At 68.5% G+C, this 57,671-nt stretch carries 40 protein-coding genes, 1 tRNA gene and 1 pseudogene (2 of these 42 cut by a window edge); 27 read left to right on the top strand and 15 right to left on the bottom strand.

The annotated features are described in order from the left end of the window. From ABIB29_RS13160 to ABIB29_RS13140, 5 genes are all read right to left on the bottom strand, one after another. Window positions 1–665, bottom strand: partial view of a lipid II:glycine glycyltransferase FemX gene (locus ABIB29_RS13160; protein ID WP_354173249.1) — the 5' portion only. 328 nt of this gene lie to the left of the window's left edge; 665 of the gene's 993 nt are visible here — the first part of the coding sequence; it begins with the start codon at window positions 663–665; its stop codon lies off the left edge, out of view. A 5-nt stretch (window positions 666–670) separates the two neighbouring features. Continuing rightward, a complete protein-coding gene (gene manA / locus ABIB29_RS13155; RefSeq protein ID WP_354173248.1) occupies window positions 671–1,963 on the bottom strand; it encodes a mannose-6-phosphate isomerase, class I in 1,293 nt (430 codons plus the stop codon). 56 nt (window positions 1,964–2,019) lie between these two features. Next, on the bottom strand, window positions 2,020–3,666 hold the full coding sequence (locus ABIB29_RS13150; RefSeq protein ID WP_354173247.1) for an LCP family protein: 1,647 nt from the start codon (window positions 3,664–3,666) through the stop codon (window positions 2,020–2,022). Between the two features lie 10 nt (window positions 3,667–3,676). Further along, entirely contained in the window at window positions 3,677–4,201 is a 525-nt protein-coding gene (gene purE, locus ABIB29_RS13145; RefSeq protein WP_354173349.1) for a 5-(carboxyamino)imidazole ribonucleotide mutase, read from the bottom strand. A gap of 95 nt (window positions 4,202–4,296) precedes the next feature. Then, window positions 4,297–5,445, bottom strand: coding sequence for a 5-(carboxyamino)imidazole ribonucleotide synthase (locus ABIB29_RS13140; protein ID WP_354173348.1), 1,149 nt, complete (start codon window positions 5,443–5,445; stop codon window positions 4,297–4,299). A gap of 300 nt (window positions 5,446–5,745) precedes the next feature. Between ABIB29_RS13140 and ABIB29_RS13135 the strand changes: the two genes are divergently transcribed. Beyond that, the gene (locus tag ABIB29_RS13135; RefSeq protein WP_354173246.1) at window positions 5,746–6,297 is read left to right on the top strand and encodes a GtrA family protein; all 552 of its coding nucleotides are present in this window, start codon (window positions 5,746–5,748) and stop codon (window positions 6,295–6,297) included. A gap of 60 nt (window positions 6,298–6,357) precedes the next feature. Here ABIB29_RS13135 and ABIB29_RS13130 read toward each other — a convergent pair whose 3' ends face one another. Then, complete coding sequence (locus tag ABIB29_RS13130; protein WP_354173245.1) at window positions 6,358–7,062, bottom strand: TIGR03089 family protein; 705 nt, start codon at window positions 7,060–7,062, stop codon at window positions 6,358–6,360. A 350-nt stretch (window positions 7,063–7,412) separates the two neighbouring features. On the opposite strand from ABIB29_RS13130, the gene ABIB29_RS13125 reads away from it, so the two are divergent. Genes ABIB29_RS13125 through ABIB29_RS13115 form a run of 3 tightly spaced genes read left to right on the top strand, consistent with a single transcriptional unit; the run spans window position 7,413 to window position 12,983 of the window. Then, a complete protein-coding gene (locus tag ABIB29_RS13125) occupies window positions 7,413–7,955 on the top strand; it encodes a WhiB family transcriptional regulator (protein WP_354173244.1) in 543 nt (180 codons plus the stop codon). Then, a complete protein-coding gene (locus ABIB29_RS13120) occupies window positions 7,955–11,332 on the top strand; it encodes a glycosyltransferase (protein ID WP_354173347.1) in 3,378 nt (1,125 codons plus the stop codon). The genes ABIB29_RS13125 and ABIB29_RS13120 overlap by 1 nt, the downstream gene beginning before the upstream one ends. Continuing rightward, window positions 11,325–12,983 (top strand): DUF5719 family protein, encoded by a 1,659-nt coding sequence (locus ABIB29_RS13115; RefSeq protein ID WP_354173243.1) that lies wholly within the window; start codon window positions 11,325–11,327, stop codon window positions 12,981–12,983. The genes ABIB29_RS13120 and ABIB29_RS13115 overlap by 8 nt, the downstream gene beginning before the upstream one ends. A gap of 84 nt (window positions 12,984–13,067) precedes the next feature. On the opposite strand, the gene ABIB29_RS13110 is transcribed toward ABIB29_RS13115, so the two are convergent. Continuing rightward, window positions 13,068–13,604, bottom strand: coding sequence for a metallopeptidase family protein (locus tag ABIB29_RS13110; RefSeq protein WP_354173242.1), 537 nt, complete (start codon window positions 13,602–13,604; stop codon window positions 13,068–13,070). Between the two features lie 108 nt (window positions 13,605–13,712). Between ABIB29_RS13110 and ABIB29_RS13105 the strand changes: the two genes are divergently transcribed. The 5 genes and pseudogenes from ABIB29_RS13105 to ABIB29_RS13085 form a co-directional block, all read left to right on the top strand. Then, complete coding sequence (locus ABIB29_RS13105; RefSeq protein ID WP_354173241.1) at window positions 13,713–14,102, top strand: DUF3499 domain-containing protein; 390 nt, start codon at window positions 13,713–13,715, stop codon at window positions 14,100–14,102. 82 nt (window positions 14,103–14,184) lie between these two features. Further along, the gene (locus ABIB29_RS13100; RefSeq protein ID WP_354173240.1) at window positions 14,185–14,418 is read left to right on the top strand and encodes a Trm112 family protein; all 234 of its coding nucleotides are present in this window, start codon (window positions 14,185–14,187) and stop codon (window positions 14,416–14,418) included. A 123-nt stretch (window positions 14,419–14,541) separates the two neighbouring features. Further along, window positions 14,542–16,029 (top strand): adenosylhomocysteinase, encoded by a 1,488-nt coding sequence (gene ahcY / locus ABIB29_RS13095; protein ID WP_354173239.1) that lies wholly within the window; start codon window positions 14,542–14,544, stop codon window positions 16,027–16,029. Window positions 16,030–16,313: 284 nt separating this feature from the next. Then, window positions 16,314–17,513: a L,D-transpeptidase gene (locus tag ABIB29_RS13090; protein WP_354173238.1), complete on the top strand. Its 1,200-nt coding sequence runs from the start codon at window positions 16,314–16,316 to the stop codon at window positions 17,511–17,513. Between the two features lie 205 nt (window positions 17,514–17,718). After that, window positions 17,719–18,846: pseudogene (locus ABIB29_RS13085) on the top strand (TIGR01906 family membrane protein); the annotation flags it as partial. A gap of 330 nt (window positions 18,847–19,176) precedes the next feature. Here ABIB29_RS13085 and ABIB29_RS13080 read toward each other — a convergent pair. Both ABIB29_RS13080 and ABIB29_RS13075 read right to left on the bottom strand, forming a co-directional pair. Beyond that, window positions 19,177–21,006 carry an AMP-dependent synthetase/ligase gene (locus ABIB29_RS13080; protein ID WP_354173237.1) on the bottom strand — a complete coding sequence of 610 codons (1,830 nt, stop codon included), beginning with the start codon at window positions 21,004–21,006 and terminating at the stop codon, window positions 19,177–19,179. A gap of 58 nt (window positions 21,007–21,064) precedes the next feature. Next, window positions 21,065–22,777 carry a dolichyl-phosphate-mannose--protein mannosyltransferase gene (locus tag ABIB29_RS13075; RefSeq protein WP_354173236.1) on the bottom strand — a complete coding sequence of 571 codons (1,713 nt, stop codon included), beginning with the start codon at window positions 22,775–22,777 and terminating at the stop codon, window positions 21,065–21,067. 190 nt (window positions 22,778–22,967) lie between these two features. On the opposite strand from ABIB29_RS13075, the gene rsmI reads away from it, so the two are divergent. Then, complete coding sequence (gene rsmI / locus ABIB29_RS13070) at window positions 22,968–23,834, top strand: 16S rRNA (cytidine(1402)-2'-O)-methyltransferase (RefSeq protein WP_354173346.1); 867 nt, start codon at window positions 22,968–22,970, stop codon at window positions 23,832–23,834. Window positions 23,835–24,038: 204 nt separating this feature from the next. Further along, window positions 24,039–25,538: an NAD-dependent succinate-semialdehyde dehydrogenase gene (locus ABIB29_RS13065; protein WP_354173235.1), complete on the top strand. Its 1,500-nt coding sequence runs from the start codon at window positions 24,039–24,041 to the stop codon at window positions 25,536–25,538. Between the two features lie 26 nt (window positions 25,539–25,564). Here ABIB29_RS13065 and ABIB29_RS13060 read toward each other — a convergent pair whose 3' ends face one another. Genes ABIB29_RS13060 through ABIB29_RS13050 form a run of 3 tightly spaced genes read right to left on the bottom strand, consistent with a single transcriptional unit; the run spans window position 25,565 to window position 30,706 of the window. Beyond that, the gene (locus tag ABIB29_RS13060) at window positions 25,565–28,090 is read right to left on the bottom strand and encodes a transglutaminase TgpA family protein (RefSeq protein WP_354173234.1); all 2,526 of its coding nucleotides are present in this window, start codon (window positions 28,088–28,090) and stop codon (window positions 25,565–25,567) included. Further along, window positions 28,087–29,592: a DUF58 domain-containing protein gene (locus tag ABIB29_RS13055; RefSeq protein ID WP_354173233.1), complete on the bottom strand. Its 1,506-nt coding sequence runs from the start codon at window positions 29,590–29,592 to the stop codon at window positions 28,087–28,089. The genes ABIB29_RS13060 and ABIB29_RS13055 overlap by 4 nt, the downstream gene beginning before the upstream one ends. 13 nt (window positions 29,593–29,605) lie before the next feature. Continuing rightward, window positions 29,606–30,706 (bottom strand): AAA family ATPase, encoded by a 1,101-nt coding sequence (locus ABIB29_RS13050; protein WP_354173232.1) that lies wholly within the window; start codon window positions 30,704–30,706, stop codon window positions 29,606–29,608. A gap of 297 nt (window positions 30,707–31,003) precedes the next feature. Between ABIB29_RS13050 and ABIB29_RS13045 the strand changes: the two genes are divergently transcribed. The 5 genes from ABIB29_RS13045 (at window position 31,004) to ABIB29_RS13025 (ending at window position 37,415) form a co-directional block, all read left to right on the top strand. After that, the gene (locus ABIB29_RS13045) at window positions 31,004–31,897 is read left to right on the top strand and encodes a TatD family hydrolase (protein WP_354173231.1); all 894 of its coding nucleotides are present in this window, start codon (window positions 31,004–31,006) and stop codon (window positions 31,895–31,897) included. Between the two features lie 305 nt (window positions 31,898–32,202). After that, window positions 32,203–33,363 carry a resuscitation-promoting factor gene (locus ABIB29_RS13040; protein WP_354173230.1) on the top strand — a complete coding sequence of 387 codons (1,161 nt, stop codon included), beginning with the start codon at window positions 32,203–32,205 and terminating at the stop codon, window positions 33,361–33,363. 172 nt (window positions 33,364–33,535) lie between these two features. Then, window positions 33,536–34,447: a 16S rRNA (adenine(1518)-N(6)/adenine(1519)-N(6))-dimethyltransferase RsmA gene (rsmA, locus tag ABIB29_RS13035; protein ID WP_502915603.1), complete on the top strand. Its 912-nt coding sequence runs from the start codon at window positions 33,536–33,538 to the stop codon at window positions 34,445–34,447. 80 nt (window positions 34,448–34,527) lie between these two features. Further along, window positions 34,528–35,490, top strand: coding sequence for a 4-(cytidine 5'-diphospho)-2-C-methyl-D-erythritol kinase (locus ABIB29_RS13030; protein ID WP_354173229.1), 963 nt, complete (start codon window positions 34,528–34,530; stop codon window positions 35,488–35,490). Between the two features lie 95 nt (window positions 35,491–35,585). Next, window positions 35,586–37,415 carry an ABC-F family ATP-binding cassette domain-containing protein gene (locus ABIB29_RS13025; protein ID WP_354173228.1) on the top strand — a complete coding sequence of 610 codons (1,830 nt, stop codon included), beginning with the start codon at window positions 35,586–35,588 and terminating at the stop codon, window positions 37,413–37,415. A 522-nt stretch (window positions 37,416–37,937) separates the two neighbouring features. Here ABIB29_RS13025 and ABIB29_RS13020 read toward each other — a convergent pair. Next, a complete protein-coding gene (locus ABIB29_RS13020; protein WP_354173344.1) occupies window positions 37,938–38,537 on the bottom strand; it encodes a TetR/AcrR family transcriptional regulator in 600 nt (199 codons plus the stop codon). Between the two features lie 216 nt (window positions 38,538–38,753). On the opposite strand from ABIB29_RS13020, the gene ABIB29_RS13015 reads away from it, so the two are divergent. The 11 genes from ABIB29_RS13015 to sufU all read left to right on the top strand — a co-directional run bounded on the left by ABIB29_RS13015 (window position 38,754) and on the right by sufU (window position 57,050). Further along, a tRNA-Gln gene (locus ABIB29_RS13015) sits at window positions 38,754–38,825 on the top strand. 211 nt (window positions 38,826–39,036) lie between these two features. After that, complete coding sequence (glmU, locus tag ABIB29_RS13010) at window positions 39,037–40,527, top strand: bifunctional UDP-N-acetylglucosamine diphosphorylase/glucosamine-1-phosphate N-acetyltransferase GlmU (protein WP_354173227.1); 1,491 nt, start codon at window positions 39,037–39,039, stop codon at window positions 40,525–40,527. A 5-nt stretch (window positions 40,528–40,532) separates the two neighbouring features. Then, entirely contained in the window at window positions 40,533–41,513 is a 981-nt protein-coding gene (locus ABIB29_RS13005) for a ribose-phosphate diphosphokinase (RefSeq protein WP_354173226.1), read from the top strand. A 264-nt stretch (window positions 41,514–41,777) separates the two neighbouring features. Further along, window positions 41,778–42,380 carry a 50S ribosomal protein L25/general stress protein Ctc gene (locus tag ABIB29_RS13000; protein ID WP_354173225.1) on the top strand — a complete coding sequence of 201 codons (603 nt, stop codon included), beginning with the start codon at window positions 41,778–41,780 and terminating at the stop codon, window positions 42,378–42,380. A 116-nt stretch (window positions 42,381–42,496) separates the two neighbouring features. Then, the gene (gene pth, locus ABIB29_RS12995) at window positions 42,497–43,084 is read left to right on the top strand and encodes an aminoacyl-tRNA hydrolase (protein ID WP_354173224.1); all 588 of its coding nucleotides are present in this window, start codon (window positions 42,497–42,499) and stop codon (window positions 43,082–43,084) included. A 190-nt stretch (window positions 43,085–43,274) separates the two neighbouring features. Then, window positions 43,275–46,019: a helix-turn-helix transcriptional regulator gene (locus ABIB29_RS12990; RefSeq protein ID WP_354173223.1), complete on the top strand. Its 2,745-nt coding sequence runs from the start codon at window positions 43,275–43,277 to the stop codon at window positions 46,017–46,019. Next, entirely contained in the window at window positions 46,006–48,720 is a 2,715-nt protein-coding gene (locus tag ABIB29_RS12985; RefSeq protein ID WP_354173222.1) for a helix-turn-helix transcriptional regulator, read from the top strand. Before ABIB29_RS12990 ends, ABIB29_RS12985 begins: the two co-directional genes overlap by 14 nt. 911 nt (window positions 48,721–49,631) lie before the next feature. Continuing rightward, on the top strand, window positions 49,632–52,367 hold the full coding sequence (locus ABIB29_RS12980) for a LuxR C-terminal-related transcriptional regulator (RefSeq protein WP_354173221.1): 2,736 nt from the start codon (window positions 49,632–49,634) through the stop codon (window positions 52,365–52,367). Window positions 52,368–52,484: 117 nt separating this feature from the next. Further along, window positions 52,485–55,157, top strand: coding sequence for a LuxR C-terminal-related transcriptional regulator (locus ABIB29_RS12975; RefSeq protein WP_354173220.1), 2,673 nt, complete (start codon window positions 52,485–52,487; stop codon window positions 55,155–55,157). Window positions 55,158–55,265: 108 nt separating this feature from the next. Next, window positions 55,266–56,570: a SufS family cysteine desulfurase gene (locus tag ABIB29_RS12970; RefSeq protein WP_502915610.1), complete on the top strand. Its 1,305-nt coding sequence runs from the start codon at window positions 55,266–55,268 to the stop codon at window positions 56,568–56,570. Between the two features lie 12 nt (window positions 56,571–56,582). Further along, complete coding sequence (sufU, locus tag ABIB29_RS12965) at window positions 56,583–57,050, top strand: Fe-S cluster assembly sulfur transfer protein SufU (protein WP_354173218.1); 468 nt, start codon at window positions 56,583–56,585, stop codon at window positions 57,048–57,050. Here sufU and ABIB29_RS12960 read toward each other — a convergent pair. Both ABIB29_RS12960 and ABIB29_RS12955 read right to left on the bottom strand, forming a co-directional pair. Beyond that, window positions 57,047–57,268: an SCO4848 family membrane protein gene (locus ABIB29_RS12960; RefSeq protein WP_354173217.1), complete on the bottom strand. Its 222-nt coding sequence runs from the start codon at window positions 57,266–57,268 to the stop codon at window positions 57,047–57,049. The genes sufU and ABIB29_RS12960 overlap by 4 nt on opposite strands. 3 nt (window positions 57,269–57,271) lie before the next feature. Next, window positions 57,272–57,671 carry the 3' portion of a DUF2505 domain-containing protein gene (locus tag ABIB29_RS12955; RefSeq protein WP_354173216.1) on the bottom strand. 98 nt of this gene lie beyond the right edge of the window, so only the last 400 of its 498 coding nucleotides appear in the window; its start codon lies off the right edge, out of view; its stop codon occupies window positions 57,272–57,274.

The raw sequence follows: 57,671 nt of genomic DNA, 5'->3' as shown, positions 1-57,671 counted from the left end.
GCGGCGTGGGCATAGGTGCGGGTGTCCCCGGAGTCGTACGCGAGGGCGGCGGCGATCGGCTCGCCCTCGAGTTCGGCGATGAAGAGTGTCGCGGCACCGGCCGGCATCAGTGAGCGGGCGACCTGGGTGAGATAGTCGTCGCTCTGCGGTTTGAATCCGTTGCGCGCCGCTGTCAGGTGCAGGAATCCCAGCAGGACCGAGATCTCCGACGGGTCCTGGCTGGAGCGGAACGTGACGCCCTTCTTGTGGATGTTCCGGTACAGGTTGCGGTTCACCGGCTTCATGTCCGCCAGGACGTCCTTGAACTCCCGGTCCAGGTCCACGATCCAGCTGAGTTCCGGCTGCTGGTTGGCCGGGGCGGGCCGGAGGCCGCGCGTGCGCAGGACCGCACCGGCGTCGGCGGCCGTGAAGCCGGCGTCGACCGGTTCGACGCGGACAAACACGGCCCCGCAGCTGCGGGCGAGGGCCGTCAGCGCCGCCAGGGCGCCGTCAAACGCGGCCAGGGAAGCGGCCACCGGGCCGTAGGGTGCGTAGAGCAGTTTCCCCGCCGGGTTGCTTTCCTCGATGGCCAGGAAGCTCCAGCCGGGTCCCGAGCGCTGGTGCACGGTCCGCCCCAGGGAGCGTTGGAAGTCAGCCCACGCGGGGCTCTGCAGGAAGTGGTCCACGTATCTCAGGCTTTCAGGGCGGTGGTGACGGCAAAGGCCAGGGCGGTCCCGGTGGCACCGGCGGCGGCGTGTGCATTGACCGGCGCCTCGGCCGCGGGCAGGAAGGCGCTCGCACCGCGCTCCAGCCGCAGTTCGCCCTTGGGGGAGTCCAGGATCACCGATCCGGAGACCACGATGATGACCGCGGCTCCCGACTGCGCCAGCGGGACGGGCTCCGCGCCGGGCTCGAGCTCGACGCGCTGCAGCTGGAATTCCTGGAACGGCGGCCGGAAAACCTCCTGTCCCAGCATCGTTGTCTCGGGGCTGAGCATCGGCACGCCGACGGCCTCAAAGGAGACGGTGCGCAGCAGCTCCGGCACATCCACGAACTTCGGGGTCAGCCCGCCGCGCAGCACGTTGTCCGAGGAAGCCATGACCTCGACGCCGAGACCGTGCAGGTAGGCGTGGACATTGCCGGCCGGCAGGTAGACAGCCTGGCCCGGCGCCAGCGAGATCCGGTTAAGCAGCAGTGAAATCAGCACGCCCGGATCGCCGGGGTACTGCGCGTTGAGCGTCACGACGGTGGACAGTTCCGCCTGGTACGGGGCCGTCGGGGCGCCGGAGATCAGGGTTGCCACAATCGCGGCCGTCGCCTCAGCGACGTCCTCGCCGCCGGAGATCAGCCGCTCAAAGGCCGAGCGGAGGGCCGTGGGCTCATCGTGCTGCGCCAGATCCTCCAGCAGCAGCGGAACGAGCGGCGGAAGTTCCAGGCCGGCCAGCTCAAAATCGGCCACCAGCACCTGGAGGACGGCGCGGGTGTCCGCAGCCGGCCGGAAGCCGCACAGCGCCTCGAACGGTGTCAGCGCGAGGATCATCTCCGGCTTGTGGTTCTCGTCCTTGTAATTGCGTTCCGCAGCCGCCCGGTCGATTCCGGCGGCCTCCTCGCGGGCGAACCCTTCCCGTGCCTGCTCGAGGGTCGGGTGCACCTGGAGGGAGAGGGGGGTGTCGGCGGCCAGGACCTTGAGCAGGAAAGGAAGCCGGGGGCCGAACTCGGCCACGCTGTCGCTGCCCAGATGGTGCTCCGGATCCTCCGCGATCAGCGCATCCAGCGCCCGTCGTCCGCCGTCGTCAGCGACCGCGGCGTGGGCGCCCGTCGATCCGGCACCGGCCGGACTGAGTGCCACGGAGGGGGAGTCCGGGTGCGCGCCGATCCACAGCTCCGCTTCCGGCCCGCCGGACGCCGCCCTGCCGAGGAGCCCGGCGATGGCTGTGGTGGAACCCCAGGCATACGGCCGGAGGACATTCTCGAGTTCGTACACTGCCGGGTGTCCCTATCTGTTACGGAAGGCTGCGGGAAAAGACTGGTCGGAAGGAACTACAGCGGCGCGCACTGGCCGTTGGTGGCCACCAGGTTGCGGATTGACTGTTCATCGCCGTTGCGCTTGAACTGGTTGAGCATCTCGACGGTGATCAGCTCGCCGTCCGGCGTGTGGGTTACCGGGGTGAAGTCCGACGGCGACGGCGCGGGCTGGGTGCCGGGCCGGGCCAGGGGCAGCGCACCGGCAGCTGACAGCGGTCCGGGTGCCGCATCCTGCTGGCGGATGCCGTCTTCGGCGGGGCCCGCCTCGGGGGCGGGACCGAGAAGCGCATCGACCTTTTGGTGGATCCGGTCGAAGTCCGGGACCGTGGAGAAGGACGCGTCGAAGTCGGGCGGTCCGATGGTCAGCCGTCTCATTTCCTGGCCCTTGGCCTTCATCGCGAGGTCCACGAAGCTGCCGAGCTGGCTGGCGGAGACGTTGGAGTCCACCACCTTGGTGCCGGCGCTGGCGATGTCCTCGAACTTGGCCAGCAGGGTGGCCGGATCCAGTTGCTTCAGCATGGCCTGCTGGACACACTGCTGGCGCTGGATGCGGGCATAGTCGTCGACGAACTCGCGCGAGCGGCCGTACCAGAGCGCGTGATAGCCATCGAGCGTCTGCTCGCCGGCGCGGATCCAGCCGAGCGGCATGCCGTGGATGCCGTTGGCCTCATCCACCATGTCGCCGCTGAGCGGAACCCAGCCGCCGGCCTTGATCCGGATGCCGCCCATGGCGTCAATGAGTTTGGCGAAGCCCTCCATGTCGACCAGCACATAGGCCTGGACCTTGATGCCCAAGGTCCCGGACACGGCCTCCATCGTGGCCTGCGCGCCGGGGTCGGCAACGCCGGGGTAGAGGTCCTGGTGTTCGTTGGTGACCTCGGTGTTGATGGCGTTGATGAGGCATTCATCGCCGCAGTCATAGCCGTCAGGGTAAAGCGCGCGCATCGGCGAGTCCTCGCTGAACTGCGCGTTCTGCAGGTTGCGGGGCACCGAGATGATGGCGGTCGCGCCGGTCTTGGCATCGACGCTGATGACCGAGAGGCTGTCGGGCCGGCGGCCCGTGCGGTCCGCCCCGGCGTCGCCGCCCATCATCAGGAAGTTGTACCGGCCCTCCGAGGGCTCCATCGTCGGTCCGTTGGAGAAGATGTTGCCGATGGCATCGCGGCTGACGTTGAGCAGGTAGGCGGCGTAGCCGAGCGAACCGCTGCTGAGGATCATGGCCAGCACCAGGGCGACCACGACGGCGGGGCGCACCCCGGGCGCCAGCAGCACGGGACGGATCAGCCGCAGCGTGTTAAGGAAGAGGGCCGCCCAGCCGACCGCCAGCGCCACCATGCCGATGACCAGCAGCAGTGAGGTGATCGGGCTGGTGATCAGGTTGATCAGCGTTGACCGGGATGCCAGGAGGAGCAATGCCGCGAGGATCGCCAGCGCCCAGACGGTGAAGGTGACACGCAGGGCCATCCGCCCCAGCCGCCGGTTGCCCGCGACAATCTGGGCACTGCCGGGCACCAGCAGTGTCATCAGGACCAGCAGGAAGGCACGTTTGGTCAGGACCGGCGCGGTTGCTCCCGAGGGATACCGGACGGGATCCGTGGCGGACGGCGCAGACGTCCGGTTCCGCGGCGAAGGCTGGCGGGAGGTGGCATAACTGTTGGTCATCTGGCGGTCCCTAACGGCTGCCCCGGGTGACGACGTTTGCGTCCGCGAAGACTTCGCTCACCTTCTGCCGCAGATTTGCGCCCTTCCGGGTGGCGACGTCGTTGAGTTCCTGGGCGAAGTTGACCAGTTCGGCGCGGAGCTGGGCGGCCAGCGGATCCGTCCCGGAGGCCAGCATGCGCACTGCCAGCAGGCCGGCGTTCCGTGCCCCGCCGATGGACACTGTCGCGACCGGAACCCCGGCGGGCATCTGGACGATGGAGAGCAGGGAGTCCATGCCGTCGAGGGTCTTGAGCGGCACCGGGACGCCGATGACCGGCAACGGCGTGACGGAGGCGAGCATGCCCGGCAGGTGCGCGGCGCCGCCGGCGCCGGCAATAAGGACACGCAACCCGCGCTCATGGGCCGTCTGGCCGTAACGGATCATTTCCAGCGGCATACGGTGTGCGGAGACGACATCGGCCTCGAAGGGGATTCCGAACTCGGCGAGGGCCTCGGCAGCAGCCTCCATCACGGGCCAGTCGGAGTCCGAGCCCATGACGAGTCCGACGATCGGGGCATCGGCCCCGGCGTCCGCCGTTGCCGGGAACCGGGCCTCCGTGGACTGTCCCGTGCTGCTGCTGTTGCCGCTGCTCATGCGTTCTCCTCGTGTGCTCCCGCTGCGGTGCGGGACTGGGCCCTGCCGTTCCGGATGATGTTGGCGACCGTGGTGGCGCGTTCGCGCACCGAGTCGACGTCGGCCACGGAGCCGCCGACGAGGTTGACATGGCCGATCTTGCGGCCCGGCCGGACGGCCTTCCCGTAGCAGTGGACTTTCGCCGCGGGTTCGCTGGCGAGGGCTGCGGGATAGGCGGAGAACAGATTCTGGTTCTCGCCGCCCAGGAAGTTCTTCATCACCACGACCGGTCCCAGCAGGTCGGTGGCACCCAGCGGCAGATTGAGGATGGCCCGGAGGTGCTGTTCAAACTGGCTGGTCACCGAGCCGTCCTGGGTCCAGTGGCCGGTGTTGTGCGGTCGCATGGCGAGCTCGTTGATCAGGAAGCCTGCTCCGACGCCGGGGGTTTCGAACAGTTCCACGGCCATCACCCCCGTGACGCCGAGTTCGCTCGCGATCCGGAGGGCAGCGTTCTCGGCCGCGGCAGCGACCTCAAGCGGGATGTCCAGCGCCGGGGCGATGACTTCGTCGCAGACGCCGTCGACCTGGATCGTGTGGACCACGGGCCAGGCGCGTGCCTCACCGTCCGGGGTCCGGGCCACCAGGGCCGAGAGTTCGCGGCTGAAGTCCACCTTGGCCTCCGCGAGCAGCGGGGACATCGCCTCGAACCAGTCAGCGGTGTCCGCGGCGTCTGCCGCGGAGTCCACGATGCGCACGCCCTTGCCGTCGTAGCCGCCGCGCGGGGTTTTCAGGACGACGGGCCAGCCGATGTCCTCGCCGAACGCGACCAGCCCGGCGACGTCGTCGACGGCGGCCCAGCGCGGATTGGGCAGCTCCAGCCGGTCAATGGCCGCCCGCATCACGAGTTTGTCCTGGGCGTTGACCAGCGCGTCCGGTCCGGGATGGACGTTCACGCCGGCGCGCTGCAGGGACCGGAGGTGTTCGGTGGGGACGTGCTCATGGTCGAAGGTCAGCACGTCCAGGCCACGGGAGAACTCCAGGAGATGGTCCAGGTCGGTGTAGTCACCGACCGGGGCATTGGCCACGGCTGAGACGGCTGAGACGTCCTCACCTTCGGCGAGGACGCGGAGCTCGAAGCCCAGGGCGGTGGCCGCGGGGGCCATCATTCGGGCGAGCTGGCCGCCGCCAACCACACCGATCACAGGAAAAGTCACATGTCCCAGCCTACCGAAAACCTCGCGATATCCCGGCTTTTGGACGTCCCGGTGCGGGTTCCGGGCGGCCACGGGCCCCTTTTTCGGCAGGGTTGGCGATGGCAGCCCCCGACTTTTTGGCCGGCGTCCGGCCGGCTGCTGAGCTGCGCAGTTGCCGCCGTCGGACCTGTGGGCGGGGCGCGCCCCCGGCAATCGGCGCTAAAATGGGCCGTTGGCCCACTGGCCGACAGTTCAAGAAGGCCACGGAGGGTCATGATTACTACACTCAGCGAGCGCTTGCGCGGGCTCGCCTCGCTCTTCTGGCGCGAAGTGGCCAAGTTCGGCGCGGTGGGCGGCGTTGCGTTCGTCATCGACAACGGACTCACGTACTACCTGATGCACGGCCCGATGACCGACAGCGAGGCCAAGGCCCGCTTTGTCGGCGCCAGCATCGCGACGGTCTTCTCCTGGATTGCGAACCGCTTCTGGACCTTCCGCCACCGCCGCCAGGACAACGTGCTCCGCGAGTTCGGGATGTTCATCCTGATCAACGGCATCGGCATCGGCATCTCCACAGGATTCACCGCCCTCGCCAAGTACGGCTTCGGCGTCACGGACAAGAACATGCTGTTCGCCGCCGGGATCGTTGGCATCCTGGTCGCGACGGTGGTCCGCTTCTTCGCCTACCGCTTCCTGGTCTTCAATAAGGAACTCGACGAAGAGCCGGAGTTCTCGCACGACCACGAAATCATCGAACGGCACCACAGCCCCGCCGTCAAGGATCCCGCCGTCAAGAACTCCGAACGTCCGGGGCCACCGGCGTAGGGGGAGCCGGCAGGCTCGCCACCCGGTTCAGCTGCACCCCCGGTCCAGCTCCCCCCCGGCTCAGCTGCCGTTGATGCGCTCGTCCGCGAGCAGCTTCGCCGTCACCGTGACGTCTGGGTGCACCAGCACCACCGAACCGTCACCCTTCCAGGCGCCCAGGCACTGGGCCAGGGCCGGCTCCAGGCCGTCCCCGGCGGTCACCAGCAGCCGCACTCCTTCGTCGTGCGCGGCCGCGAAGCCGTCCAGCAGGTCACTGTGGGTGTGTTCCGTCCCCGCGGCAGCCGTGACGGCACGCCGTGACGCTTCCGGATCCACGTGCGGCATAAAGACGTCCCCGTGGGAGCGCACCTCGGCGGCGTAGTCCAGGACGCCGGTGGGCAGCTCGCCCTGCCAGCGCATTGCCAGCGCCGGCAGCGCCACAGCCAGGACGGCGTCGAAAGCCCCTTGCGCTGCCCCGGGGCCCGGCTCGCCGGTGGCCAGCAGCTCGGCCGCGGCCTCGTCGAACACGACCTCCATGCCGAGCTGCCAGGCGGCGAGAGCGAGGATCACGGACTTCCAATGCGCCGGCAGATCCAGCCGCAACCGCGTGCCGGGTTCGGCGTCGAGCTCGTCCTGCAGAAGGTTGCTGGTCTTCGCCACCCAGTTGTCCAGCACCCGTCCGGAGAGCTCAACGCGCTCCGATCCCGGCCCGTACCAGGTAAGCCGGGGGGAGGTGGAGTGGCCGGAACGCAGGGCTGTCATCAGGTCGATTGCCGGGATACTCATGGATTCATCTTGCCACGGCGGCTGCGGGTGTGATCTCCGTCATAGGTATCCTGCTGCCGCTCGGCCGGGCTCCTGTACCGAACCGGGAAGTTCCCCGGAAATTCAACAAAATTTCTCGAAAGTGCTCAGCACCCTGATTATTCCGCGCAATCTCCGGGGTGTTGCGCGAAAATCCCGGGCGTGGCGTGCCCCCGCTTTGGGCCTCACGTTGATTATTATCTCCGCCGCGGCTTGACTCCCGGATACTTACACACGTGTAATTAGGTATCGAAGGCCGATGCGCGGAAACCGAAACTCAACCGAGTGTCCACGGGTCAGGCGAAGGCTGCAAAATCAGAGAGGGAACGCCAATGGGGCTAGCAGAGCGTATCCATGAAGAGGCCGTCGTTGCTGGGCAGGCCACGGCCAAATACCGTTCACGCGGAGTGCCGAGCGACTGGTATGTCGATCCGGCCGATCCGGACGCGGCAGACCGCTACAACGAACACACCAAAGACACACTGCAGGACCAGGCGACCGCCTTCCTCGCGGCGCACGACGAACTCCTGTCCGGTCCGGATCAGGACAACGATCTTCACGATCCGCCGATGGAACTCCAGACCCTCCACGCGGGCACCACCACGCAGCCGGTATGGATCGGATTGCCCTCCGAGCAGGACTTCGACGACGAAGGCGAGCTGGGCTGGCAGACGGACGCGCTGTGCGCCCAGACCGACCCGGAGGCATTCTTCCCCGAGAAGGGTGGCTCTACCCGCGACGCCAAGAAGGTCTGCGGGGCGTGCAACGTGCGCTCGCAGTGCCTGGAATACGCCCTGTCCAACGACGAGCGTTTCGGCATCTGGGGTGGCCTCTCCGAGCGCGAGCGGCGCCGGCTTAGGAAGCGAGCGATCTAATTCTTCAGGAAGTACGAGTCACCGCCGTCGTGGTTTCCCACGACGGCGGTGACTTTCTCCCCAGGACCCTCGCGGCGCTGGCGGCTCAAAGCCGGCCCGCGGACACCTGCATCGGGGTTGACACCGGTTCCCGTGACCATTCGGCGACACTCCTCGAACAGGCCTTCGGCACCGCCAACGTCACCGTCTTCGAGCAGGCCCGCAGTGGCATGGGCGCAGCCGTGCAGGCTGGCCTCAGTGCCCTCGCCCCCTGGGACGGCGCCGGCAGGCCCGGGCCGGGTGCAGCCGGCCCCGCGGTCGACTGGATCTGGCTGCTCCATGACGACGCTGCCCCTGCGCCCGGGGCCCTCGCCGAACTGCTCCGCGCCGTCGAACGCGCGCCGTCGGTCACGGTGGCGGGCTGCAAGCAGCTGGACTGGCATTCCGAGCGCCGGCTGATCGACGTCGGACTCTCCACCAGCCGTTGGGCCGAGCGGCTGACCCTCATCGAAGCCGACGAGCTCGACCAGGGACAATACGACGGACGCAGCGACACGTTCGCGGTCAACTCCGCCGGTATGCTGGTCCGCCGCGACGTCTGGGAGGAGCTTGGCGGGTTCGACCCGGCACTGCCGGGAAGCGGTGACGACGTCGACTTCTGCTGGCGCAACCGGCTGGCAGGACACCGGGTGGTGGTGGTCCCCAGTGCCAGGATGTTCCACGTCTCGCACCGCTTGCATGCCCTCGGCAACGCGGCGGCGGCCCGCAAAGCCCAGGTGCATCTGCGGCTCAAGCACGCCCCCGCCTGGAAGGTGCCGCTGCACGCGGCCGGAGCCCTGCTGGGCAGCATCTTCAAACTGGTCCTGAGTATCGCGGTCAAGGATCCGGGACACGGTTTCTCTCAGCTCCTGGCAACATTCGGCGCACTCTCACGTCCCGCGGCCGTGGCCCGGGGCCGGCGTAACGCCGCCCGGACGCGCCGCATCCGGCGTTCCGTCATCAAGGGGCTGCAGACCCCGCGGCGCGAGGTCTGGGCGCACCGCCGCTCACTGATGGAAGCCCTTGGGGCTGACGACTCCGGGGAAAACCCGGGCGGAAACGATCTGCTGGCCGAACAGCCCACCGGCGACTCGGCGGACGACTTCGCCGCACTCACCACCTCCGAGCGGGGCTGGGTGGGCAACGGCGCGATGCTCGCCATCCTGCTCACCACCGCGGCCTCCGTGATCGGCCTGCTGAGCCTGTTCCGGGCCGACGCTGTCGCCGGCGGAGCGATTATTCCCCTCTCGCTGCGGCTGGGCGAGATCTGGAACCATGCCTCCGGCTGGTGGATCACGCTCGGCGCAGGACTTCCCGGCCACGGCGACCCCTTCGCCTACGTGCTGTGGGTCCTCGGTATGCTCGGCGGCGGCAACGCCAACAGCGCCCTTGGCGCACTGCTCATCCTGGCCATGCCGCTCTCCGCCCTCGGCGCCTGGTTTGCCGCCGGTGCGCTGACGCAGCGACGCCGGCTCCGGCTGGCCGCCGCGCTCCTCTGGGCCGCAGCGCCGGCCCTGCAGGTGGCGCTCAACCAGGGACGCGTCGGCGCCCTGGTCGCCCACGTCATGATGCCGCTGCTGGTGCTGGCCCTGCTGCGGGCCACCGGCACTGCCGCGGGACGCGGGCGCTACGCCGTACCTGCCCCCGGCGAGCGGCGCTTCACCGAGGCGCCCCCGGTGAAACCCGGCATCAACGGCACCCCCTCCTGGACCGCGGCCGCCGCGGCCGGGCTGGCGCTCGCCGCCGTGACCGCGGCGGCCCCCTCGCTGCTGCTGCCCGGCATAGTGCTGGTGGCACTGTGCGGCACGCTCCTGGGCCGTCGCGGCCGAACCGTGTGGTGGGCACTGCTCCCCACCCTGGCGTTGTTCGCGCCGTTCCTGGCCTCCACCATCGACCGGCCCCGCGCCCTGCTCGCAGACCCCGGCCTGCCGCTGGGCTTTGACGCGGCACCGCTGTGGCAGCAGGTCCTGGGCCAGCCGCTGCGCTTCGCGGCCGACGGCGGCGTCACCGGCCTTCCGGTGTTCGGGCCAGACTCCGCCGTGCCGTGGGCACTCCTGCTTTCCCTGCTGATCGGACTGCCCGTCCTGCTCCTGGCCGTGGCTGCCCTGTTCCTGCCGGGCCGTCCGCCCCGGATTGCCCGCGCCCTCTGGACCGCGGCACTGCTGCTGCTGGCCGGCGGCTGGCTCAGCAGCCAGGTCGCCACCGGGGTCAGCGCCGACGTCCTGGTCACTCCCTTTACCGGACCGGCCGTGTCGGCCGCGGCCTTTGCCCTCCTGGGGGCGTCCCTTCTCGGCGCGGCCGGCCTGCTGGACTCCGCTGACCGGGCTGCCGCCGCAACGGCGGGCCGCAGAATCCTGGTCCGCGGCGTCGCTGTCACGGCCATGATCCTGCTGCTGGCCGGCCCGGTGGCCGGCCTTACGGTGTGGGCCGCGCAGAACGTTTTGCCGCAGTCCGCACCGGCTGCCGGAGCGCCCGGCACGGATTCCCTGGGAGCCAGGAAGCTGGTGCAGCCGGCCGAGCCCCGGACCCTCCCGGCAACGGCCATCGACCGCGGCCAGGGGCCGGAACAGTCCCGCACCCTCATCATCTCCACCGGTGAAAACGGCACGTTTGACGCCGCGCTCATGCGCGGCGCCGGTACCACCCTGGACTCCCTGTCCACGATTGCCGCCGCCCGCCCGATCATGGGGGAGCCGGGCCAGGAGACGGTCCGTGACGACGACGCCGTCGTGGCCTCGCTGCGCAACGTCGTGGCCACCATCGTGGCCGGCCAGGGCGTCGATCCCCGCGCCGAGCTTGAGCAGCTCGGCGTCGGATTCGTGGTCCTGCGGTCCGCCGACACCGCGGCCCAGTTGACCGCCAGCCGGATGGACGCCGTCCCCGGCCTCGTCGGCGTCGGCAAGACCGACGTCGGCTGGCTCTGGCGGATCAGCCCACTGAACCAGCCCGTCATCGAGGCCGCCGCCGTCGCGCACCGCGTGCGGATCGTTGACGGCGCGGGCGCAACCGTCGGGCTCGTCCCGTCCCAGGCAGTGTCCGCCGACGCCGCGGTGCCCGCCGGGCCGGATGGACGCCTCGTGGTGCTGGCCGAACGCGCCGATCCGGGCTGGAGCGCCTGGCTCGACGGCCGCCGTCTCACCGCCACCACCTCCGGCTGGGCGCAGGCCTTCACCCTGCCTGCCGAGGGCGGGCAGTTCAGTCTCCGCTACGAAGCTCCCTGGGCCATTTGGACGGGCGTTGCCCAGGCCGTCATCATTGGCCTGACCGTCCTGCTGGCCATCCCCATGCCTGCCCGCCGGCCGAACACCGGCCTCTCCAGGGACGAAGGCTCCCTGCGTAAGGAACATCAACATGCCTAGGGACGACTTCCCCGACGAATCCGCCAACGACGCCCCAGCCGTGCCGCTGCTCCCGGGGCTGCCCGGGCGTACGCGGGCACGGCGGCTGGGCGGCGTCCTCACCGCTGTCGTCCTCGTCGCTGCCGGCGGCGGATTCGTTTCCGCCACGGCGCTGACTCCGCAGGGCCCCGGCAGCAGCAGACCCATCGCGGCACCTTTGGCGGCGGTCCCCGCGGGCAGCAGCGTCGGCGTCTGCCCTGGCCCGGCCCGGCTCCTCGAAGGCGCCCCCGTGGGCACCGATCCGCAGTTCAGCCCGGAGTCCGCCACCGCCAGGAGCGACGTCAACGCCCTGGTGCTGGGCTCCAGTGCAGGTGTCCTGCCCGGCAGCAGGCTCGCCTCGCTGACCGGCAGCACCCTGGTGGAACTCGCCAAAGCCGCCCCGGCGTCCGAAAGCCCGGCCACGCCCAGGCCCTCGGCCGCCGCGCCGCTGGCCGGTGTCGTGTCCCAGCAGGGTGTCGACGACGTGACTGTCCTGAGCGCCGACGCCGAGGCCGACCGCCAGCCCTCCGCGGGAGCCGTCATGCGCTACACCGCTGAGGACGGCGACCTCCGTGGTTCGGCGGCCACAGCCTGCCAGCAACCCGGCAACGACCTCTGGCTGGTCGGTGCGAACACTGCGCTCGGCCGGACGGCCGTGCTGAAGCTCAGCAACGCTTCCAGCAGCCCCGCCACGGTCAGCCTCGAACTCTTCGGCGCCGACGGCCAGATCCAGGCCCCGGGCAGCCGGGGACTCCTCGTCGCGCCGGGCACCACCCGCTCCGTGATCCTGGCCGGCCTCGCCCCAGGGCAGGAGCGGCTCAGCGTCCGGGTCCGCAGCGCCGGCGGGCCGGTGGCCGCACACATCCAGCAAAGCGTGTTGCGGGGACTGACGCCCGGCGGAGTCGAGTTTATCGCCCCGGCCACCGCACCTGCCCTGCGCCAGGTGATCTCCGGTGTCGACATCCAGGACCCCGCCGGCGTCGCGGGGCTCACCGGCCAGTCCGGCTTCGCGGATGCCGGACCGGCCCTGCAGCTCACGGTGCCAGGCTCCGCCGATGCCGTCATCGCGGTCAAGGTCTTCGGACGGGACGGCCAGAAGGCCCTGCCCGGCGGCGGAGTGGTGACGGCGAAGGCCGGATCCGTCACCGAGGTCCCGCTCTCCGGCGTGCCGGCCGGGCCCTACACCGTGTCCGTCAGCTCGGACGTTTCCTTCACCGCGGCGGCCCGCGTCACCAGGGGACTCAAGGCCGAGGACGCCTCCGACTTCGCATGGTCACCGGCGTCGGCGCGGCTGGGGAGCCAGCACGTGGTTCCGGTCCCCGGCTCAGGTGAGCGCTACCTTATTTTCGGTGCTCCCGAGGGCCGGGCCACTATCTCCTACACCCCGGTCACGGCGGACGGCAAGATCCACGCGGCCGCCGCCGCCGACATCGCCGGTGGCACCACAGCGTCCATCAGGATCCCGTCCGACGTCGAAGGCTCGCAGCTGGTTGGCTACCTCGTGTCCGCCGCGGGAGATCCCGCCTACGGGGCGGTCCTGCTGCAGCAGGACGGCAAGCAGGACATCTCAACGATCGCCATTGCTCCCGGGGCAGCGGGCCAGGAGCAGGTCCCCGTCACACTCAGCTACTGACCGTATCCAGGGTGCCGGCCGTGCCCGGGGCAGCGATGCCGCGGCCGCGGCGCTCCTGGCGGTCAGGGTGTCGTCGGCGCGGCCCTAGTAGCGGCGGCGGTAGACAGGATCGAGTGACTCGGGCGGCACGCCCAGCATCTCGGCCGTGTACTCCACCACCACGTCATGGACCAAGTCCTGGAGTTCCTCGCGGCTGCCGCAGGCCTGCTCGACGACCCGGCGGTACAGGGTGATCACCGGTCCCTCCTCCGCCGTGGCGGGGGAGTAAGAGCCCATGGGGGCAGGAGCGCGGTCCGCCACGAGCTGCTCCAGCCCCGGCGGAATCTCGTCGACGGCGAACCGGACCCCGTCCAGCGGCTTGCCCCAAATGTCGTGCAGCCGCTCGGCCGAGTCCAGGACAAAGTCGTCGAAACGATCCGAGCGGGTGCGGTAACCGGGCAGGGTGGGCAGCATCAGCTCGCCGCGGAGCCCGCGGCCATGCCGGTTCCTCCGCCGCCGGCGGAAGCCCCGCGGCGCTGTGGCGCCGCCCGAACCGCCCGCAGTGGACGCGGCGTCGTGACGTCCGGTGCCGGTTTCAGCCAAGCGGACCGTAAAACCCGGATCGTGGTGCGATGACTGCATAGCTCGACTCTAAACCCGGCGAATGGTTTACGCGATACGGAAACGTTCGACCCGCCGTCAGCGTGCCGTGCGGTGTCCGGCGGCCCCGGGGGAGTAGTCTGTGATGTCGTGGGTGCAATTCGTCTTTGCTCGAGGTCAGCCTGCCGCAACTCAGCGGTGGCCACTTTGACGTACGTTTATGCCGACTCCACCGCAGTTCTGGGCCCGCTGGCAACCTATGCGGAACCGCACTGCTACGACTTGTGCGAACAGCACGCCGGGTCCCTGACCGTCCCGCGCGGGTGGGAAGTGCTGCGACTGGCGATGCCAACCAACCCCGCCGGTCCCGGCCCCGACGATCTCCTCGCCCTGGCCAATGCTGTCCGGGAGGCGGCCGTCCGGCCCGCCGCGCCGGAATCCGGCCAAGGCCAGCGCAGTGTCCACCCCGCCCTCGAAGCTCCGCCCGCAGCCGAGGGCACCCGCCGGGGGCATTTGCGGGTCCTGCGCGAACCTTCGTAAGCCGGAACTGGCGGTAGGCTGGGAACTGCAAAATCCGTAAGCCACCGGCGCCTGCTGCGGCGTCCACCAGGGAGCGTTCACCATGCCGAAGATCAGTCCCGAACTGTTGTCTGTCCTGAGATGCCCCGTGACCGGGTCCCCGCTGGTGCAGGACGGCGAAGAACTCGTCACCACTGCGGCCGGCGCCGCCGGGGTGAAACTGCGCTACCCGATCGAGGACGGCATCCCCCTGCTGCTCCCGCCGGAACTGCTCCCGGCCGCCGCGGCGGCCCCTTCTTTCCAGCACGACGCCGCGTCCCCGCACACCGGAGGCTAGGCCGCCGGCCCATCGCTGCGCCGTTCGGCTCCGAAGTACTTTCCAGCCCCTGATCAGCCCCTCCACTTTCGTCACAGGCAGCCAGGTCCCGGACCTGCCCGCCGGCCACAGTAAAGGATTCATATGACTCTCGATTACAAGATTGCGGACATCTCCCTGGCCGAGGCAGGCCGCCACCAGATCCGCCTCGCCGAGCACGAAATGCCCGGCCTGATGTCCCTGCGCGAAGAGTTCGGCGCCAGCCAGCCGCTCAAGGGCGCCCGGATCGCCGGATCCCTGCACATGACGGTGCAGACCGCCGTGCTGATCGAGACGCTGACGGCGCTCGGCGCCGAGGTCCGCTGGGCCTCCTGCAACATCTTCTCCACCCAGGACGAAGCCGCCGCCGCCGTTGTGGTCGGCAACGGAACGGTCGAGAACCCCCAGGGTGTTCCCGTGTTCGCCTGGAAGGGCGAGACGCTGGAGGAATACTGGTGGACCGCGGAGCAGATCCTGACCTGGCCCGGCGCGGACAGCAACCCGGACCTGGGCCCGAACATGATCCTTGACGACGGCGGGGACGCCACCATGCTGGTCCACAAGGGCGCTGACTTCGAGGCGCTCGGTGCCGTCCCGGCCACCGCCGACGACGAGTCCGAGGAAGGGCGGGTCTTCCTGGACGTGCTGCGCGCCTCGCTGCAGGCGGATCCGCAGAAGTGGACCCGGATCGGCTCCCGCCTGCTGGGCGTCACCGAGGAAACCACCACCGGCGTGCACCGCCTCTACCAGCTCGCGGAGCAGGGCAAGCTGCTGTTCCCGGCGATCAACGTCAACGACTCCGTCACCAAGAGCAAGTTCGACAACAAGTACGGCATCCGCCACTCCCTGCCCGACGGCATCAACCGCGCCACCGACGTCCTGATGGGCGGCAAGGTCGCCGTCGTCTGCGGCTACGGCGACGTCGGCAAGGGCGCAGCGGAGGCCTTCCGCGGCCAGGGCTCACGCGTTATCGTCACCGAAATCGATCCCATCTGCGCCCTCCAGGCAGCAATGGACGGCTACCAGGTCGCGACGCTGGAATCCGTCCTCAGCGAGGGCCACATCTTCATCACCACGACCGGCAACAAGGACGTCATCATGGCCGAGCACATGGCCGGGATGCGTGACAAGGCGATCGTGGGCAACATCGGCCACTTCGACAACGAGATCGACATGGCCGGGCTGGCCCGGATCCCCGGCATCAGGAAGGTTGAAATCAAGCCCCAGGTGCACGAGTGGGTCTTCGCGGAGGACCCCGCCACAGGGGAGGGCAGCCGCTCCATCATCTTGCTGTCCGAGGGCCGGCTGCTGAACCTCGGCAACGCCACCGGACATCCGTCCTTCGTGATGAGCAACTCCTTCGCCAACCAGACGATCGCGCAGATCGAGCTCTTCACCAAGCGTGACCAGCCCGAGGGGGAACGGGAGTACGACAAGCAGGTCTACGTGCTGCCGAAGATCCTGGACGAGAAGGTCGCCCGGCTGCACCTGGATGCCCTCGGCGTCGAACTGACCGAGCTGTCGAAGGAGCAGGCCGAGTACCTGGACCTGGAGGTATCCGGCCCGTACAAGCCGGACCACTACCGCTACTAGGAACCGCCGGGACAGCGGCCCAGGCCGCCGCAGGTCCCGCCGTTCCCGCAGTTCCCGCAGGGAAGGGGCCCCGGACCACCGTCCGGGGCCCCTTTTGTGACCTGATCGTGGTGCAGCCGGGGCCGGCGGGACATGACACGTCGTTTATGCTGGCATAGGGAGATCGTGAACTCACAGGTGGGTTTGTAGGCAAAAACAGTGGGGGAACACGGGAAATGGCAGTGACAGAAGACAGCGGGCGTCGACGCCGGCAGCCGGGACACCGTCCCCGCAATACCGGGAAAATGCTGGCCGTCCTTGCCATCTGCGCAGTTGTCGGGGCCGGCGGCATTGGCGTCGCCACGTCACCGGGCTGGGCCCAGGCCGACATGCCCTCCGAGGCCTCGGCTCCGATGCGGAACGTGTCCGGCCTCGCCGCCCCCGTGGTCAAGCTCGTTGAGCTCGGCGTGACCCCGACCGACGGCGCCAAGGGCGTCAACCCCGCCGCCGCTCCCTCCGTCAAGGCAGTCAACGGGGTCGTGAAGGACGTCGTGCTGGTCCCGGCCGCCGGCGGCGACCCCGTGCCGGGAACCACGAGCCCGGACGGCGCGACCTGGACCGCAGAGGATCCGCTGGAATTCGACACGAAGTACAAATACAGCTTCACCCTCGTCGACCAGGCCGGACGCGAGACGAAGAAGGCCCAGACCTTCGCCACCGTGGCCACAGCCAACGAGGCGGACGCCGCCGTGTATCCGCTCAACGGCACCACAGTCGGCGCCGGGCAGCCCATCGAGATTGTCTTCAGCGAGCCGGTGCTGAACAAGGAAGCCATGGAGAAGGCCGTCACCGTCACGGCTTCCTCCGGCCAGGCCGTGGCGTGGCGCTGGTATTCGGACCGCCGCGTCCGGATCCGCCCCGAGGCGTTCTGGGCTTCCAACAGCGAGATCACCGTGGACCTGAAACTTTTCGGCGTCGACTTCGGCAACAAGATGATCGGCAACTCCGACACCAAGGTCTCGTTCAAAGTCGGGCCGCAGCGCCTCGCGGTCGTCGATGACATCACCAAGACCATGAACGTGTACTTCGACGGCCAACTGGTCAAGACCGCTCCGGTCACGCTGGGGGACGCTGACTGGCTCTCCCCAACCGGCTTCGCCGTCATCATGGAGCAGGAACGCCACTCCGATTTCAACGCCGGCAGCATCGGGCTCAAGCCCGGCGACAAGGGCTACTACCCGCCGCTGACGGTGGAGTACGCCAACCGCCTGACGAGCTCCGGCGTGTACGTCCACCAGGCACTGGAATCGGCATGGGGCGCGGTGGGCCGGTCCAACGTCTCACACGGCTGCGTCGGGCTGCTCCCGGCGGACGCCGCCTGGTTCTTCAACAACATGAAGACCGGCGACCTCGTCCAGACCCTCAACACCGGTGCCCCGGCCGTGGAACCGCTCGAAGGCTTCGGCGACTGGAACATCCCCTGGGCGCAGTACGCCAAGCGCTGACCGCAACCCGGCGGCTGGCCGCACCCGGACGGCCGCTGGAACCCCGTCCCTGAATCCCCGTCCCTGAATCCCCGTCCCTGAATCCCCGTCCCTCGGGGTGTGGCATCTCGCCCACTCCGAGGCTCTGGCGGTAGGCTCGGAAGCAGATATGTAGCGTTGCCGGGTCCCGGCCGGCGGCGCGGACACCTACGGAAGCGAAGCTGCAGTGACTGACTCAAGTCCCACCCCTCCGAACCGACAGGATCCGCAGCTGGATCCGGCCGATGACGCTGACGAGCCCGCGTTCGACTGGATGAAGCCAAAGCCCGCGGAACAGCGTGCCGCCGCCTCCGGCAGCACAGCCGCCGCAGGTGCCGGAAGCACAGCTGCCGCAGGTGCCGGCAGCACGGCCGCACCGGCCGCCGGCGGCACTCCGGAGCCGCTCTCGCGCGCCGACCGCAAGGCCGCGGAAGCCGCCGTCGAACCGGCACCCAAGAAAAACAGCAACCACTTCAGCGAACCGCTGCCCACCTCCGCACTGCAGGTCCGGCCCCCGGAGGAGGAAGTGCAGCGGCGGAACGCCGAACGCGAACACGCGTTAAACGCCAAACCGGTGATGCCCCGCGTGATGCAGGTCCTCCTCGCCGTGTGCTTCCCGGTCATCCTGCTGGTGCTGGCCGTCCGGGCCGTCGCCAGCCCCCTGTTCCTCTGGGTGGAGTACAACCGGCCCGGCTTCCCGGGCGACGGCTACGGTTTCAGCACCGACGACCGCATGACCTACGGCTCCTATGCTGTGGACTACCTCAGCAACTGGGCGGGACCGCGGTACCTTGGCGAACTGGTCCACCGCGGCGGCGACCGGCTGTTCGAGGACGGCGAAGTCAGCCACATGGCCGACGTCAAAGTCGTTATCCTGTCCGCCTTCGGCGCCGGTGTCCTGCTCATCCTGCTGAGCCTGATCGCCATCATCTACTTGCGGCGCCGCAGCCCCGGGGGAGTGCGGCGCGGCCTGTTCGCCGGCTCCATTGTCACCCTCGTGATCATCATTAGCCTCGGCGTGCTGGCGGTGCTTGGCTGGGAGGCGTTCTTCGCCCAGTTCCACAGCGTCTTCTTCGCCAGCGGCACGTGGACCTTCTCCCTGCAGGACACCCTGATCCGGCTCTTTCCGGCCCAGTTCTGGGTCGACGGCGGGATAGTGATCGCCGGCCTGGTGCTGCTCGCCTCGCTGGTCACCCTGATCCTCACCTGGCCGACGCGCAAGCGCCGCGGGCTGCCGAAGCGCCGCGCAGCGGTCCAGGACCCGGCCGGGGAAAAAGCTGCTGAGGCTGACACCGGCGAGGCCGGCTCCGCCGATGCCGCCTCCGGCGGCGTTGCGGCCCCCGAAACTGTCCCCACCGAGACTGTCCCCACCGAGACTGCGCCCGTGAAGCGCTCCTTCTTCCGCCGGAACAGGCCGGGCAAAGCCGGCGAGGCCACTGCTGCGGCGGCATCCGCCCCGGCCGACGCCGCCGCAGCAGGCAGCGGCACAAAGGACACCGGAACGAAGGACGCCGGAACGAACGACACTCCCGCACGGGGACACTCCAGCACCGTGTAGGGCCGCTGCACCCGGACAACAGAGACGCAGAAGCGGCCGGCACCACGGTGCCGGCCGCTTCGTTGCGTCCGCCGTGATGCGGCGGCGTCAGCCGTAGATACTGTTGATCTGCCCCTCAAAGTCACGCACGACGGCGGCACGCTTGAGCTTGAGCGACGGCGTCAGGTGCCCGGATTCCACCGTGAAGTCGGCGTCCAGTACCACGAAGCTGCGGATGGACTCGGCCTTGGATACGAGGGCGTTCGCCTCGTCCACCGCGCGCTGCAGGGCACCGCGGACCAGCTCGCTGCCGCGGGCCTCGGACGGGCTCATCGCGGGAACCTTGTGCACAGCACACCAGTTTTCCAGGCCCTCCGGGTCCAGGTTGATGAGGGCGGACACGAACGGCCTGCCGTCCCCGATCACCACGGCCTGGAGGACCAATTCGTGCTCGCGGATCTTTTCCTCCAGCGGTCCGGGGGCGACGTTCTTGCCGCCGGCGGTGACCAGCAGGTCCTTCTTCCGGCCGGTGATCGTCAGGAAGCCGTCCTCGTCGAGGGACCCGAGGTCGCCGGTGCGGAAAAACCCGTCCACGAACGCCTCCGCGTTGGCGGCGGCGTTGTTGTGGTAACCCTTGAAGACGCCGATGCCCTTGACCAGGATCTCGCCGTCCTCGGCGACCCGGATGGTGGTGCCGGGCACCGGGATGCCGACCGTCCCCACCTTGGTCCGCGTCGGAGTGTTGGCCGTGCACGGGGCCGTGGTTTCGGTGAGGCCGTAGCCCTCGAGGACGGGGATGCCTGCGCCGCGGAAGAAGTGCGCGTCGTGGGAGCTCAGCGGGCTGGCCCCGGAGACGGTGTAGCCCAGTTGGCCACCGAAGGCCTGCCGCAGTTTGGGATACAGCAACCGGTCGTAGAGGGCGTGCTTGGCGCGGGCCACCCGGCCGGGGCCGGGACCGTTGCCCCGGGCGGCGGCGTCGAGGGCCTTGGAGTAGTCGATGGCGACGGCGGCGGCCGACCCGAACAATCGTTCCTTCCCGGCAAGGGCCGCCTTGTGCGCGGCGCCGGCGTAGACCTTTTCGAAGATCCGGGGTACCACCAGCAGGAACGTGGGTTTGAAGCTGGCCAGGTCCTCCAGCAGCTCCTTGGCGCTGGCGGTGTGGCCCACGGTGGTCCCGGCGCTGAGGCAGATCACCTGGACGGCACGGGCGAGGACGTGGGCCAGCGGGAGGAACATCAGCGTCCTGGTACGGGGCTGGCGCAGGATCTCGGGAAGGAACAGCACGATGTTCTTGGCAATCAGGGCAAAGTTCCCGTGCGTGATTTCGCAGCCTTTGGGCCGGCCGGTGGTGCCGGATGTGTAAACGAGGGACGCCAAATCCGCGAGCCCGGCCGTGGACCGGTGCCGTTCCAGTTCGGCGTCGCCGACGCCGGTGCCCGCCGCGGCCAGACTGGCGAGGTTCGGGGCGGCGCCGTCGTAGTCCATCCGCACCACCGGGAGCACGGTGCCACCGAGCAGGCCGGAGCTGTCCAGGACCTGACGGACCAGCCCCGCCTTTGCCTCGTCCTCGGCGAAGATGCGCCGGGCGCCGGAGTCATGCAGGATCCACTCGATCTGGCTGACGGAGGACGTCTCATAGATGGGCACGGGGACGCCGCCGGCGAACCAGATGGCAAAGTCCACGACGGTCCACTCGTAGCGGGTGCCTGACATGACCGCCACGGTTTCCCCGGGCGTGATGCCGCCGGCGATCAGTCCCTTGGCCAGCGCCCGGACCTGGTCCAGGAACTGCTGCGCGGAGACGTCGGCCCAGCCGGCCGGTCCCTTGCGGGAGTACAGCGCATGCACGGAATCCTTGGCGTGCTGCTCCAGCAGCAGGTCCGTCACGTTGCTGCCCGGATCGAGCTCGACGAGCAGTCCGGTGCTTGCTTCTCTCACAGCCGTTCCTCCGTTCCGGGTCCGCCTGAGGCTGGGGGACGTCCCCTGCAATCCTGCCCTAGATCCAGGACGGCATCCACATCCGGAACCGCCAATCCTGGTAGGTAATGGTCTCGGCGGTCCAGACCGGGTAGAAGAAGGCCGAGACGACGACGGCGGTGACTACAAAGAGCGTCACGAGGTAGAGCCCGGAGCGCCGCCGCCACAGCGGATCCGTGCGCTGCCCCAGGACGAGGCCCAGGCCGTACACGAGGGCCAGCACCAGGAAGGGCTCGAAGGACACGGCGTAGAAATAGAACATGGTGCGTTCGGGGTACAGGAACCAGGGGAGGTACCCGGCTGCCACGGCGGCCAGGATGGCCCCGGCACGCCAGTCGCGCCGGCCGGCCCACCAGAAGAGCAGCACGCCGAGGCACACGGCGGCGCCCCACCAGATCAGCGGGTTGCCCACGGACAGGATCGCCGTGGTGCAGCTGTTGGCATCGCACCCCGGGCTGCCCTGCTTGGGGGATTCATAGAAGAAGGACGTGGGCCGGCCGAGCACCAGCCAGCTCCAGGCGCTGGCCTCGTATGGGTGCTCTGCGCTCAGCCCCTGGTGGAACTTGTAGGCCTCCAGATGGTAGTGCGCCAGGGACCGGACGGCGTTCGGCAGCCAGCCCCACTCCGCAGACGGGACCGTCGCGGCCCAGTTCCGGAAGTACGCGTCCGTGGACCGGAACCACCCGGTCCAGGAGGCGGCGTAGACCAGGGCGGCCACCGGGACGATGCTGATGAAAGCGGGAATCCCGTCCTTGAGGATCCCGCCGCTGATCCAGCCGTGGATTCCGGCGATCCGGCGCGCGCTCAGGTCCCAGAAGACCGTCAGCAACCCGAATCCGGCCAGGAAGAACAGGGCGGACCACTTCGTGCCGACCGCCAGTCCCAGGCACACCCCGGCCGCGAGCCGCCACCAGCGGATTCCCAGCCAGGGGCCGGACGCCAGCTGGAGCAGGCCGGGACGTCCGTCCGGGGAAGCGGCGGCCAGCCGGCCGAGCCGCTCGGCAAGCCGGCGGCGGCCGTCGTCGCGGTCCATCAGCAGGGCCCCGAACGCGGCAAGGATCCAAAACATCAGGAAGATGTCCAGCAGGGAGGTCCGGGACATCACCAGGTGGTGCCCGTCCACCGCCAGCAGCACACCGGCCACGGCCCCGAGGGTCAGCGAGCGGAAGAGCTTCTGGGCGATGAGGGCCAGCAGGAAAATGGACAGCGTGCCGGTCAGGGCCGCCCCGAACCGCCAGCCGAAGGGATTGTCCGGGCCGAAGAGCCACATGCCGCCGGCGATCATCCACTTCCCGACCGGCGGGTGGACGACGTACTCGGGGCCGTCCAGCAGCACCCCGGGATTGCCGGCAACAAAGGCGTCATTGGCCTTGTCCGGCCACGCCCGTTCGTAGCCGCTGACCAGGAACGAGTAGCCGTCCTTGACGTAGTAGGTCTCGTCAAAGACCAGGTTGCGGGGCGTCTCCAGCCGGACGAAGCGCAGCACGCCGCCCAGGGCCGCGGTGATGGCCGGAATGAGCCAGAACCACAGCCGCAGCGAGGGCGGATAGTCCCGCCAGCTCCGGATGCTGCCAATCAGGCGGTCCTTGAGCGCGTCGGGGGTGAACGCCTCCGCCGGGCGGCCGACCCAGCGGTGCCCCTCCAGGTTGCGTCCGGTGCGGGGGGCTGGGGGCGCCGATCCGGTGGAACCGGCTTCGACGGGCCGCGTGGGGGTCTGCGTCACGATGCCCATGCTACCTTTTGCGGCTGTAGTCCCGCCCCGGTCCCGGCCCGGCCCGGTCCCGTCCCTGCCCCTGCCCGCCCCGGTCCCGTCCCCGGCGGGGCCAGCCCGGCCGTCGGCCCGCGCCCCGTGCCAGCAGTAGGCTGGTCCTGTGGACCCTAAACTCAGCACCTCCCCGAATCTTCCCGGCGACGACCTGGGCCTGGCGGACGACCTCGAGGAGGGCGCACGTCCCGGACCCGGCCGGATCGTGCTGGCGGCAACCCCGATCGGCAACGTCGGAGACGCCACCTACCGGCTCGTCGAGCTGCTGACCACGGCGGACATCGTCGCCGCCGAGGACACCCGGCGGCTGCACCGGCTGGTCCAGAATCTGGGAATCACCGTCGCCGGCCGGATCATCAGCTACCACGAGTACAACGAGGCCGCCAAGACCGGCGAACTCCTGGACCAGGTCCGCTCCGGCAAGACCCTCGTGATGGTCACCGACGCCGGGATGCCGTCCGTCTCGGACCCCGGCTTCCGCCTGGTCGAAGGGGCCGTGGCCGCCGGGCTGACCGTCACCGCCGCGCCCGGACCGTCCGCGGTCCTCACCGCACTCGCGCTCTCCGGCCTGCCCACCGACCGCTTCTGCTTCGAGGGGTTCCTGCCCCGCAAGGCCGGCGAACGCGCCTCCCGCCTCGCGGACCTCGACGCCGAGCGCCGCACCATGGTCTTCTTCGAGGCCCCGCACCGGCTGGAGCCGATGCTCCGCGCGCTGCGTGAGCGGTTCGGCGCGGACCGCCGCGCCGCCGTCTGCCGGGAACTGACCAAGACGTATGAGGAAGTCATCCGGGGCACCCTGCGGGAACTGCTGGAGTGGGCCGAGTCCCACGAGGTGCGGGGCGAGATCGCCGTCGTCGTGGGCGGCGCCCCGGAGCGGGAGCCGGGCACGCCGGAAGACCACGTGGCCGACGTCAACGCGCTCATCGCGCAGGGAGTCCGGCTCAAGGAAGCCGTCGCGGCCGTGGCGGAAGACGCCCGGGTCAGCAAGCGGGAACTGTATTCCGCGGTGCTTGCAGCCCGTTAGGCAGGCCGGTCTCCGGACAGGGCCGTCGCTGTGCAGCTGCACAGCGAACCCCGATCGACGTAGTGCGGACATGCGTAGACAGCCCGGAGAACGCGGCAGTACCGTGGCAGTAATCAGCGCGTTTCCAGGACGCGGTTCCAAGGTCTGTGAAACAGCGCTGCATCCGATCCAATCCACCCCGAATCGCTGACGAGGGAGTCAACCGTGACTGTAACTGCCCAGCCCATTGTTACCGCGGAGCGCGAGAGCGCCCTGCTGGCCTCTGTTCCCACCGGTCTGCTGATCGGCGGCCAGTGGCGCCCGGCCGCGTCCGGGAAGACCTTTGAGGTGGAGGACCCCTCGACCGGCAAGGTCCTGCTGAGTATCGCCGACGCCGGACCCGAGGACGGGGCGGCCGCCCTGGACGCGGCCGCCGCCGCGCAGGAGTCCTGGGCGAAAGTCCCGGCCCGGGAGCGCGGTGAGATCCTGCGCCGGGCGTTCGAGCTCGTGACCGCGCGGGCCGAGGACTTCGCGCTGCTGATGACGCTGGAAATGGGCAAGCCGCTGGCCGAGGCCCGCGGCGAGGTCACCTACGGCGCGGAGTTCCTGCGCTGGTTTTCCGAGGAAGCCGTGCGGGCCTTCGGGCGCTACTCGGTGTCCCCGGACGGGAAGTCCCGGCTGCTGGTGACGAAGAAGCCGGTGGGCCCGTGCCTGCTGATCACTCCGTGGAACTTCCCGCTGGCCATGGCGACCCGCAAGGTCGCCCCCGCCGTCGCCGCCGGCTGCACCATGGTGCTGAAGTCCGCGAACCTGACCCCGCTGACCTCCCAGCTGTTCGCCGCCGTGATGATGGAGGCCGGGCTGCCGGCCGGCGTGCTGAACGTGATCCCGACATCCACGGCCGGTGCCACCACCGGGCCGCTGATCAAGGACTCAAGGCTCCGCAAGCTCTCCTTCACCGGCTCCACCGAGGTGGGCCGCCGGCTGCTCTCGGACGCCTCCGAAAACGTGCTGCGGACCTCGATGGAGCTCGGCGGCAACGCCCCGTTCGTGGTCTTCGAGGACGCCGACGTCGACGCCGCCGTCGCCGGGGCGATGCTCGCGAAGCTGCGGAACATGGGCGAGGCCTGCACCGCCGCGAACCGGTTCATCGTGCACGCATCCGTCGCCGACGAGTTCGCGGAGAAGTTCGCCGCGAAGATGGCGGACATGACCACCGCCCGCGGCACCGAGGCGGAGTCCAAGGTCGGCCCGCTGATCGACGCGAAGAGCCGCGACAAGGTCCACGAACTGGTCTCCGATGCCGTGTCCGCCGGTGCGGTCGCGGTGATCGGCGGCGCCGCGGTCGAGGGGCCGGGCTACTTCTACCAGCCCACCATCCTCAAGGGCGTCACCGAGGGCACCCGGATCCTGTCCGAGGAAATCTTCGGACCGGTCGCGCCGATCATCACCTTCGACACCGAGGACGAGGCCGTCCGGCTGGCGAACAACACCGAGTACGGACTGGTCGCCTATGTCTTCACCCGGGACCTCAACCGGGGCATCCGGATGGGCGAACGCCTCGAGACCGGCATGCTGGGCCTGAACGCCGGGGTGGTCTCCAACGCCGCGGCCCCCTTTGGCGGAGTCAAGCAGTCCGGCCTGGGCCGTGAAGGCGGCCTTGAGGGCATCGAGGAATACCTCTACACCCAGTACATCGGCATCGCCGACCCGTACGCCGGCTAGGAACAACACCGGCAGGCGGAGCTGCCTCAGCTACGGCCTGTCCGCCGCACCCGGCGCAGTGCCCCGCGGACCCCTGAGCGGGCCGTGGCGAGGCCGCGCCGGGTGCGCTGTGCTGCGCGGCGGGCGGCGCGGAACGGTGCCGTCCCCGCACGCCGCCAGACGGCCAGGATCGACGGCGGCAGCCACTCCGCGCGGAACCGCGCGAGCGGCCGGGCATGGGCGCGCAGCGAACTCTGGACTGCGGCGATCAGGGGAACGGCTGATGCTTCCGTGCTGCTGGCCCCGGGCCCGGACGGAGGGCGGCCGTATTCCCGTCGCTCGAAGTCCGCGGTCAAGGACCTGACGGCCTGATGGCCGTCCGCATCCAGGCCCTGCGGTTCTCCGAGGGCTCCCTCGCGGCGCAGCCGTTCCGAGAAGTGGCGTGGCGTCTCACTGGTCTGCGGCGCTACGCCGTAGTCCGTGGTGAGGTCGCGCAGTTCCGCCCAGGCCCGCGAGGCTGCCGCGCCGTCGACCCCGGCGCCGTTCAGCCGGCGGCGGCGCAGGGCACCGCGCGCCAGGTGCGGGGACGCCAGCAGCAACCCGAGTAACAGCACGGCGCCGGCGCCGTACAGCACGGGCAGCAATACCCGTGCCGCGTCCGGCTGGGCGGCAGCGCCCGGGAGCGGCAGCGGCGCAACACTGGGCGAGGGCGTGGGAAGCGGGCTGTTGCTCGGAATGAGGCCATCGTTGTTTTCATTCGTGCTGGCGCCACTGGGGGCCTGGTTTGCCGCGGCATAGGACGGAACCACGCCGCGCGAGGGGGTCGGTTCGAAAGGCACCCAGCCAAGTCCCTGGAAATACAGTTCCGGCCACGCGTGGGCGTCCCGGGCATCCACCTCATACTCCGGCAGGGCACCCTGGCCCCCGATTGAGACGGTCGCCCCGGTGGGCCGGCCCGGGGCGTAGCCGACGGCAATGCGGCTGGGGATTCCTTCCAGCCGCGCCATCACCGCCATGGCCGAGGCGAAATGGATGCAATAGCCGCTCTTCTGGTCCAGGAAGTCCGCCAGGACGGACAAACCGTTGCCGTCGTAGCCTCCCTGCACCGGCGACTGCAGCGAGTAGGTGAATTCGGCGGAGCGCAGGTACTGCTGGATGGCCATGGCCCGTGCGTAGGCGGTGGTGCTGCCCTCGGTCACGGCCTGGGCGGTGTTCCGCACGATCTCCGGGACGTTGTCCGGCGGCTGGATGAACTGTTCGGGGACACCCTCCACCGGCCCCGTGGCCTGCCCCAGCAGGTCCGGGGTGAGCTGGGGGGCAGCCGACAGCACCACGTACTGCTGGTTGCGGGAGTTCGCGTCGACCCCCTTGATACTCAGCGTGGCCGGATCCCAGCTCCAGCGGCCGGTGAGGCCGTTGACGGCCTCCGGGGCGTAGGGCGCCGGCAGGTAGGGGCTGGTGAACTGGCCGGTGTCGACCGCGGTGACCACGCGGACTTCGGTGGCGGCGGACTCGAAGCCCGACTCCATCCTCCCCGTGCCCAGCCGGCGCGTGCTGTCGCGATCATCCGGAGCCCAGTTGTCGCCGTTGAAACTGTCCACGGTGACGGAGCGCAGGTACGGCGTGGTGGGCGCGTTGGTGGCAAAGGTGATCCGTCCGTCACCGGTGGGGCTCCGCAGGCTGTTGCCAAGGCTGATCATCGGGTTGAGCCCCGAGGCGGGGCCGAAGGGGTTCAGCCGCGAGCCCTGCGGGAACGTTCCCTGCTCGAAGCCCGGGATCACGAGCTGGAGCAGCAGGGTAACAGTCAGCGCCACGGCACCGGTCAGGGCACCGCGCCGGAACTGGCCCGGGTTGCGCGCGGTGTCCGCTCCGGTCCGCGCGTCGGGCGCGAACCAGTGGCTGCAGCCGAGGATCATGAGATAGCCCGCGGTGGCCGCCGCGAAGCCCAGCACGCCGACGCTCTGCGGTTTGATCATGGCGGGAACGATGAGGATGGCGAGGATCCCCAGTCCGCTCGTCGCCGGCAAGGCCAGGGGATAGGCGAGGGCGTCGACCAGGATCACCAGCAGTCCCAGGGCGGCACAGACCAGCAGGACAATGCCGGCGTTGGGGGCCACCGGGGCGCTTTCCGCGAGGACCGTCTCACTGGCCCGGCGCAGGTACCGGCCCAACTGCGTCATGGTGGCACCGGAGGGAAGGAACCCCAGGATGCTGTGCGGGCGGAAAAACGTGAAGGTCAGGATCAGCACGAGCGCCGCCAGCGCACCGGCGGTCACGAAGACGCTGCGCCACCGGAGCGCGCGGAGACCTGCCATGGTGAAGGCCACGGTGAGGACCGTCGAGAGGACGGGGGAGTACCACGCCCACCCCCGCAGCACACCATTAAGGCTCAGGGCCGCACCGGCGACGGCGACTGCCACCGCGAGGGCCATCAGCCACGGCTGGGCGCCGGTCTTCTTCCGGGCGCTCGGATCCCCCGGGGAGTCCGGACGGGGGGAGCCCGGGCCGCGGTCCCCGGCCGCCCCGGACGGTCCGGCGTGTGCGCCGGCGCTTCGCTGCGGTGTCAGTGTCATCGCCGGACCCCCGATCCGCGCCGCACATCGGCGGCGCCCGCCAGCGGTGCGGTCCCGCCGTCGTCAAAGGCCGTCCACGCTGCGGGCAGCGGCGTCGAGGGGGAAACGGCTGCGGCGCGCCAGCCGCCGAGCCGGAGGGCTGCGAGCACCTCATCGGTATCCCCGGTCCGTTCCGTGACAACCAGGGCAAACGCGTTTGCCGCAAAGCCGGCAGCCGGGGACAACGCCAGGGCCTCTGCCCGCGTGAGGTTTCCCAGGATGGCCAGGACGGGCCCCCGCATCCGGTGCGCGGCCAGCTTGTCCATAAGCCGGTCGTCGAACGGCTGCGGGCCGGCCTCCGCGCCCGAGTGGTGCCGTCGGCCGGCGGTCCGGGCGGTGGCAGCCTCCGCCGAGTCCCTGCGGTTGTGGTGGGGCCCGGTGAGCTGTATCGCGGCCAGGCTCTCGGCGACGGACTGCAGCCCGGGCGCCCCGCTGTACTCCTCGGACTCCGGCTCGGGGGCTGAGGGCGAATGCCGGAACGCGGGCTCGCCGGCTGCATCGAGGAATCGCAGGGCATAGTTGCGCTCGGCAAGATGCGCACCGATGGACATTGCGGCCGTCACAGCCCATTCAAAGGTGTCGCTGGTCAGGAGTTCGTGGCCGCCCGCCACGGCGGCGCCGCGGTGGTCGGGGCCGCGGTGCTCAGTTCCGGTGCCGACGGGGCGGCGGGCAGTCGACGTCGAGCCGGCGGAAAAGGCGCCGCGGGTGAAGGCCGAGAGCCGCTGGTCCAGGATGATGGTCGCCTCCGGAGTGGTGACGGACTCCTCCTGGCGGACCATCAGTTCCCCGTGCCGTGCCGTCGCCGCCCAGTGCACACGGCGCATCGGATCACCGTGACGGTATTCCCGCGTCATCACGTCGTCGTCGCTGGGGTTGGCCCGGATGCGCGTGGCCGTGACGCCGTCGTGCCCCCTGGCACCGGCCAGCCCGGTCGCGGGCAGCTCGACGGCGGCGGGCGTCACGGTCAGGACGTCGCCGTCGTCGATGGCGTGGCGGTGCAGGGACAGCCCGAACGGGTCGCTGAACTCGGCCGTGACCGGCCCGATCAGGAACTGGCCGCGTTTCCCGGAGCGCAAATGGTATTCGTAGCGGCTGGACCCGCCCACGGCCGAACGCGAGGGGAACCGGAACACGGGGGATTCCCCGAACCGGGCGGGCAGGCGTTCCTCCATCAGCGCGTGGCCGGAACCGGTTCCGGTCCGGGCGACCGCCAGCCGGACGGTCGTCGTCGCCCCGGTTTCGACGCTGGCAGGGCTGAACTCCCGGTAGACGCTGAAATTCGGCTTGAGCACGCGGGTGCCCGCCAGCGAGAGCAGCGGCAGGACGATCAGCAGGATGGCCAGTGCCAGCAGGTCCCGGCGCCCCATCACCTGGGCTGCCAGCAGGAACACCGCGCCGGCGCCCAGCAGGCCCCAGCCGCGGGTTGTGAAGATGTGCCTCGGGAACCGATCAGTCAGCGCCACGCCCGGGCCACCCCTAGCGGCGATTCGGCAGCGTGGCACCCGGGGCGGCCGCCAGGTCCGGGCTGACCGGGATTTTCGCCAGGACGGCGCGGATCACACTCTGGGCGGTCTCGCCGGCGCTCGCCGCCTTGCGGTCCAGGATGATCCGGTGGGCCAGGACGGATTCAGCCACGCTGACGACGTCGTCCGGCAGCACAAAGTCCCGGCCGTCCAGGGCCGCCGTGGCTTTGGCCGCGCGCAGCAGCTGAAGCATGGACCGGGGGCTGGCGCCGAGCCGGAGCATCCCGCTCTCCCGCGTGGCGCGGCCCAGGGACACGGTGTATTCCTTGATCGACTGGGAGACGTAGACCTGACGCACCGTGGCGATCATGGACGCGACCTCGCCGGCGGTGACGACGGGGGTGACCTTTGCCAGCGGGGACGTGGCCTGATGGGTTTCCAGCATTTCCATCTCGGCCTCCTTGTCCGGGTAGCCCATCGAGATCCGCGCCATGAACCGGTCCCGCTGCGCCTCCGGCAGCGGATAGGTCCCCTCCATTTCGATCGGATTCTGCGTGGCCACCACCATAAACGGCTCGTCGAGCCGGTAGGACGTGCCGTCCACGGTGACCTGGTGTTCCTCCATGCATTCGAGCAGGGCCGACTGGGTCTTGGCCGACGCGCGGTTGATTTCGTCTCCGATGACGATGTTGGCAAACACCGCACCGGGCCGGAACTCGAAGGACCTCGACGCCTGGTTATAGATGGACACACCGGTGACGTCGGAGGGAAGCAGGTCAGGCGTGAACTGAATACGGCTCACCGAACAGTCGATGGTGCGGGCCAGGGTTTTCGCCAGCAGGGTCTTGCCGACACCGGGAACGTCCTCAAGGAGCAGGTGGCCCTGGGCAAGAAGCACGGTCAGGGCCAGCTTGGCCGCTTCGGCTTTGCCGTCGATCACGGTGTTGATGGCGGTCAGGATGCGCTCGCTGGCGGAACGGAATGCCTCCGCGTCCATCGCCGCGGGCGGCTGGGCCGGGTGCCGGGGCACCGGGAGCCCGGCCACGCCGGAATCTTCCCTGCGGCCCTGCCCCTCGGGAAGAGCCTCGTCTAGGGAGATGCGGTGGTAGTCCATCGGTAGCCTTTCAGCCCTGGTGGTTTCCCGGGACGGATCGGCATGGAGCCTGCCGGGCCACTCGTCGGGGTATTCCTGTGTTCCTGACCGTTAATTCCTAGCCGTCTGTTCGTGGACATTGATTTTTTCGCAGCGCTAAAGCCAGTCTTTACAACAGAGTACTAACACAACTGCCGGGCCTGACAGAGAGTTCCGGGGAAATCTCCGCCGGTCTTGCCGCGCGGAGATAGCGCGGTCGCGTTAACTCCTGCGCCGGGGCAGTTCCTGCGGCCGCGGCGCCGCCGATAAGGTTGGAAGATGAACACCCCCCTGACGCCCCTCCCGTTCCGTGCGCCCGGCAGCGATGGCACCGGCAGGCAGGGATATCCGCCGGCGCCGGAACCGCTTCCGGTGCCGGTCATGGACAACCACACCCACCTGGACTTCGCCCACGCAACTGTCGATGTCACAGTCAGCATCGCTGACGCCCTGGATGCCGCCGAAGCCGTGGGAGTGCAGGGGGCCGTGCAGGTGGGGTGCGACCTGGAATCGTCCCGGTTCACCGTCCAGGCGGTCGAGTTGGATCCGCGGCTGTTGGGCGCCGTCGCCCTGCACCCCAATGACGCGCCGGCCTACGCTGCCCGCGGCGAACTGGAAGAGGCCCTGGCCGAGATCGAAGCCCTCGCAGCGCACCCGCGGATCCGGGCCATCGGCGAGACCGGCCTGGATTTCTTCCGCACCAAGGGGGAGGGGCTGGCCCATCAGCGCTATTCCTTCCGGCGCCACATAGATATCGCCAAACGCCTGGGGTTGACACTGCAGATCCATGACCGTGACGCCCACGACGACGTCGTCCAGGTACTGCGGGAGGAGGGCGCCCCGGAGCGGGTGGTGTTCCATTGCTTCTCCGGCGGTGAGGAGCTGGCGCGGATATGCAACAGCGAGGGCTGGTACATGTCGTTCGCCGGGACGCTGACCTTCAAGAACGCTGCCAATCTGCGGGCGGCCCTGGCCATCGCGGCGCCGGAGCGGATCCTGGTTGAAACCGACGCCCCGTTCCTCACCCCGCACCCGCATCGGGGCCGCCCTAACGCGAGCTATCTGGTCCCCTATACCGTCCGGGCCATGGCCGAATTGACTGGATGGGAACTCTCGGAACTCTGTGCCCGTATCGCCGGAAATACCCTGCAGGCATACGGATCCTGGGACTGATATGACAAAAATCCGTCCTACCGGTTAGATACCCGGTATGCACGATTTGTTGGTTGCTTTATAACGCTCCGGTTACAGTGGACAACTATTAGCCGGGGTCGGGGAAGGCCTTCGGATAATTTCACTCCTGCAGGGCGCGCATCGTGGCGAACGAACCATATGCGCGCTCTCGTTTGTGAGTGTGGCAGTGCACACAGCACCCGCTGATACAACGCACCCTTCCGGTGCGGCCTCAGGGCTGTCCGCGGCGGGTGGACCTGTGCGCTTTTCCCCGTGCCCGGAGGGTCCAAAAGATATGGGCAATCGTGGTCAAGTTCTTTACATCGGACGGCAAGTTCAGCTTCGTCAAGGTCGGCACGCAGCTCGTGGTGCTGGTGGCGCTGGTGCTGGGGCTCGTCGCCTTCGTCGGCAACAACAAGACAGTCACCCTCAACGTCGACGGCAAAGTGAGTTCCGTCCAGACGTTTGGCGGCACCGTCGGCCAGGTCGTGAAGGGCGCCAACCTTGAACTCCAGCCGTCCGACCGGATCACTCCGGCCGCTGACTCCAATGTCCGGGACGGTTCCGTGATCAACGTCAACCTCGCCAAGGCCGTCAAGGTCAGCCTGGACGGCGCGGAACGGACGATCAGCACCACGTCGCCCACGGTTGAGGGTCTTGTGACCGAACTCGGCGTCGCCAGCGCCTCCGAGCTGTCCGTTCCGAAGGACGCGCAGCTTGCCGTCTCCGGTTCCTTCGTGTCCATCTCGACACCGAAGTCCGTGAGCATCGTCGCCGACGGCAAGGCCGACAAGACCACCACGACGGCCGCCACCGTTGGCCAGCTCCTCGCCGACGCCGGCATCACGCTGGGCGCCAGCGACCGCGCTTCGCAGCCGGGCAATGCGCCGGTGGTCAACGACATGGTGATCAAGGTGTCCCGCGTCGACGTCAGCCAGACGGCAGAAGCGACCGAACCCGTGCCGTTCGAAACCCTCACCACGGAAGACGCCGGCCTGACCAAGGGCGAAAAGAAGGTGACCCAGGCGGGCGCGGCAGGCACCATCAGCAAGAGTTTCAAACTCGTCCTCGTCGACGGCCGCGAAGCCTCCCGCACCCTGGTGTCCCAGTCCGTCACCGCGCAGCCGGTCACCGAAAAGGTCACCGTCGGCACCAAGGAAAAGCCGAAGCCGGCAGCCCAGGCCGCCGGTGCCAACACCGGCGCCGCCGCTCCTGCGATGATGAACGAAGCCATGTGGAACAAGATCGCGCAGTGCGAGTCCACCGGCAACTGGTCCATCAACAACGGCAACGGCTACTACGGCGGCCTGCAGTTCGACATCCGGACCTGGCTCGGAGCCGGCGGCGGCGCGTACGCACCGAACGCCAGCCTGGCCACCAAAGCCCAGCAGATCGATATCGCCAACCGCGTTTACGCGCAGCGCGGCCTGCAGCCCTGGGGCTGCGGCTGGGCAGCTACCAGCTAGGGGAGCCGCACCACAACCTCAGCTCCGGCTGACGGTGATGTGACGAGAGCACGAATTCGCAGGGTTTCCGCAGCGGCTGACCACGGCTGCGGATGCCCGGCCAGGGCCGGGTCCGGTTTTTCGGACCCGGCCTTCGCCATGCCCGGGCTGGCCGGCGGGATAGGATACCTAGGTGACTGAACCGACCCCCTCCGCGCCAGGCAATGCGCCCATGAGCGCGCCAGCCAGCGCGCCCGCACCCCTGATGGGGGCCTCCGACATCCGCAGGCTGGCCGAGGAGATCGGGGTCCGTCCCACGAAGACCCTGGGCCAGAACTTCGTCATCGACGGAAACACCATCCGCAGGATTGTCGCCGCCGCTGACATCCACCCGGACGAAACGGTCCTGGAAGTCGGGCCCGGGCTGGGGTCCCTGACCCTGGGCCTGCTGGACGCCGCCCGCTCGGTTGTCGCCGTCGAGATCGATCCGGTCCTCGCCGGCAAACTTCCTGCCACCGTCGCCGGGTGGCGGCCGGACGCCGTCGAAAATTTCCACCTGGTCCTCGCCGACGCCATGCGCGTCACCGAGCTCCCCGTCGAGCCGACCGCGCTCGTGGCGAATCTTCCCTACAACGTCGCCGTGCCGGTGGTCCTGCACCTGCTGCAGCACTTCCCGAGCCTCCGCCACGGCCTGGTCATGGTCCAAGACGAGGTGGCGGACAGGCTTGCCGCCGGGCCGGGGTCCAAGACCTACGGCGTTCCCTCGGTCAAGGCGGCCTGGTACAGCAGTATGCGCAAGGCCGGGGTCATCGGCATGAACGTTTTCTGGCCGGCCCCCAAGATCCACTCCGGCCTCGTGGCGTTCACCCGCCGGGAACCGCCCGTCACCACGGCGACCCGCGAACAGGTTTTCGCCGTCATCGATGCCGCATTCGCCCAGCGTCGCAAGACCCTCCGCGCCGCCCTGGCCGGCTGGGCCGGCAGTGCTGCTGAGGCCGAACGATGCCTGCGGGCCGCCGGCGTCGATCCCACTGCCCGAGGCGAGGTCATCGACATCGCGGCGTTTTCCCGGATCGCCGAAGCCCGCGCGCTGCCGGCTCCGTAAACGCGGCGGCCGCCCCTTTACGGTGCCGCCGGTCCGGTGCGTGCTTGGAGCCTGACCCTGCCATGCCATAGCGTGGAGCCATGAACGCAGTGAGAGGGCGCTTTGCCGCGAGGACTGTCCGGGTCAAGGCTCCCGGCAAGGTTAACGTCTCACTGGACGTCGGGCCGCTGCGCGCCGACGGCTACCACTCGGTGGCCAGCGTCTACCTCGCGGTGTCCCTCTACGAGGAAGTCGCCGCCACCAGCACGGACACCGGTGAAATAACCGTCGGCATCAGCCCGGCGAGCACCCTGGACCTCGACGGCGTTGACATTCCCTTTGATGAGCGGAATTTGGCCTACAAGGCCGCCGCGATCATGGCTGATGTCTCGGAACACTCCACCGGCGTCCACCTGGAAATCACGAAGCGGGTGCCGGTGGCCGGAGGCATGGGCGGCGGCTCGGCGGACGCAGCAGCCACCCTGCTGGCCTGTGACGCGCTCTGGAACAGCGGGCTGTCGCGCGAGGAGCTCGCCCACCTGGCCGCGGAACTGGGCGCCGATGTGCCCTTCTCCCTGCTCGGCGGAACCGCTGTCGGGCTCGGGCTCGGCGACGAACTCTCGCCGGCCCTCGTCAAGGCCCAGACCGACTGGGTCCTGGTGACCGCGGACTTCGGCCTGCCCACCCCGGAGGTCTACCGGACCCTTGACCGGCTCCGCGCGGCCGAACAAGCGGTGATCGAGGAACCCACGGCGGTGGACCCGATGATCCTCCAGGCCCTGCGGGCGGGCGACGCCGATGCCTTGAGCCGGGTGCTGGTCAACGACCTCCAGCGCGCCTCGATTGAACTGGCGCCCAGCCTCAGGGACACCCTCGGGCTCGGTGAATCCCTGGGGGCGATTGCCGGCATCGTGTCCGGCTCCGGTCCCACGGTCGCACTGCTGGCACACAGCCCGGCCGCCGCCGAAGGACTGGCAAACGACCTCCGGCACCACGGGCTCGAAGCCATGGCGGTGCACGGCCCGGTTCACGGGGCGCGCATCATCTCCGATACGCTCCTTTAATAGGATTGTCGTGATCAGCACGACGTAAAAGGGCTTGGATCGATCCGGCCTGACTCCATTAGCTCGACATAATTTCTCTAGGAAAGCAGTTCCCAGTGGCACACCTGCTCGGCGGCGAGAACCTCACGGTCTCGTATGCAACCCGTACCGTTCTTGACGGAATCACCCTCGGGCTCGAAGAGGGCGACCGGATCGGCATGGTCGGCCGCAACGGCGACGGCAAGTCGACGCTGATGCGCCTGCTGGCAATGCGCGCCACCCCGGACTCCGGCCGGGTGACCAAGCGCAGCGAGGTCAACATCGGCTACCTGGACCAGAGCGATGTGCTCGACGGCGACCTCACCGTCGGCGCCGCGATCGTAGGGGATCAGGCGGACTACGAATGGGCCCGCAATCCCCAGATCCGCGAAGTGATGGGCGGGCTGGTGTCCGACGTTGACTGGCACGCCAACGTGCATGCCCTCTCCGGCGGGCAGAAGCGGCGGGTGGCGCTGGCCAAGCTGCTGATCGAGGACCACGACGTCATCATGCTCGACGAGCCCACCAACCACCTCGACGTCGAAGGCGTCGCGTGGCTGTCCCGGCACCTGAAGACCCGCTGGCGGGCCAACCAGGGCGCCTTCCTCGTGGTCACCCACGACCGCTGGTTCCTGGACGAAGTCTGCACCAAGACCTGGGAAATCCACGACGGCATCATGGACCCGTTCGACGGCGGTTACGCCGCCTACGTGCTGGCCCGCGCCGAGCGTGACCGCTCCGCTTCCGTGGTGGAAAGCAAGCGCCAGCAGCTCGTGAAGAAGGAGCTCGCGTGGCTCCGGCGCGGCGCCCCGGCCCGCACGGCCAAGCCCAAATTCCGGATCGAGGCGGCCAACGCCCTGATCGCGGATGTCCCTGAGCCGCGCGACTCGACGGCGCTGAGCAAGATGGCCACCGCCCGGCTCGGCAAGGACGTCCTGGACCTGGAGAACGTCTCCCTCGATTTCCTGGGCGGCGACCCGGGGCAGAAGCTCTTCGACAACATCACGCTGCGGCTCGCCCCCGGTGAACGGCTGGGCCTGGTGGGCGTCAACGGCGCCGGGAAGACCACCCTGCTGAAGCTCCTCAACGGCGAAATCGAGCCCAGCTCCGGGAACGTCAAGCGCGGCAAGACGGTTGTCACCGCAGTCCTCACCCAGGAGGTCAAGGAGCTCGATGACGTCTCGGACCTGCGCGTGATCGAAGTAATCGAGCGCGAAAAACGCTCCTTCAACGTCGGCGGCAAGGAATTCACCGCCGGCCAGCTCGTGGAGCAGCTTGGCTTCACCAATGAGAAACAGTGGACCCCGGTCAAGGACCTCTCCGGTGGCGAACGCCGGCGCCTGCAGCTCCTGCGCCTGCTGGTGGGGGAGCCCAACGTGCTGATGCTCGATGAGCCCACCAACGACCTCGACACGGACACCCTGGCCGCCGTCGAAGACGTGCTGGACGGCTGGCCGGGCACACTGGTCGTCGTCAGCCACGACCGCTACCTGCTCGAACGCGTCACGGACCACCAGATGGCGCTTCTGGGCGACGGCAAGATCCGCGCCCTGCCGCGCGGCGTGGACCAGTACCTGGAGCTACGCGAAGGGGCGCTGGCCGGCTCCACCATCACCGGCGGCGGCAACCCGGTCACGGCCGCCAGCGGCAGCTCCGCCCCCGCCGCGGCCGGAGCGTCGGAGGCCGAGAAACGGGACGCCCGCAAGGCCAAGAACCGGATCGACCGCCAGCTCGGCAAGCTCAAGCAGCAGGAAGACAAGATCCACGCCCAGATGACCGCCGCGGCAGCCGACCCCTCCGCCGTCGGCGACCTCGCAGGCCTCAACAAGAAGCTCAAGGACCTCGCCGTCGAACGTGAAGCCCTCGAACTCGAATGGCTCGGAGCCCTCGAAGTCCTCGGCGAGTAGTCACCTGGCCTCGGGGACATGCCCCGTGTGGTGCGGCACGGCTGGACATGTCCCTCGGTCGCCCCAAGTCTCTCAGGACATGTCCCTCGGTCGCCCCACGTGCCTCTGGACATGTCCCTTGTGGTGCTACATGGCTGGACATGTCCCTCGGGCGCCCCAAGTCCCTCAGGGCATGTCCCGTGATGCAGGCGGCGGTTGGACATGCTGGTGTTATGTCCGTCCGCTGGGGCCAGGGGAGGGCATGTCCCGCGGGTCGCCCAGGTAATCCGTCGCCGGGCGAGGTTCGTTAGTGTGCCTGGGTCCAGCCATGGCTGGACATGTCCCTCGGTCGCCCCAAGTCCCTCAGGACATGTCCCCTGATCGCCTCATATCCCTCTGGACATGTCCCTTGGTGCAGGCGACGGTTGGACCTGATGGTGTTATGTCCATCCGCTGGGGCCAGGGGAGGGCATGTCCCGCGGGGCGCCCAGAGCCCCCAGGGCCCGTCCCGCTGCCGCAGGGGAGGGCCTGTCCCGCGGGGACTCAGTCGTCGCTGCGGAGTTCGGGTTCTTTTTGGAGGCCGGTGAGGCCGTTCCAGGCGAGGTTGACCAGGTGGGCGGCGACTTCGCGTTTGTCCGGGGTCCGGCTGTCCTGCCACCACTGGCCCGTCATCGCCACCATTCCGACCAGCATCTGCGCGTACATGGCGCCGTCAGCCGAGGTGAAGCCGCGGCGCGCGAACTCATCGGCCAGGATGTACTCCACGCGGGCCGTGACGTGGGAGAGCAAGGTGGAGAAGGCTCCTTCCGGCTGTGTCGGCGGCGCGTCCCGCATGAGGATGCGGAAGCCTTCGGTGCGGTCCTCGATGTAGCTCAGCAGTGCCAAAGCGGCCCGTTCGACCATGACGCGAGGCTTTGCCTCCTCGGACAGGGCCTCGTTGATGGAGCTCAGCAGGATCCGGAACTCGCACTCAACGACCTGCGTGTACAGGCCTTCCTTGGAGCCGAAGTGCTCGTAAATCACCGGTTTGGAAACGCCCGCGGCAGCGGCGATATCCTCGATCGTGGTCCCGTCCAGTCCGCGCAGGGCGAAGAGCCCGCGCCCGATGCCGATCAGCTGGCTGCGGCGCTGGGGCCCCGTCATCCGGATCCGGGGTACGTAGCCGGCGGGCCGGACGGGCCGGCCGTTGCGGCCCTCCGCCCCTCCGGACACCCCTGCGCTGTTGCTCACAGCTCCATCATGCCCCAGATCATCCACCGGGAGGGGTGCCGCCGGGCCTGGCCCGGGACGCCAGCACGTGGGGGCAACGCAGTGTGGCAGAATTGACTCTCGTGCCACAGGCTCAGCGCCTAGGCATGGTCCGCCCTGGTGTAATGGCAGCACCCCGGCCTTTGGAGCCGTGGAGTATAGGTTCGAGTCCTATGGGCGGAACGGCTGTGCGTCGCGGGGCCGGGAACGGCACCCGCCGGGCGCGGCCCGGTGAGAGTCCAGTAGGATGAATCCGGTGCCGTGACCGAAGTCCGGCCCGCCCAAGCCGCGCGGATCCGGCCACCAGAGGTGCACCAGCTGGCCTCAGCCGCCGGCCACCCAGATTCACCAAGCAGCGGCATGAGCGAAGCCACTGAGCAAGGAGAGCCCGTACGTGAGCCCCGAGAAGACCGGCCCAGCCGCCGTCATCGTCCTAGCTGCAGGTGCCGGTACCCGGATGAAGTCCCGTACCCCCAAAATCCTCCACGAGATCGGCGGCCGGTCCCTTGTCGGCCACGCGCTGCATGCCGCCCGCACGATCCGGCCGCAGGAACTCGCCCTCGTCGTCCGGCATGAACGCGACCTCGTGGCCGCCCACATCGCCGCCGTCGACCCCACCGCCCTGATCGTCGACCAGGACGAGGTGCCCGGCACCGGACGCGCCGTCGAAGCCGCCCTCGAGGCCCTCGACGCCCGTCACCCCCAGACTCGGCTCACCGGTACGGTCGTTGTCACCTACGGCGACGTCCCCCTGCTCACCGGCGGGCTGCTCGCCGAACTCGTCGCCAGCCACGAGGCCGGGCACAACGCCGTTACCGTCCTGACCGCAGTCCTGGCCGACGCTACCGGTTACGGCCGCATCCTGCGGGCTGCGGACGGAACGGTCACCGGCATCCGGGAGCACAAGGACGCCACCGACGCCGAACGTGACATCCGGGAGGTCAACTCCGGGATCTACGCCTTCGACGCCGCCGTGCTCCGCGATTCGCTGGCCCACGTCACGACCGACAACGCCCAGGGCGAGAAGTACCTCACCGACGTGCTGGGCCTGGCCCGTGCCGCCGGAGGCCGCGTCGCCGCCGTCGTGACCGAAGACCGCTGGCAGGTGGAGGGCGCCAACGACCGGGTCCAGCTCTCGGCCCTCGGCGCGGAACTCAACCGGCGCACCGTCGAAGCCTGGATGCGCGCAGGCGTCACCGTCGTCGACCCGGCCACCACCTGGATCGACGCCACCGTCACCCTCGACGAGGACGTCCGGCTGCTGCCCAGCACCCAGCTCCACGGCACCACCACGGTGGCGCGCGACGCCGTCGTCGGCCCCGACACGACCCTCACCGATGTCCAGGTGGGGGAGGGCGCCAAGGTGATCCGCACGCACGGTTCCGGTTCCACGATCGGCGCCAAGGCCAGCGTCGGCCCGTTCACCTACCTGCGCCCCGGCACCGTCCTCGGCGAGACCGGCAAGATCGGCGCCTTCTACGAGACCAAGAACGTCACCATTGGCCGCGGCTCCAAACTGTCCCACCTGGGCTACGCCGGCGACGCGGAAATCGGTGAAGACACCAACATCGGCTGCGGAAATATCACCGCGAACTACGACGGCGAAAAGAAGCACCGCACTGTCATTGGTTCCGGCGTCCGCACCGGCTCCAACACCGTCTTCGTTGCTCCCGTCCAGGTGGGTGACGGCGCCTACAGCGGCGCCGGCGCCGTGATCCGCCGCGATGTTCCGCCCGGTGCCCTGGTCCTTTCCCTGGCCCAGCAGCAGAACACCGAGGGCTGGGTCCTGGCGAACCGCCCGGGCTCGGTTTCCGCGTCCCTGGCCGCGGCCGCCGGCGCCACCACGACTTCCTCCAGTACTCCGGCATCTACAGAAGAGGGCTAGCAAAAATGAGCGAAATTACGGCACGCGGCGAGAAGAAGCTGGTGCTTGCCGCTGGGCGCGCGCATCCTGAGCTGGCGAGGGAAATCGCCAAGGAGCTCGGAACCGAGCTGCTGCCCCTGGATGCCTACGACTTCGCCAACGGCGAGATCTACGTCCGTGCCGGGGAGAGCGTGCGCGGCACCGATGCCTTCGTCATCCAGGCGCACCCGGCACCGCTGAACAACTGGCTGATGGAACAGCTCATCATGATCGATTCGCTCAAGCGGGCCTCCGCCAAGCGCATCACCGTGGTGTCGCCGTTCTACCCTTACGCCCGGCAGGACAAGAAGGGCCGCGGCCGCGAGCCCATTTCGGCGCGCCTGATCGCCGATCTCTACAAGACTGCCGGCGCCGACCGCATCATGAGCGTGGACCTGCACACCTCGCAGATCCAGGGCTTCTTCGACGGTCCCGTCGACCACCTCATGGCCATTCCGCTGCTCGCTGACTACATCCGCACCCGCGTCGGCGCCGACGCCATCACGGTGGTCTCCCCGGACACCGGCCGCGTCCGCGTGGCCGAGCAGTGGGCCGAGCGCCTCGGCGGAGCGCCCCTGGCGTTCGTGCACAAGAGCCGCGACCTCACCGTCCCGAACCAGGCGGTGTCCAAGACGGTCGTCGGCCAGATCGAGGGCCGCACCTGTGTGCTGATCGACGACATGATCGACACCGGGGGAACCATTTCCGGCGCGGTCCAGGTGCTCAAGAACGCCGGCGCCAAGGATGTCATCATCGCGGCAACACACGCCGTCTTCTCCGATCCCGCGGCCCAGCGGCTGTCCGAGTCCGGCGCCCGCGAGGTTGTCGTCACGAACACCCTGCCGATTGACGCGAGCAAGCGCTTCCCGCAGCTCACCGTGCTGTCCATCGCACCACTGATCGCCCGCGCCATCCGCGAAGTGTTCGACGACGGCTCCGTCACCAGCCTGTTTGACGGCAACGCCTGACCCCACGCCGGCTGAGCATGCTCAGTCGTCCGCCGGTGCGGGGCCGTTTTCATGATTGCGGCCCCGCGCTGGTAGCCTTGAACCGAAACCTTGGCGAGGGAGAGCACCGGTAAGCCGTATTCACGGCCAACCGGACTGCTGGTCTCCGTTATCGACTGGGTCTGAATCTCCCTTCGGAAGGGCGGCCCACCGGCTGCCCGGCGTTGAAGGTCGCAAACAGACCTCCGCCCTTGCTGAACACCGCTAGTCCACTAGGAGATACCCATGTCTGAGCAGAAGCTCGCAGCAGAAGTACGCACCGAATTCGGCAAGGGCTTCGCCCGTCGCGCCCGCATGGAGGGCCTGATCCCGGCCGTCATCTACGGCCACGGTGCCGACCCGATCCACGTCACCCTCCCGGCCAAGTCCACCACGCTGGCCGTCCGCGTTGCCAACGCGCTGCTGACCCTGGACATCAACGGCGAACAGCACCTCGCCCTGGTCAAGGACATCCAGCGCGACCCGATCAAGCAGATCATCGAGCACCTCGACCTCCTGACCGTCCGCACCGGCGAAAAGGTCAATGTTGACGTTCCCGTGCACGTCACCGGCGAATTGGCTCCCGGCAACGTGTTCAACCAGGAAATGACCACCGTCTCCCTCGAGGCCGAGGCAACCCACCTGCCGACCGCCATCGAGGTCAGCATCGAGGGCCGCACGGCCGGCGAGCACATCCACGCTTCCGACCTGGTCCTGCCGAAGGGCGCTGTCCTGCTGGCCGACGCCGAGTCCCTCGTCGTTCACATCTCCGAGGCCACCGAGGTCTCCGAGGAAGAAGCATCCGCTGACACCACCGAAGGTTCTTCGGTCGCAGAAGCAGCCGAGTAGTAGTTCCGGCGCATCCTCCGGTGGCCGGGTCCCTCTTGGGACCCGGCCGCCGTCGTCTCCGCCGGCAACGCCGGCCCCGCTGCCCGGAACCGGCCCGCCACACCGAAGGACTGACCATGACTGACACCTGGCTGATCGTAGGCCTCGGCAATCCGGGAACCGAATACGCCCACAACCGGCACAACGTGGGACAGATGGTCCTCGACGAACTTGCTGCCCGGATCGGGAGCGGCTTCAAGTCCCACAAGTCCCGGGCCCACGTCCTGGAAGGCCGCCTCGGCATCGGCGGCCCGCGTGTGGTACTGGCCAAGCCGCTGAGCTACATGAACGTATCCGGCGGCCCGGTCTCGGCGCTCAGCAAGTTCTACGACATCGAGCCCGGCCGCGTCATAGCCGTGCACGACGAGATCGACATTCCTTTTAATACGGTCAAGGTGAAGCTGGGCGGCGGCGAAGGTGGCCACAACGGGCTGCGCGATATCTCCAAGGCCCTCGCCACCAAGGACTACCTGCGGGTCCGGGTCGGCGTGGGACGCCCGCCGGGCAGGATGGACACCGCAGACTTCGTGCTGAAGGACTTTTCCGGTTCCGAGAAGAAAGAACTGCCCTTCCTGATCGACACCGCGGCGGACGCCGCGGAAGCTTTGGTCCGCGACGGCCTGCTCGCGGCGCAGCAGCAGTTCCACCCGGCGAAGACACCCTAGCCGAAAAAACCCAGGGGTCTCCAGCCGCGGTGCACCACGTAACGCGCTGCCGCCGGCCCTCGAATTTCTTTCCTTGCTTCCTGAAATGCCGATATGATCGCTCTACTCTCATGTCGGGGGATAGGGATACGCTACTTCTAGGCGGACGGTCTCAGGGTTGCTGTCCGCAAAGCGGTACGAAGGAAACAAAATGTCGAGGGATTCGCTGGGCTGGGGGAATGTTTCCACTACATTGGCACCCGCCGAAGAAGAACCTGCGACCGGTCCCCTGGACCGGCACAGGTGGTCAGGTCTCGCGCGCAACGCCGACGCCGACCGGGTTCGCAGCGCCCTGCTCGCGGAGGACCGCATGGGCGTGGTCATCACCGGTGACCGCGGGGTGGGCAAAACCCAAGTAGGACGCGCAGCGGTCGCGGGCTTCGGACGCGACGTCTACACCCTCCAGCTCCGCAGTTCAGGTCCGGGCTCGGCGACGCCCTACGGTTGCCTGGCATTTACGCTCGCCCGCCTGCCACAAAGCTCCCTTGGCTCGCCGACAGCCATCCTGCACGGCATCACGTCCCTGATCCGCGACGACGCGGCCGGGCGCAAATGCGTCATACTGCTGGACAACGCCGGAAGCCTGGACGAACTGAGCACCGGGGTGCTGCTCAACCTGGTGCAGACCCGGACCGCGCGGCTCGTCGCCACCGCCCAGCGCACGACGGACCTGCCCCCGGACTTCTACTGGCTCCTTACCTCCGGGCAGCTGGCCGAGGTCCGGCTCGCGAACCTCACGGAGGTCGAAACCCTGGAGGTGCTCAAGGCAGCGCTTGGGCACAGGGTGTCCAGCGCCCTCGCAAGCCAGTTGCACCATCTTGTCGGCGGCAGTCCGACCCTGCTGCAGGCTGTTGTCTCGGAGCAGATCGAACGGGGCAACCTCGTCCTCTCAGGATCGGTCTGGACCCTGGTGGATGAGGTGGTCCTTGACGGGCGCACCGCGCTGGAAGACATCGTCCGGGCCAGGTATGCCCGCGAAACACCGGTGGCCCGGGAAGTCATCGAGGTGCTCTCCTGTGCCCGCACCCTGCCCCTGGCCCGGCTCGCGCGGATGTACAGCCCCGGCGTGATCGCGGACATGGAAGACGCGGGTCAGATCGTTGTCGACCGGACGGGCCGGCACCTCGTTTCGCTCGGGGACCGCTACCTGGGCGACATCGTCCGCAATTGGCTCAGCGTGGAACGCAGGCTGGAATTGCGGGACAAGGTGCCGGGGCACCAACAGGACGAGCTCAACGAGCTGACTGTCGAGGACCTGCTGGCATACGCGGCCTGGACCCACGACTGTGACGCGCCTCTGGCACCCGCCCACGCCGTGGCGGCTGCCGGCGCCGCCGTCAAACTCTTTGACCCGAAGTTTGCGCTCAAATGCGCCGGCAGCCTGAGGCCGGAGGACCCGGAATGGACTGAGGGTCAGCTGCAGAAGTCCGCTGCCTACCTGCAACTGGGACTTCCCCTGCAGGCTATGGCGGCCCTGGACGACGTGTCCGAGGCCCAGCTCGGCGCCCTCGGAGCGGAAGCGTACGCGGAACTGATTGCCGCTAAGGCGGACTGCATGTCCTGGCTCCAGGACCGGAGCGGACAGGTCCCCGAGCTGCTCCGGCAGGCCCGGCTCCGACTCCACGAGCTCGCCGGGGAGCAGCCGGCGGCATCAGCGCAGGAGCTCACCCGTTCCGGGCTGTGCCTGGACCTCTGCGAGTTCAACTACCTCTCCTTCGTCGGCGACTACGCGCCAATGATGGACCGGCTCAGCGCCGCGGTCTCCTCGGAGATTGACGACATCAATCCGGTGCACCGGCTCAGGTCCGGCATCATCCTGATGGAAGCCCTCTGCATGACGGGCAAGGAGGTCGACGCCCGCAAGCTGATGCGTGAGATCGGCGGCCAGCTGGGGGAATGGTCCAACGTTCCCCGGATCCGGGAAAACTTTGCCTGGCGGTCCTTCAACGTGCTGCTCCTGTCCGGACACTGGCGCCAGAGCATCGACATGCTCAAGGACGCCAGCGGCCGGGCCGGCCACGGGCTGCATTCGGGCAGCGCGCCCACGGACCTGGCCGTCGGTCTTGCCTATGTCTACGCTGGCCGCGGCTACCTGGCCCTGGACCCGCTCCTGGCCGCGATCGCACAGCTGGAAGTCAGGGCCAGCCTGCACTCGCTGCGGCAGGCCTACGCAGCCACTGCCTTCGCTTACGCCCAGACCGGGAATTCGGTCCAGGCCACCGTGTACCTGGACCGGGCACGGTCGGCAGACGGCCCCGCCCGGTTCGCGGTCCGAAGCTCCGCCGACTTCTGCATGGACATGGCCTCGCGCTGGCTGGGAGATCCGGAGGCGAAGGACCGGCTGGTCCGCGCGGCCGAGGGACATTACCGGGCAGGCCGGTTCACCCTGGCGGGCATCTTCATGCTCGGCGCGACGGTCAACGGCACTACCAAGGATTTCCAGTTCCTGGAAGACATCGCGGCGTTGCGGCAGGGGCCCCTCGCGGAGCTGTCCCGGACGATTGCCGTGGGCAGCCGGAAGAAGGACGCAGCCGTGATGCTGGAGGCCGCCAGCCAGGCCGCGGCCATGGAACTCGACGCCGTCCAGGCCAGGTGCGCCGCCCTCGCCTTCGACTTCGCCAAGGCCGCGGGGCTGAGCGGAAAGGCCAGCGCCGCCCACGCCATCCTTGAAGGTCTCGCGGATACCCTGCCTGCGCTGCCGATCATCCCCAGGAACAAAGGCCCGCTGCTCACAGACAGGGAGCGGCAGATTGCCACCCTCGCCGGCAACGGGGTCTCCAACAAGGACATTGCCCTGGCCATCGGCATTTCAGTGCGGACAGTCGAAGGACACCTTTACCAGGTGTTCACCAAGCTGGGAGTTTCTTCGCGAAGTGATCTGCTTGGACTCATCTAGTAACCGCGCAGCCGCCCCCGAGCCGGCGGAAGTACCCAAGGCCCTGACCGGGCGGACTGAGGATCTGCTTTCGGCGGTGGAAGCCATCCAGGGCAGCACCCACGTTGCGGTCCTGCTGATCGGCGACAGCGGGATCGGCAAATCCACCCTCCTGGACGCTGTGGTGTCCGAACTGCAGACAGCCGTGACGCCGGTCCGCATCCACGGCAGCCCTTCGCTGGCGCACGTGCCATATGGCGTGCTGGGTCCTTTTATTGTCGGGCTGCCAGTGCAGGAGGCCACCTCGCAACTGGCGGTGCTCAGGACCTTCTGGTCGCGGCTGGAGGAAGAGCGCCGGGCGTCCCAGAAGCCCCTGCTGCTGGTCGTGGACGACGCCCATGACCTCGACGAATCCACCGCCGGGATCCTCGTGGAACTCGCCGCTGCCGGCTGGGCGAAACTGCTCGTCGCCTCGGCCACCCGGCCGGGGTTGCCGGAACCGCTGCTGCAGCTGTGGTTTGAGGGCATTGCGGAACGCCTCGACCTCCGCCCGCTGACCCAACAGCAGACCAACGGCATCCTCGAAAGCGCGCTGGGTCCCCAGATCCTGCCCAGCGCGGCCGAAATCCTCTGGGAAGCCTCCGAGGGCAACCCGCTGCTGCTCAGCGGCCTCATCGACGACGCGAAGAGCGACGGCACGCTGCTGCAACGCAACGGGGTATGGCTGCTCGCACGTCCACTCAACAGCCACGGGGACCGCTTGACTGACGTCGTACGCCGGCAGTTGCTCCGGCGCTCCCCACAAGAACGCCAGGCCCTGAACCTGATTGCCCTGGCCGAGCCGGTGTCCCGTGACTTGATTGAGTCCACGGTGGGCGAAGACCCGGTAGCCGCCCTCATCGAACACGAGATGATCCGGGTTACGCCGGCACCGCACCCGCAATTGCGGCTCTGGCACTCCATCTACGGCGACACGCTGCGCAACCTGATTTCGCCGGCCCGCAGCCTCCAGCTCCGGCAGAGCCTCCTGCGGCTCATGGACAACGAACCGACGTCGGCGGAAGGCCTGCTGCGCCAGGTGAGCTGGTCGATTGAATGCGGAGCGGAAGTCGAGGACCGGCAGCTGCTGCGGGCTGCCGTCCTGGCGAGCCGGCTCTACGAGGACGAACTCGCACGCAAAGCCGCCGCGCTGGTCAAGGACCCTGAATTGCAGGTGGCTGCCCGGGCCGTGATGGCGCGGACCTATTTCAACACCTCGGACTACGCGGCCGCCCGGGACATCCTGGAGGCAGACTTCGCCAAGGGACTCAGCGTGGCTGTCCTGCTCACGGGAACCCTCATGTGGGCTGCGGTGCAGGCCGCCCTCGGCCACGCACCCGCTGAGATCATGGACCGCGCCGGAGCCCTTCTGGAGGCAGGGGAGCAGCTGGCCAGAGACAACCCGGACGATGCAGATGGAATTCTCGCGGCAACCCGGGACCGCTATGCGACCATTCACGCCATGGTGTTCGCGCTTGCGGGGGAGTACCCCGATGGTGCCGGCACGGAAGCCGGGGCTGGCGCAGGCCCGCAACCTCCGCCGGCCAACGACCTGGAGGCTGCGTTCAGGCTGGCGCTGACTTCGGAACGGCTCCTTGTGCAGGGCAAAGCGGTCCAGGCGTTCGCGGCGGTGTCAGAGGCCCTGGAAACTGCGGGCTCCGGACACGACGAACTGTATTTCCTCGCTGAGTTCCTCGTGGCGCGGGCAGCAGCAGCCGTGATCCACGGCGGCGACTGGGACGCCGCCGAAAACCTGCTGGCCGGTGTTGTCGCCGGACATGGACCCAACCTCATCTCGTTCGGCGGCGGAGTCCATGCCGCGCACGGCATCATCCTGCTCTACCAGGGCAAGGCCACCCAGGCCCTGGGCACCCTCAGCGCAGCCTTGGAATCACTGCGGCTCGCGGATCCCCAGCAACTCTTCGCCCTCACCTCCTCGATGGCTTTCGCCGCCGCCGCCGAAGTCGGCGCCAAGGACAAAGCCGCAGTATTCCTCGCCGACTACCAAGCCGCGCCGCAGGCGGTGTCGCGCTACCTGCGCGTCCTCTCGCAGATGGCAGTCACCTACGGCAAGGCCCGCCTCGGCAACTACCCGGGGGCCGTCGACGAGTTGCGGGCGCTGGGCCGGCCCCACGGCGACGATTCCACCGCAGGCCTGGAGTTCGACTCACTTGCCTTCTGCCTGGCCCTGGGGGACCGGGACGCGGCTACCCGGCTGCTCGAACTTCAACCCGGACTGGAAGGCCCCCGGGCCGCCGCGGTTTCCCACTATGCCGCGGCGGTCAGCACCGACCTGGCCGCCGACTATCTGGAAGCGGGCAAAAGCTGCGAAGACGCCGAGCTGTGGGGCTTCGCGGCACTCGCCTATGATGCCGCTGCGACCGGGTACCGGGCGGCCGGCGACACCCTGCGGGAACGCATGGCGCTGTCCCAGCGGAAACGGTGCCTGGACAGGGCAGACAGCCTCGCGGGCCAGGAACACGAAACCGAAGCCGACGCCCTTGGCCTGCTGACGCGCAGGGAGCGCGACATCGTGGCACTGGCGGTGCGCGGCCTCAGCGACCGCCAGATCGCCGCCGAGCTGCAGGTATCCATCCGAACAGTCGAAGGCCACCTTTACCGAAGCTACGCCAAGCTCAACGTCAAAGGCCGGGACCAGTTGCCGGGAGTATCCTCCTCCTAGGCGCGGGGAATTCTCCGGCCCCGGTCCGGTTTCCCAGCTCCTGCCGCCCATGGCCGCCCGTCCCGTCGGGCATCACTCCTTTTGCCCATCCCGGCGTGCGTAGCTCCGGCGGGCCGGCAAGTAGGCATCAGGCTCCCCGGGTATGGGGACCGCGTAGCCGGACCACTTCAGCGTCGCGAGCCGGCCTCCGCGGCAAGTACCCTCGACCACAGGTTCGATCTGAACGGGTCACGAATTCGAGTACGCACTACCGGTGCGCGGATGGCGTCCGGTTCGCTAGATTGTATTCAGCATCAGGAACCACCCAGCACCAGGAACCACCCGGCAACAACACCGACAAAGGACGCTAAGCGTGGAACCATCAATGCGTAAGAGGTCCGGGCACTGCGATGAAGCTGCCAGAATCGCTTGCGTGGGGAACGATGGCTCACTCTGGTGCAACAGACATTAAATCCGCTCCGAACAGGTCTCCCGAATGGTTCCCGCCAAGTGCGTGAACCCCTTTGACGGAGCCGACGGCGTCGGAACCTTCTGAGACCGAGGTTCCTCCCCCCAGCCGCCGTCGGCTCCCTAAGTTTTCAGTGGCCGCAGTCCTGGCTCGGCCGCCCGCAGGACGGGCGGCCGTGCCAGAGCTGTGATGGCGGGAGCAGGATCATGCCGCGGACGGCACCCTCCCAAGCCTTGGCGACACGGACACCCGGCTGGCAGAGCGTCCCGCCTCCCAGCTGGCGGGACGGGCCCGACTACTTGGGTCTGAGCGCTTTCCGGCCCGCAGATCCTGAGTACATCCACGTAGCCCAGGTCCCGTCGCCACGCTGGTAATCGAGTAGCACCTACGCATCCCTAAATTTACTGCTGTCCATAAGTTGGACTTATCGGTAGTCATAACTTTGATTGCGAAGGTCTCTCTCATGTTTCAGCAAGAAGCCGGTGTGCCTGCGGGCAGCGGCAGAACAGATGTGATGTCAGCCGCCCAACGTCAGGGGAAGGGGCGGCCCGAGAAGCGCTACGCACGGCACAAAACCGTTGAGGATGTGGTGGCGGCGCTGACCACGGGATCGGGTTGCGGGGCTGTCATCGTGGGGGAACACGGGGCTGGAAAGTCCTTTATTGCCCAGCGGGCCCTTGAACAGCTGGGGGACGACTACCTGGTGGTCCAGGTCCGGGGCAGTTCCATTTCCTCCAAACTCCCGTACGGCGCCCTGAGCGTCCTGCTTAACGAGCTCGATGCCTCCCACCTTGAGCACCCCCTCATGGTGCTGCGGGGGTTGACCCAGCTGCTTCATACCCGGGCCCAGGGCCGCAGCGTCGTGCTCTTTGTCGATAACGCCCATGATCTCGATGAGCTATCCACCATGATGGTCGCCCAGCTCTGCGCCGGCGGACACGTCCTGCTGCTTGCAGCGTGCGTTGACCTGCCCAATCTGGGCAGCGACATCATGGGACTCTGGAAGGACGATTTGCTGCGCCGGGTGGACGTGGGCCCCTTCGACTTCCGCGAAACGGCTGACAGCCTTGCCCAGGAGTACGGCGGGCATTTCTCCCACACCGCGGCACGCGCCCTCTGGAACGCCAGCGGCGGCAACGCGCTCTTCCTGCACTCACTGGCACGGGAGCAGATCAAGCTCGGAATTATTGTCCGGCACGAGAATTCCTGGGTTTTAGGGGACAAACCGGTGGCTCTGGCCGGTGAAATCCGGGATGTACTCAAGGCCCGCCTGAACCGGCTCAGCCCGGGCCAGCGTGATGTCTTCGAGCTCTTGTCGCTCGCCGGAGCCCTGCCTCTGCAGACCCTGATGAGCGTGGCCCGGGCCCAGGACATAGACACCCTGCAGGAGCGGGCGCTGATCCGCGTCAGCCATGACCACCCGCCCATGGTGAGCATCGCCAACCCGGTCACGGCCGGCATCGTTGCCAGCGTGGTGCCGCCCGGCCGCAGTGCCGAGCTTCGGCGCCGGTTGGGAGCTGTGCTCCAGGACCAGGACCTCAACGAGTTCACGGGGTCCACGGCGGTCGCCTGGGCGCTGGACTGCGGGGAAGAGGTGGATCCCAGGCTGGCCCTGGCGGCGGCCAGACTCGCGAACAAGGCCTCCGACCCGCAATCCGCCCTGAGGTTTGCCCGGGAAATCGCGGGCGGGGAGAAACTGGCGGAAGTGGCCGTCGAATCTGCACGGGCGTTCATCGCCTTGCACAATGACGACGCAGCCCGCCGCATCCTGACTGACGTGGAACAGGGGGCCGGTGACGGACTGGCACTGGATGAGTGGGCCTCGCTGCAGCTGCTGTGGGCTGAACTGGACAGGCGCAGCCCCGCAACACCGGCCGGCGCCCTGGCCAGGCTGCAGGATATTGAGTTGCGGCTCACAGTGTCCGGGGACACCGGGGCGGACCCGGGGTCCGTAGCTGATCGGGTCCGGCTCGCCTATGCCGAACTGGCCGCCTTCGAAGGCCGGTATGGGGACATCCTGCAAATGTTAGACGATGTGGACTCCACCGACCTCGGCAGCGAATCAAAGATCATTGCCGCGAGCCTGTTGAGTGAGGCGAAGGCTGTCACCGGCGACGTCCTGGGCGCCGTCGGCCTCGGCCGGCAAGTAATTGTTGCCGCCGGCACCCTCGACCTTTCCGACTCGTCGATCCGTGAAATCCGCGGGCGGTTCCTGTTGCTCCTGCTGTTGTCCGCGAGGTTCCGGGAGGCAGCAGACTTCCTCGCCGACACCGCGGAATCCTGGGACCAGCAAGCCCGGCTTGGCGGTATGTTCGAGATCGGCCAGGGGATTGTGGACCTCCATCGTGGTGATCTCACGGGGGCAGTTCAGCGGCTGCAGTCCGGGGTCTGGCAGCTCAAGGTGCACGATCCGGATGCTGTTGCCGGACTCGCAGCCGCAGCCTGTGCGTATGCCTTCGCGCTCCAGGGAGATGAAGAAAAAGCCGGTGCCCTGCTGGTGGAAGTCGAGGAGCCGCAGCCCCAGGCATCATGGCTCGTGAACCGCATCGCCCGGTACTTCGAACTCTCTGCCAAGGCGGAAATCGGGCAGAAGACCGAGGCCCTCCGCGCGCTGAAGCTGGAAGCTGACGTTGACACGGACGCGTTCGCGCTCGCAACCGGCTTGCAGTTCCTCTCAGCGGTGGCCCGGCTGGGAGACCGCCAGGCCAGCCAGAAGCTCAGTGGCCTCGCGGAGCAGGTCACAGGGCACTTCGCCAGCCTGTGCTCGCGGCTTGCGGAAGGGCTGGCGGATGCCGACAGCGAGGAGCTTCTGGCGACCTCAAAGGACGCCGATGCGGCAGGCCATGCGGTCTTCGCCCGGGATGTGACCAGGAAAGCAGTCAGCTGTGCCAACGAGGCCGGGAACCGGATCTCCCTCCGGATGGCCCAGCGTACCCAGCAGTCATTGGAAGACCGGTTCGGCAACCCCAGAAACGGCGTACTCTCACTGCTGACCTCGACGTTGACAGCCCGCGAATCGGAGGTGGCGGTCAGGGCGGCCGCGGGTACGTCCAACCGGAAGATCGCTGACGAGATGCACGTATCTGTCCGCACCGTCGAGGGCCACCTCTATCAGGTGTATGCGAAACTCCACGTCGCGAGCAGGTCGGAACTCAAAGATGTCATCTCCGGGCCAGTGGAACACGCCCGCCTCGGCTAATCGACCGGGCGCCCTCATCTCCCGGCGATCCGGGCGGTCCGGGCGGACCCGGCGACCTCGTCTCCGGGCGGTCCGGGAGCCGGAGTGCTGCCCGAGCTGTCGCAGGGAGGCCCGCAGGTGGAAGGCCTGACTGAGTCCGCCACCCTGGTTGGCCGGTCCGGCGTCGTCAAGGACATCGTCAAATGCCTGCGCGACGGCGTCACCTCCGGCGCCCTCATCGTCGGTAACCCGGGCACCGGTAAGACCGCAGTTTCCAGGGCAGTCATCCGGGACCTCCGGCCCCACACTGCCGTAATCCGGCTCGCCGCAACTCCGGCATTGTCGGCCGTACCCTTCGGGGCGCTCTCGCCCTATTTGGGCGAGCTGCCCGCCCATGATCTGGATTCCTTTGCCGCCGTCGTCAAGGTGGTTACGGACAGTATCAAGTCCCAGCCGAGCAAACCGCTCTTCGTGATCGATGACGCGCAGTGCCTGGATCGCGGGACAACACAGCTGGTTGCCCAGGCCGTAGCGACCGGTGCTGCCAGCATCCTGGCCACGTGCCGGCCGGGTTTGCTGATCCCCGAGGAATTCCTGGCGCTCTGGGACGACGGGATAGTGGCGAAGTTTGACCTCGAGCCGCTCACCCGGGCCGAGGTGCACCAGCTCTGCGAGCAAGTGCTCCGCGCCGATGTCTCGCCGTGGGCCAGCGCGCTGTTCGCAGATGCCTCGGCCGGTAACCCGTTCATGCTGCTGTCCTTGATCGAACACGCCCGGAACACGGGGGCCCTGGCCCTGCGCCACGGCACCTGGTTCCTGATCTCGTCTCCAGGTTTGGCCGACATTCCTGTGGCCGACCTGATCGGTCACGAGCTGCGGGCGATGTCCCCCGAGGAACGGACAGCCGCGGCGATAGTGGCACTGGCGGGACCGTTGTCGCTGGGGCAGCTGTTGGGGTTCGGCGGCCCGAAAGCAGTCGACGCCCTGGAACGGGCCGGTATCATCAGCGTGTCACGAGGCGCCGACCGCACGGTCCGTCCCGCGAGTCCGCTGATCGGAGAGATAATCCGCCGTTGGGTTCCGGCGGGAAAGAGCGCCGGATTGCGTGCCAGCTTCGTCTCACTGCCTCCGGCAGGGTCAGTGCCCCCGGAGGCTTTCCTGAACCGGGTTCGGTGGGCGCTGGACTGCGGAGCCGCCGTGCCGCCGGACGAACTCCTCAAAGCGGCGTGCACCGCCAACGTCGCCCTCGACGCCCGGACCGCGTTGAGGACGGCGGAAGCAATTTCCGATCACGCGAAGCTTCCCGAAGCCCGGTTGCAGATGGCCTATGCGCGGTACCTGTCGGGTGACCGCCAGCAGTCCGCAAAATTCCTGCAGCTCGCGGATCCCATCCCGAACGAAAACTCCCGCTATCTGGCGGGCCTATTGTCCGCCCGGCTGGCCAGCCGAACCACGACGCCGGGAACCGGCGCCGCACCGGACCGCAGAGCCGGACCGGCCGACGTCGGGCTTCCGCCCAGCGGCCGGCGGGCCTTCCGCGGCGACGCCGGAGCGGGGCCGTCATGGCTGGATCTGGCCGCGATTGCCCTGGCGGCGGGGACCGCCGGCAGCCAGCTGAACGGCAGCCAGGAGGACGGCGAAGGCGGGCTGACGCGCCTGGTTATGGCCGCCGGTGAGCGGCAGGAAATCAAGATCCCGGCTGAGTCGCTGCTCGCCGAACTGCTCTGTGCCAAAGGCCGGGTGGTGGACGGCCTGGGGCTGGCCCGTGAGGCCTGGCAGGGGGCGCAAAGCGCCACCCTGGCCTTGCCTCTTGTCTATGAAGACCTCCTGGTGCGCTACAGCCTGAGCCTGAACTGGGCGGGGGAGTGGGAAGCGCTCGCCGAAGCCCTCGATGAGTACGAGGCGGACTATCCGTCGCGGCTGCTGCTCAGCGGGGGCATCCTGCACTTGATGCGGGGCCTCGCCCGTGTCCGTCAGGGGCGCATGCCCGAGGGAATCGCCGAACTCGTTCTCGGCGTTGAGGATCTCACGATTGCCGATCCCTGGGAATTGCTGCCCTTCGCCCATTCGGTCGCCGCGTACGCCGCCTCCGTGGTGGGTCACGCGCGGGAGGCCGAGGAGCACGCGACCGCCTTCCGGCTGTCCCGGTACCGCGGGCCAGGGGCAGTCCCGCTGCTCGCCGAGGCGTACTCGACCGCGGCCGGCGATGTTGCCGAGGTCAGCAGGAGGCTCGCGGGCCTGGCGGAGGAGGCCAAACGGCAGGGTTTGCGGGGGATCGAGACGGACATCAGGCGACTGGCCGTGCGCCGCGGGGACACGGCAGCGGCGGATGGACTTGCCCGAAGCAGCCTCGCGGTTGAAGGGCGGGAGGCCGGCATGCTGCACGATTACGCGCTCGCGGTGCTCCATGCTGACGACGCCGAACTCGTCAGGATCAGTGACAAGGCGCTCCGCGCCGGCTTTGTGCTGCTGGCTCTCGAAGCGGCGCAACAAGCGGAACGTTGTCTCGCCGAAACCACGGACAAGCGGAAACTGCTGGCTGTCCAGCGCAAGATCCAGAACCGGATGACCGCTGCTGGAATGGCTGCCCACATTGACCTGGTCCGTCCGGAACAGGATGCGGAACTCACCGCCAGGGAAACCGAAATCCTGGACCTGGTGTCCGGCGGAGCCACAAACGCCGAGATAGCCAAGCAGCTCTGCGTGTCCCAGCGGACCGTGGAAGGACACCTCTACCGGGTATTCGCCAAGCTCGGCGTCAGCCGGCGGGTCGATCTCATCGACACCGGCGGAGACTCCCACCGGCCCTAGGCTTCAGCGGGGCGCGGCGGCAGCACCGGCAGAATGGTGGTGCGCCGTTCCGTGGGATGATGGAGAGTAGTCCATTTCACCCGATCCGAGGAGGCCAGCGTGGCTTTTGTGCCGACGTCAGAGTCCCGGGCCCTGCTCTCGCCAGCCCTGACCGACGACGAGGTGTTGCGGATCCGCAACGACTTCCCCATCCTGTCCAGGCCCATGGGCGGGCACCCCCTGATCTACCTCGACTCCGGGGCGACCTCGCAGAACCCGATCAGCGTCATAGAGGCCGAGCAGGAGTTCTATGAACAGCGGAACGCCGCCGTTCACCGCGGTGCGCACCTGCTGGCCGTGGAGGCCACGGAGTCCTTCGAGGATGCCCGCGAAACCCTGGCTGCCTTCCTGGGCGCGGGCGCCGACGAGATCGTCTGGACCTCCAACGCCACCGAGGGCCTGAACCTGCTCAGCTACGCATTCCTGAACTCGTCCCTGCCCGGCGCCGCCGGGCCGGCGGCGCGTTTCGCGCTGGGAGCCGGCGACGAGATTGTGGTCACCGAGATGGAGCACCACGCAAACCTCATCCCGTGGCAGCAGCTCGCGGAGCGAACCGGCGCGACTCTTCGTTTCATCCCCGTCGACGACGCCGGTGCGCTGGACCTGGACGCCGCCGCCGGCATCATCGGCCCGGCCACCCGGGTCCTCGCCTTCAGCCACGCCTCGAATGTCCTGGGCACCATCAACCCGGTCAAGACTCTTGTGGGGATGGCCCGCCAGGTCGGTGCGCTGACCGTGCTGGACGCCTGCCAGTCCGCGCCGCACCTGCCGCTGGACGTGCAGGAGCTGGGCGTCGACTTCGCGGTCCTCTCGGGACACAAGATGCTGGGACCCACCGGCATCGGCGTGCTGTACGGCCGGTCGGAACTGTTGAACGCGCTGCCGCCGTTCCTCACCGGGGGATCGATGATCACCACGGTGACGATGGAACGGGCAGGCTTCCTGCCTGCCCCGCAGCGCTTCGAAGCGGGGACCCAGAAGGTTTCCCAGGCCATCGCACTCGCCGCGGCGGCGAACTACCTCACCGAGACGGGGATGGACCGCATCCACGCCTGGGAATCCCTGCTCGGACAGCGCCTCGTCGACGGTCTCTCATCGATTCCCGGCATCCGGGTCCTCGGGCCGGCCCCCGGGCAGGAACGGATCGGACTGGCCTCCTTCGACGTCGCCGGTGTGCACGCGCACGACGTCGGGCAGTTCCTGGACAGCAAGGGCATTGCCGTCCGGGTGGGCCACCACTGCGCGCAGCCGCTTCACCGGCGCCTCGGCCTGACGGCCAGCACCAGGGCCAGCACCTACCTGTACAACACAACGTCTGATGTGGACGCGTTCCTTGAGGCTGTCGCCGGGGTCCGCGCCTACTTTGGAGCCTAAGGACTTTCCCGCATGAGCCTTGAACAGCTGTACCAGCAGATCATTCTGGAACACGCCAAATTGCGTACCGGCAGCGGGCTGGCGGAGACGCCGGCCCCGGCGGGGACGTCGTCCGGGCAGTCCCACCAGCTCAATCCCGTCTGCGGGGATGAGATCACCGTCCGCGTGGCGGTGTCTGACGGGAAGGTCGCCCAGCTGCGCTGGGACGGCGCCGGTTGTTCGATTTCCATGGCCTCGGCCTCGGTGCTCGCCGAGCTGGCCGAGGGGATGGACGTCGGCAGCTTCACGGCGGTCATCGACAACTTCCGGGACGTCCTGCGGTCCCGGGGGAAACTCGCCGCGGATCCCGAAATCCTCGGCGACGCCTCCGCCTTTGAAGGTGTTTCGAAATACGCCGCCCGGGTGAAGTGCGCCATGATCTCCTGGGTGGCGGCCGAAGACGCCCTGGCCCAGGCCCTGGCGCCCAGCACCAGCCCTTAGCCGAGCAGGCCGGCAATCCCGATGGCCGCCGTCGCCGCCCCGAGCAGCATCGAGACGCTGACCAGGCCGACGTGGACGGTGAGGAAGCGGGTGGCTGTGCCGTTCGTGTCGCGCGACCGGGGATCCTTCATGACCCGGCGCAGGAACTGCGGCCAGACAACCAGGGACCAGACGCCGGCCACGATCAGAACGACGGCCAGGATTGCCGGCAGCTCCATGAGCTAGTGGCTTTCGAGCCAGGCCTGCGCCTGGGTGGACTGGATATTCAGGGCCTTGCCCACCATCGGTTCGGCCGCTTCGGCGATCTTGCCGCCCAGGAAGGGCACCGAGGACGTCACCGTACCCTCCAGCTCGATCCGGGTGCTGCCGCCGTCGGAGACGAGGCGCTGGACGGCACTGACGTCCAGCGGCGCGCCCGAGACTTTCAGCGTGATGTTGCTCAGCCGGGAGCCATCGGCAGCAGGGGCGTCCCAGCTCTCGAGCTGCGTCACTTTCAGGCTTTCGCCGACGAACTTCCGGGCAATGTCCGGCATCCGGTTGGTCGGGATGGTCCGCACGGTCGTGGTGCTGAAGGCACCGGCGGTATCACCATCGACGGAGAACGATTCAAGGGTGCCGCCG

The sequence above is a fragment of the Arthrobacter sp. UYEF36 genome (assembly GCF_040547025.1).
Lineage (GTDB): Bacteria > Actinomycetota > Actinomycetes > Actinomycetales > Micrococcaceae > Arthrobacter.
This window is presented reverse-complemented; position numbering and strand designations above follow the sequence as displayed.

Bases quoted from the DNA above. Each gene is read 5' to 3' on its own strand.
- ABIB29_RS13150 (WP_354173247.1), bottom strand. From the start codon at position 3,666: ATGACCAACAGTTATGCCACCTCCCGCCAGCCTTCGCCGCGGAACCGG.
- purE (WP_354173349.1), bottom strand. From the start codon at position 4,201: ATGGGCTCGGACTCCGACTGGCCCGTGATGGAGGCTGCTGCCGAGGCC.
- ABIB29_RS13140 (WP_354173348.1), bottom strand. From the start codon at position 5,445: ATGATGGCCCCCGCGGCCACCGCCCTGGGCTTCGAGCTCCGCGTCCTC.
- ABIB29_RS13135 (WP_354173246.1), top strand. From the start codon at position 5,746: ATGATTACTACACTCAGCGAGCGCTTGCGCGGGCTCGCCTCGCTCTTC.
- ABIB29_RS13130 (WP_354173245.1), bottom strand. From the start codon at position 7,062: ATGAGTATCCCGGCAATCGACCTGATGACAGCCCTGCGTTCCGGCCAC.
- ABIB29_RS13125 (WP_354173244.1), top strand. From the start codon at position 7,413: ATGGGGCTAGCAGAGCGTATCCATGAAGAGGCCGTCGTTGCTGGGCAG.
- ABIB29_RS13115 (WP_354173243.1), top strand. From the start codon at position 11,325: ATGCCTAGGGACGACTTCCCCGACGAATCCGCCAACGACGCCCCAGCC.
- ABIB29_RS13110 (WP_354173242.1), bottom strand. From the start codon at position 13,604: ATGCAGTCATCGCACCACGATCCGGGTTTTACGGTCCGCTTGGCTGAA.
- ABIB29_RS13100 (WP_354173240.1), top strand. From the start codon at position 14,185: ATGCCGAAGATCAGTCCCGAACTGTTGTCTGTCCTGAGATGCCCCGTG.
- ahcY (WP_354173239.1), top strand. From the start codon at position 14,542: ATGACTCTCGATTACAAGATTGCGGACATCTCCCTGGCCGAGGCAGGC.
- ABIB29_RS13090 (WP_354173238.1), top strand. From the start codon at position 16,314: ATGCTGGCCGTCCTTGCCATCTGCGCAGTTGTCGGGGCCGGCGGCATT.
- ABIB29_RS13075 (WP_354173236.1), bottom strand. From the start codon at position 22,777: ATGGGCATCGTGACGCAGACCCCCACGCGGCCCGTCGAAGCCGGTTCC.
- ABIB29_RS13060 (WP_354173234.1), bottom strand. From the start codon at position 28,090: ATGACACTGACACCGCAGCGAAGCGCCGGCGCACACGCCGGACCGTCC.
- ABIB29_RS13050 (WP_354173232.1), bottom strand. From the start codon at position 30,706: ATGGACTACCACCGCATCTCCCTAGACGAGGCTCTTCCCGAGGGGCAG.
- ABIB29_RS13045 (WP_354173231.1), top strand. From the start codon at position 31,004: ATGAACACCCCCCTGACGCCCCTCCCGTTCCGTGCGCCCGGCAGCGAT.
- ABIB29_RS13030 (WP_354173229.1), top strand. From the start codon at position 34,528: ATGAACGCAGTGAGAGGGCGCTTTGCCGCGAGGACTGTCCGGGTCAAG.
- ABIB29_RS13020 (WP_354173344.1), bottom strand. From the start codon at position 38,537: ATGACGGGGCCCCAGCGCCGCAGCCAGCTGATCGGCATCGGGCGCGGG.
- ABIB29_RS13005 (WP_354173226.1), top strand. From the start codon at position 40,533: ATGAGCGAAATTACGGCACGCGGCGAGAAGAAGCTGGTGCTTGCCGCT.
- ABIB29_RS13000 (WP_354173225.1), top strand. From the start codon at position 41,778: ATGTCTGAGCAGAAGCTCGCAGCAGAAGTACGCACCGAATTCGGCAAG.
- pth (WP_354173224.1), top strand. From the start codon at position 42,497: ATGACTGACACCTGGCTGATCGTAGGCCTCGGCAATCCGGGAACCGAA.
- ABIB29_RS12990 (WP_354173223.1), top strand. From the start codon at position 43,275: ATGTCGAGGGATTCGCTGGGCTGGGGGAATGTTTCCACTACATTGGCA.
- ABIB29_RS12980 (WP_354173221.1), top strand. From the start codon at position 49,632: ATGTTTCAGCAAGAAGCCGGTGTGCCTGCGGGCAGCGGCAGAACAGAT.
- sufU (WP_354173218.1), top strand. From the start codon at position 56,583: ATGAGCCTTGAACAGCTGTACCAGCAGATCATTCTGGAACACGCCAAA.
- ABIB29_RS12960 (WP_354173217.1), bottom strand. From the start codon at position 57,268: ATGGAGCTGCCGGCAATCCTGGCCGTCGTTCTGATCGTGGCCGGCGTC.